This is a genomic window from Pseudomonas sp. GM80 (assembly GCF_000282515.1).
Taxonomy (GTDB): Bacteria; Pseudomonadota; Gammaproteobacteria; order Pseudomonadales; family Pseudomonadaceae; genus Aquipseudomonas.
Map to the genome: position 1 here is coordinate 1 of NZ_AKJD01000080.1, position 57,369 is coordinate 57,369.

The 57,369-nt window shown below is 60.5% G+C and carries 54 protein-coding genes (1 of these 54 only partly in view); 30 read left to right on the top strand and 24 right to left on the bottom strand.

Translation table 11 applies throughout. The features are described from left to right. Positions 1–41: 41 nt before the first annotated feature. From PMI37_RS13920 to PMI37_RS31310, 9 genes are all read left to right on the top strand, one after another. Positions 42–1,436 (top strand): ethanolamine ammonia-lyase subunit EutB, encoded by a 1,395-nt coding sequence (locus PMI37_RS13920; protein WP_045123145.1) that lies wholly within the window; start codon positions 42–44, stop codon positions 1,434–1,436. After that, on the top strand, positions 1,433–2,266 hold the full coding sequence (gene eutC / locus PMI37_RS13925) for an ethanolamine ammonia-lyase subunit EutC (protein WP_443216816.1): 834 nt from the start codon (positions 1,433–1,435) through the stop codon (positions 2,264–2,266). The genes PMI37_RS13920 and eutC overlap by 4 nt, the downstream gene beginning before the upstream one ends. 115 nt (positions 2,267–2,381) lie before the next feature. Then, positions 2,382–2,843, top strand: coding sequence for a GNAT family N-acetyltransferase (locus PMI37_RS13930; protein ID WP_003228592.1), 462 nt, complete (start codon positions 2,382–2,384; stop codon positions 2,841–2,843). 246 nt (positions 2,844–3,089) lie between these two features. Then, entirely contained in the window at positions 3,090–3,740 is a 651-nt protein-coding gene (locus tag PMI37_RS13935) for a DedA family protein (protein ID WP_008081798.1), read from the top strand. Positions 3,741–3,744: 4 nt separating this feature from the next. Continuing rightward, on the top strand, positions 3,745–4,557 hold the full coding sequence (locus tag PMI37_RS13940) for a zinc-dependent peptidase (RefSeq protein WP_008081800.1): 813 nt from the start codon (positions 3,745–3,747) through the stop codon (positions 4,555–4,557). 112 nt (positions 4,558–4,669) lie between these two features. Beyond that, positions 4,670–5,197 (top strand): inorganic diphosphatase, encoded by a 528-nt coding sequence (ppa, locus tag PMI37_RS13945; RefSeq protein WP_008052339.1) that lies wholly within the window; start codon positions 4,670–4,672, stop codon positions 5,195–5,197. A 222-nt stretch (positions 5,198–5,419) separates the two neighbouring features. Next, positions 5,420–6,166 carry a S24 family peptidase gene (locus PMI37_RS13950; protein ID WP_045123146.1) on the top strand — a complete coding sequence of 249 codons (747 nt, stop codon included), beginning with the start codon at positions 5,420–5,422 and terminating at the stop codon, positions 6,164–6,166. 486 nt (positions 6,167–6,652) lie between these two features. Further along, positions 6,653–7,822 carry a GGDEF domain-containing protein gene (locus PMI37_RS13955; RefSeq protein ID WP_008081804.1) on the top strand — a complete coding sequence of 390 codons (1,170 nt, stop codon included), beginning with the start codon at positions 6,653–6,655 and terminating at the stop codon, positions 7,820–7,822. A 77-nt stretch (positions 7,823–7,899) separates the two neighbouring features. Continuing rightward, complete coding sequence (locus tag PMI37_RS31310; RefSeq protein WP_008081806.1) at positions 7,900–8,331, top strand: hypothetical protein; 432 nt, start codon at positions 7,900–7,902, stop codon at positions 8,329–8,331. Between the two features lie 9 nt (positions 8,332–8,340). On the opposite strand, the gene PMI37_RS13960 is transcribed toward PMI37_RS31310, so the two are convergent. The 6 genes from PMI37_RS13960 to PMI37_RS13985 are packed head-to-tail and all read right to left on the bottom strand — an operon-like array spanning position 8,341 to position 18,536. Further along, positions 8,341–9,153 (bottom strand): YfaP family protein, encoded by an 813-nt coding sequence (locus tag PMI37_RS13960; protein WP_008081816.1) that lies wholly within the window; start codon positions 9,151–9,153, stop codon positions 8,341–8,343. Positions 9,154–9,156: 3 nt separating this feature from the next. Then, a complete protein-coding gene (locus PMI37_RS13965) occupies positions 9,157–10,776 on the bottom strand; it encodes a DUF2300 domain-containing protein (protein ID WP_008081818.1) in 1,620 nt (539 codons plus the stop codon). A gap of 1 nt (position 10,777) precedes the next feature. Then, the gene (locus tag PMI37_RS13970) at positions 10,778–15,352 is read right to left on the bottom strand and encodes an alpha-2-macroglobulin family protein (protein WP_008081824.1); all 4,575 of its coding nucleotides are present in this window, start codon (positions 15,350–15,352) and stop codon (positions 10,778–10,780) included. After that, positions 15,349–15,999: a DUF1175 domain-containing protein gene (locus PMI37_RS13975; RefSeq protein ID WP_008081825.1), complete on the bottom strand. Its 651-nt coding sequence runs from the start codon at positions 15,997–15,999 to the stop codon at positions 15,349–15,351. The genes PMI37_RS13970 and PMI37_RS13975 overlap by 4 nt, the downstream gene beginning before the upstream one ends. Next, a complete protein-coding gene (locus PMI37_RS13980; RefSeq protein ID WP_045123147.1) occupies positions 15,984–17,696 on the bottom strand; it encodes a DUF2138 domain-containing protein in 1,713 nt (570 codons plus the stop codon). Before PMI37_RS13980 ends, PMI37_RS13975 begins: the two co-directional genes overlap by 16 nt. Positions 17,697–17,744: 48 nt before the next feature. Further along, positions 17,745–18,536, bottom strand: a complete 792-nt coding sequence (locus tag PMI37_RS13985; protein ID WP_008081828.1) for a YfaP family protein — start codon at positions 18,534–18,536, stop codon at positions 17,745–17,747. Positions 18,537–19,101: 565 nt separating this feature from the next. Between PMI37_RS13985 and PMI37_RS13990 the strand changes: the two genes are divergently transcribed. The 4 genes from PMI37_RS13990 (at position 19,102) to PMI37_RS14005 (ending at position 24,245) form a co-directional block, all read left to right on the top strand. Further along, entirely contained in the window at positions 19,102–19,344 is a 243-nt protein-coding gene (locus PMI37_RS13990) for an exodeoxyribonuclease VII small subunit (protein WP_003228627.1), read from the top strand. Further along, positions 19,341–20,228 (top strand): (2E,6E)-farnesyl diphosphate synthase, encoded by an 888-nt coding sequence (ispA, locus tag PMI37_RS13995; protein WP_008081830.1) that lies wholly within the window; start codon positions 19,341–19,343, stop codon positions 20,226–20,228. Before PMI37_RS13990 ends, ispA begins: the two co-directional genes overlap by 4 nt. A 91-nt stretch (positions 20,229–20,319) precedes the next feature. After that, a complete protein-coding gene (dxs, locus tag PMI37_RS14000; RefSeq protein WP_008081831.1) occupies positions 20,320–22,218 on the top strand; it encodes a 1-deoxy-D-xylulose-5-phosphate synthase in 1,899 nt (632 codons plus the stop codon). A gap of 140 nt (positions 22,219–22,358) precedes the next feature. Continuing rightward, the gene (locus PMI37_RS14005; RefSeq protein WP_008081832.1) at positions 22,359–24,245 is read left to right on the top strand and encodes a TonB-dependent receptor domain-containing protein; all 1,887 of its coding nucleotides are present in this window, start codon (positions 22,359–22,361) and stop codon (positions 24,243–24,245) included. Between the two features lie 137 nt (positions 24,246–24,382). Here the strand turns inward: PMI37_RS14005 and PMI37_RS14010 are convergent, their stop codons facing one another. From PMI37_RS14010 to nrdR, 12 genes are all read right to left on the bottom strand, one after another. Further along, a complete protein-coding gene (locus PMI37_RS14010) occupies positions 24,383–25,183 on the bottom strand; it encodes a cobalamin-binding protein (protein WP_008081833.1) in 801 nt (266 codons plus the stop codon). Next, positions 25,183–25,602, bottom strand: coding sequence for a hypothetical protein (locus PMI37_RS14015; protein ID WP_008081834.1), 420 nt, complete (start codon positions 25,600–25,602; stop codon positions 25,183–25,185). The genes PMI37_RS14010 and PMI37_RS14015 overlap by 1 nt, the downstream gene beginning before the upstream one ends. Further along, entirely contained in the window at positions 25,599–26,216 is a 618-nt protein-coding gene (ribA, locus tag PMI37_RS14020) for a GTP cyclohydrolase II (RefSeq protein ID WP_008081835.1), read from the bottom strand. Before ribA ends, PMI37_RS14015 begins: the two co-directional genes overlap by 4 nt. Positions 26,217–26,438: 222 nt before the next feature. Next, complete coding sequence (locus tag PMI37_RS14025) at positions 26,439–27,182, bottom strand: substrate-binding periplasmic protein (RefSeq protein ID WP_008081836.1); 744 nt, start codon at positions 27,180–27,182, stop codon at positions 26,439–26,441. A gap of 37 nt (positions 27,183–27,219) precedes the next feature. Next, the gene (locus PMI37_RS14030; protein ID WP_008081837.1) at positions 27,220–27,723 is read right to left on the bottom strand and encodes a phosphatidylglycerophosphatase A family protein; all 504 of its coding nucleotides are present in this window, start codon (positions 27,721–27,723) and stop codon (positions 27,220–27,222) included. Further along, a complete protein-coding gene (thiL, locus tag PMI37_RS14035; RefSeq protein ID WP_008081842.1) occupies positions 27,720–28,685 on the bottom strand; it encodes a thiamine-phosphate kinase in 966 nt (321 codons plus the stop codon). Before thiL ends, PMI37_RS14030 begins: the two co-directional genes overlap by 4 nt. Before the next feature lie 18 nt (positions 28,686–28,703). After that, a complete protein-coding gene (gene nusB, locus PMI37_RS14040; protein ID WP_008081844.1) occupies positions 28,704–29,204 on the bottom strand; it encodes a transcription antitermination factor NusB in 501 nt (166 codons plus the stop codon). Continuing rightward, a complete protein-coding gene (gene ribH / locus PMI37_RS14045; protein ID WP_003228649.1) occupies positions 29,201–29,677 on the bottom strand; it encodes a 6,7-dimethyl-8-ribityllumazine synthase in 477 nt (158 codons plus the stop codon). Before ribH ends, nusB begins: the two co-directional genes overlap by 4 nt. A 236-nt stretch (positions 29,678–29,913) precedes the next feature. Next, complete coding sequence (ribBA, locus tag PMI37_RS14050; RefSeq protein ID WP_008081846.1) at positions 29,914–31,005, bottom strand: bifunctional 3,4-dihydroxy-2-butanone-4-phosphate synthase/GTP cyclohydrolase II; 1,092 nt, start codon at positions 31,003–31,005, stop codon at positions 29,914–29,916. A 16-nt stretch (positions 31,006–31,021) separates the two neighbouring features. Then, complete coding sequence (locus tag PMI37_RS14055; RefSeq protein WP_008081847.1) at positions 31,022–31,699, bottom strand: riboflavin synthase; 678 nt, start codon at positions 31,697–31,699, stop codon at positions 31,022–31,024. Between the two features lie 47 nt (positions 31,700–31,746). Then, a complete protein-coding gene (gene ribD, locus PMI37_RS14060; RefSeq protein WP_008081848.1) occupies positions 31,747–32,880 on the bottom strand; it encodes a bifunctional diaminohydroxyphosphoribosylaminopyrimidine deaminase/5-amino-6-(5-phosphoribosylamino)uracil reductase RibD in 1,134 nt (377 codons plus the stop codon). Beyond that, entirely contained in the window at positions 32,877–33,341 is a 465-nt protein-coding gene (gene nrdR, locus PMI37_RS14065) for a transcriptional regulator NrdR (RefSeq protein ID WP_007910946.1), read from the bottom strand. Before nrdR ends, ribD begins: the two co-directional genes overlap by 4 nt. Positions 33,342–33,469: 128 nt before the next feature. On the opposite strand from nrdR, the gene PMI37_RS14070 reads away from it, so the two are divergent. From PMI37_RS14070 to trxA, 3 genes are all read left to right on the top strand, one after another. After that, positions 33,470–33,934: a hypothetical protein gene (locus PMI37_RS14070; RefSeq protein ID WP_008081849.1), complete on the top strand. Its 465-nt coding sequence runs from the start codon at positions 33,470–33,472 to the stop codon at positions 33,932–33,934. Continuing rightward, positions 33,931–34,584: a class I SAM-dependent methyltransferase gene (locus tag PMI37_RS14075; RefSeq protein ID WP_008081850.1), complete on the top strand. Its 654-nt coding sequence runs from the start codon at positions 33,931–33,933 to the stop codon at positions 34,582–34,584. Before PMI37_RS14070 ends, PMI37_RS14075 begins: the two co-directional genes overlap by 4 nt. A gap of 198 nt (positions 34,585–34,782) precedes the next feature. Beyond that, positions 34,783–35,655, top strand: a complete 873-nt coding sequence (gene trxA / locus PMI37_RS14080) for a thioredoxin (RefSeq protein ID WP_008081851.1) — start codon at positions 34,783–34,785, stop codon at positions 35,653–35,655. Positions 35,656–35,768: 113 nt separating this feature from the next. Here the strand turns inward: trxA and PMI37_RS14085 are convergent, their stop codons facing one another. Continuing rightward, positions 35,769–36,128, bottom strand: a complete 360-nt coding sequence (locus PMI37_RS14085) for a hypothetical protein (protein WP_008081852.1) — start codon at positions 36,126–36,128, stop codon at positions 35,769–35,771. Positions 36,129–36,262: 134 nt separating this feature from the next. Between PMI37_RS14085 and PMI37_RS31315 the strand changes: the two genes are divergently transcribed. The 9 genes from PMI37_RS31315 (at position 36,263) to PMI37_RS14125 (ending at position 42,648) form a co-directional block, all read left to right on the top strand. Continuing rightward, complete coding sequence (locus tag PMI37_RS31315; protein ID WP_008081853.1) at positions 36,263–36,529, top strand: PAAR domain-containing protein; 267 nt, start codon at positions 36,263–36,265, stop codon at positions 36,527–36,529. 105 nt (positions 36,530–36,634) lie between these two features. Then, positions 36,635–36,844 carry a hypothetical protein gene (locus PMI37_RS14090; RefSeq protein WP_238552707.1) on the top strand — a complete coding sequence of 70 codons (210 nt, stop codon included), beginning with the start codon at positions 36,635–36,637 and terminating at the stop codon, positions 36,842–36,844. Beyond that, the gene (locus PMI37_RS14095; protein ID WP_008081855.1) at positions 36,841–37,791 is read left to right on the top strand and encodes a hypothetical protein; all 951 of its coding nucleotides are present in this window, start codon (positions 36,841–36,843) and stop codon (positions 37,789–37,791) included. Before PMI37_RS14090 ends, PMI37_RS14095 begins: the two co-directional genes overlap by 4 nt. Next, a complete protein-coding gene (locus tag PMI37_RS14100) occupies positions 37,788–38,354 on the top strand; it encodes a hypothetical protein (protein WP_008081856.1) in 567 nt (188 codons plus the stop codon). The genes PMI37_RS14095 and PMI37_RS14100 overlap by 4 nt, the downstream gene beginning before the upstream one ends. A 158-nt stretch (positions 38,355–38,512) precedes the next feature. After that, positions 38,513–39,112: a DUF2796 domain-containing protein gene (locus PMI37_RS14105; protein ID WP_008081858.1), complete on the top strand. Its 600-nt coding sequence runs from the start codon at positions 38,513–38,515 to the stop codon at positions 39,110–39,112. Between the two features lie 139 nt (positions 39,113–39,251). Then, entirely contained in the window at positions 39,252–39,962 is a 711-nt protein-coding gene (locus PMI37_RS14110) for an ABC transporter ATP-binding protein (protein WP_008081860.1), read from the top strand. Position 39,963: 1 nt separating this feature from the next. Continuing rightward, complete coding sequence (locus PMI37_RS14115; RefSeq protein ID WP_008081862.1) at positions 39,964–41,229, top strand: ABC transporter permease; 1,266 nt, start codon at positions 39,964–39,966, stop codon at positions 41,227–41,229. Between the two features lie 11 nt (positions 41,230–41,240). Then, on the top strand, positions 41,241–41,759 hold the full coding sequence (locus PMI37_RS14120; protein WP_008081864.1) for a DUF3299 domain-containing protein: 519 nt from the start codon (positions 41,241–41,243) through the stop codon (positions 41,757–41,759). A gap of 190 nt (positions 41,760–41,949) precedes the next feature. Beyond that, positions 41,950–42,648 carry an OmpW/AlkL family protein gene (locus PMI37_RS14125; protein WP_008081866.1) on the top strand — a complete coding sequence of 233 codons (699 nt, stop codon included), beginning with the start codon at positions 41,950–41,952 and terminating at the stop codon, positions 42,646–42,648. A gap of 197 nt (positions 42,649–42,845) precedes the next feature. On the opposite strand, the gene PMI37_RS14130 is transcribed toward PMI37_RS14125, so the two are convergent. Next, positions 42,846–43,775, bottom strand: a complete 930-nt coding sequence (locus PMI37_RS14130; RefSeq protein ID WP_008081868.1) for an NAD-dependent epimerase/dehydratase family protein — start codon at positions 43,773–43,775, stop codon at positions 42,846–42,848. Continuing rightward, positions 43,768–44,652, bottom strand: coding sequence for a sugar nucleotide-binding protein (locus PMI37_RS14135; RefSeq protein WP_045123148.1), 885 nt, complete (start codon positions 44,650–44,652; stop codon positions 43,768–43,770). Before PMI37_RS14135 ends, PMI37_RS14130 begins: the two co-directional genes overlap by 8 nt. A gap of 324 nt (positions 44,653–44,976) precedes the next feature. Here PMI37_RS14135 and PMI37_RS14140 point away from each other — a divergent pair, with 324 nt between their 5' ends. Beyond that, positions 44,977–49,263, top strand: coding sequence for a DEAD/DEAH box helicase (locus PMI37_RS14140; RefSeq protein WP_008081872.1), 4,287 nt, complete (start codon positions 44,977–44,979; stop codon positions 49,261–49,263). Between the two features lie 143 nt (positions 49,264–49,406). Here the strand turns inward: PMI37_RS14140 and PMI37_RS14145 are convergent, their stop codons facing one another. After that, positions 49,407–51,503, bottom strand: coding sequence for a mechanosensitive ion channel family protein (locus tag PMI37_RS14145; protein WP_008081878.1), 2,097 nt, complete (start codon positions 51,501–51,503; stop codon positions 49,407–49,409). A gap of 298 nt (positions 51,504–51,801) precedes the next feature. On the opposite strand from PMI37_RS14145, the gene PMI37_RS14150 reads away from it, so the two are divergent. The 4 genes from PMI37_RS14150 to PMI37_RS14165 are packed head-to-tail and all read left to right on the top strand — an operon-like array spanning position 51,802 to position 55,779. After that, positions 51,802–52,728: a DUF72 domain-containing protein gene (locus PMI37_RS14150; protein ID WP_008081884.1), complete on the top strand. Its 927-nt coding sequence runs from the start codon at positions 51,802–51,804 to the stop codon at positions 52,726–52,728. Further along, on the top strand, positions 52,725–53,522 hold the full coding sequence (locus PMI37_RS14155) for an endonuclease/exonuclease/phosphatase family protein (RefSeq protein ID WP_008081885.1): 798 nt from the start codon (positions 52,725–52,727) through the stop codon (positions 53,520–53,522). The genes PMI37_RS14150 and PMI37_RS14155 overlap by 4 nt, the downstream gene beginning before the upstream one ends. Then, positions 53,519–54,793, top strand: a complete 1,275-nt coding sequence (clsB, locus tag PMI37_RS14160) for a cardiolipin synthase ClsB (protein ID WP_008081886.1) — start codon at positions 53,519–53,521, stop codon at positions 54,791–54,793. The genes PMI37_RS14155 and clsB overlap by 4 nt, the downstream gene beginning before the upstream one ends. Continuing rightward, the gene (locus PMI37_RS14165; protein WP_008081887.1) at positions 54,790–55,779 is read left to right on the top strand and encodes a lysylphosphatidylglycerol synthase domain-containing protein; all 990 of its coding nucleotides are present in this window, start codon (positions 54,790–54,792) and stop codon (positions 55,777–55,779) included. Before clsB ends, PMI37_RS14165 begins: the two co-directional genes overlap by 4 nt. A gap of 77 nt (positions 55,780–55,856) precedes the next feature. Here the strand turns inward: PMI37_RS14165 and PMI37_RS14170 are convergent, their stop codons facing one another. Together PMI37_RS14170 and PMI37_RS14175 are read right to left on the bottom strand one after the other, a co-directional pair. Then, entirely contained in the window at positions 55,857–56,612 is a 756-nt protein-coding gene (locus PMI37_RS14170; RefSeq protein WP_008081888.1) for an alpha/beta hydrolase family protein, read from the bottom strand. Next, positions 56,602–57,369: the 3' portion of a DUF3182 family protein gene (locus PMI37_RS14175; RefSeq protein ID WP_008081889.1), read on the bottom strand. It continues 342 nt past the right edge of the window; 768 of the gene's 1,110 nt are visible here — the last part of the coding sequence; its start codon lies off the right edge, out of view; it ends in the stop codon at positions 56,602–56,604. Before PMI37_RS14175 ends, PMI37_RS14170 begins: the two co-directional genes overlap by 11 nt.

A 57,369-nucleotide genomic window follows, 5' to 3' on the forward strand; every position in this document is an offset into this window, starting at 1 on the left:
GGCAGCTCCTACAGGGGGTTTATCGTTTACAGGAGGATATTGTGGCCGCATTCGCCCATTCCGTCGGCGCCCAGACCTATCGCTTCGACAGCCTCAAAGAGGTCATGGCCAAGGCCAGCCCCGCGCGTTCCGGGGATTTTCTCGCCGGCGTCGCTGCGCTCAACGACGGCGAGCGCGTGGCTGCGCAAATGGCGCTGGCCGACATCCCGCTCACGCACTTCCTGCAGGAAGCGCTGATCCCCTACGAGTCCGATGAAGTCACTCGACTGATCATCGACACCCACGACAAACAAGCCTTTGCCGTGGTCAGCCACCTCACCGTCGGCGGCTTCCGTGACTGGCTGCTCAGCGACGCCGCCGATGAAACCAGCCTGCGCAATCTCGCCCCCGGCCTGACCCCGGAAATGGTCGCCGCCGTGTCGAAGATCATGCGTGTGCAGGATCTGGTCCTGGTGGCGCAGAAGATTCGCGTCGTCACTAAGTTCCGCGGCACCCTCGGCCTGCGCGGGCGCCTGTCGACGCGCCTGCAACCGAATCACCCGACTGACGAACCGTCCGGCATCGCCGCGAGCATTCTCGACGGCCTGCTCTACGGCAATGGCGACGCGATGATCGGCATCAACCCGGCCACCGACAGCATCGCTTCGATCTGCGCGATGCTGGAGATGCTCGACGCGATCATCCAGCGCTACGACATCCCGACCCAGGCCTGCGTGCTGACCCACGTCACCACCTCCATCGAGGCGATCAACCGTGGCGTGCCACTGGATCTGGTATTCCAGTCGATTGCCGGCACCGAGGCGGCCAACGCCAGTTTCGGTATCAACCTGAATGTTTTGCAGGAAGGTTACGACGCCGGCCTGAGCCTGAATCGCGGCACCCTCGGGCAAAATCTGATGTATTTCGAAACCGGTCAGGGCAGCGCCCTGTCGGCCAACGCTCATCACGGTGTCGATCAACAGACCTGCGAAACCCGAGCCTACGCCGTGGCGCGGCATTTCAAGCCGTTTCTGGTGAATACCGTCGTCGGATTTATCGGCCCGGAGTACCTCTACAACGGCAAACAGATTATCCGTGCCGGCCTTGAAGACCACTTTTGCGGCAAGCTGCTCGGCGTGCCGATGGGCTGTGACATCTGCTACACCAACCACGCCGAAGCCGATCAGGACGACATGGACACCCTGCTGACCCTCTTGGGTGTCGCCGGGATCAACTTCATCATGGGCATCCCCGGCTCCGACGACATCATGCTCAATTACCAGACCACCTCGTTCCACGATGCGCTCTACGCCCGGCAGACCCTGGGGCTGAAACCGGCACCGGAGTTCGAACAATGGCTGGCCAACATGGGCATCTTCACGCAAGCGGATGGCAAGGTTCGCTTTGGCAACAACCTGCCGCCGGCCTTCCGCCAAGCCCTGGCACAACTGGGATGAGTCGTATGGATAAACCGCCCGTGGATCCGCAAAACCCATGGCTGGAGCTACGCCGCCTGACTCCGGCGCGGATCGCCCTCGGCCGCACCGGCACCAGCCTGCCAACCAGCGCCCAACTGGACTTTCAGTTTGCCCACGCCCAGGCGCGCGATGCGGTGCATCTGCCCTTCGATCATGCCGGGCTCAGTGCGCAACTGAGTGAACGTGGGCGCGAGAGTTTGCTGCTGCACAGCGCCGCCGTGGATCGAAACAGCTACCTGCAACGCCCAGATCTGGGACGCAAACTGAGCGATGACTCGGCGCAAAACCTGCGTGACTATGCGACCGCGCATCCGGGTGGCGTGGATCTGGCAATCGTCGTGGCGGATGGCTTATCGGCGCTGGCGGTGCATCGCCACACGTTGCCGTTTCTCACCCGCCTGGAGGAGCAGATGAGCGGCGATGACTGGTCGATCGCGCCCGTCGTGCTGGTGGAACAGGGTCGCGTTGCCGTCGGCGATGAAATCGGCCAATTGCTCGGTGCAAAAATGCTGGTGATGCTGATCGGCGAGCGTCCAGGCCTGAGTTCACCGGACAGTCTGGGTTTATATTTCACCTACAATCCAAAGATCGGGCTGACCGATGCCTATCGCAACTGCATTTCCAATGTGCGGCTGGAAGGTTTGAGCTATGGCATGGCCGCGCATCGCTTGTTGTACCTGATGCGCGAAGCCTGTCGGCGTCAGCTGTCGGGGGTCAATCTGAAGGACGAAGCACAGGTGCAGACACTGGAGTCGGACACAGGGAAGGATATAAAAGGAAACTTCCTACTCGATCCGCCCACAACCTGAACCGTTTCCGCATTGCGTTTCTGCGCCGGTTTCAGGCAGGATCGATGCACGGCCGCCAGGGTTTCCCATCGCCGTCAGAGCAGTTGAAGACAGCCACTTGAAGACGAGACCTATCATGCGGATTATTCAAGCGACCCTCGAACATCTGGATTTGTTGACTCCGTTGTTCGTCAAATATCGCGAGTTCTACGGTTCCCTGCCTTACCCAGATTCCTCCCGCGCGTTTCTCGAAAAACGCCTGCGCCGCAAGGAGTCTGTGATCTATCTGGCCCTGGCCGACGATGACGACAAGAAACTGATGGGTTTCTGTCAGCTTTATCCGAGCTTCTCCTCGCTGTCACTCAAGCGCGTCTGGATCCTCAACGACATCTATGTCGCCGAAGACGCCCGCCGCCAACTGGTCGCCGACAACCTGATCCGCACCGCGAAGAAAATGGCCAAGGAAACCCAGGCCGTGCGCATGCGCGTCTCCACCAGCAGCAACAACGAAGTCGCGCAGAAAACCTACGAATCCATCGGGTTCAAGGAAGACACCGAGTTCAAGAACTACGTATTGCCGATCAGCGACGAACTCTGAGCCCAAAAGATCGCAGCCTGTAGGAGCTGTCGAAGGCTGCGATCTTTTCGCCTTACCGATTCCTTCTGTGTCCCTGACAAATATTCACGCCCGACATCCCTCGCTACAAAACCAACACGCTTTTCAACTCTCAGACCGTATAATCGCGATCTTTCCGGCTTGTAAGAAAAACTACACCTCACTGTAGGCTTACACCCGATTCACCCGCACAGACCCGCTGAGTCGGGCCGACACACAGGTGCCTCCATGGATTTCAACCCGCTCGACCTTATCCTGCATCTCGATGTTTACCTCGACATGCTGGTAACCAACTACGGGCCATGGATCTACGCCATTCTGTTTTTGGTGATCTTCTGCGAAACCGGACTGGTGGTGATGCCGTTCCTGCCGGGTGATTCGCTGTTGTTCATCGCCGGCGCCGTAGCGGCGGGTGGCGGAATGGACCCGGTACTACTCGGTGGTCTGCTGATGCTCGCGGCGATACTCGGTGACAGCACCAACTACGTGATCGGACGAACGGCCGGGGAAAAACTCTTCAGCAACCCGAACTCGAAAATCTTCCGCCGCGATTACCTGCAGAAGACTCACGATTTCTATGACAAGCACGGTGGCAAGACCGTGACTCTGGCGCGCTTCCTGCCGATCATTCGTACCTTTGCACCGTTCGTCGCCGGTGTGGCAAGAATGCCGTACCCGCGCTTCTTTGGTTTCAGCGTGCTCGGCACCATTCTCTGGGTCGGCGGCCTGGTGACGTTGGGCTACTTCTTCGGCAACGTTCCGTTCATCAAGAAAAACCTGTCGTTGCTGGTTGTGGCGATCATCCTGCTGTCGCTGGTGCCGATGATCCTTGGCGTGGTTCGCAGCCGTTTCAGCGGCAGCAAAGCCGAATCGCACTAAGCCCATGTGGTCGCTGAGCGCCTGGCGACGCCGGCGCATTCTGGCGAAGCACCCGATTGCCGACGATATGTGGCAACGGGTGCGCGATCACCTGAGCTTTCTTGACGGCATCACCGCCGCGCAAGACCAATGGCTGCGCGAAGCGTGCGTGCTGTTCCTCGAAGAAAAACATCTGACCGCCCTGCCCGGCGTCGAGCTGCATCAGGAGCAACGCCTGTTGCTCGCCGCTCAGGCGCAATTGCCACTGCTCAACCTCGGCGATTTGAACTGGTATCAGGGTTTCCACGAAATCGTCCTCTACCCCGATGACTTCCTCAGCCCGCAGCGTCACCGCGATGCCAGCGGTGTCGAACATGAGTGGGATGGCGAGCACAGTGGCGAGGCCTGGCAACAAGGGCCGATCATCCTCGCCTGGCCGGGCGTGATGGCCAGTGGTGGCTGGGAAGGTTACAACCTGGTGATCCACGAACTGGCGCACAAGCTCGACATGCTCAACGGCGACGCCAACGGCCTGCCGCCGCTGCACGCCGACATGCGCGTCAGCGACTGGGCCGAGGTCATGCAGGCCGCTTATGACGATCTTGATGGCCAGCTTGAGCGTAACCCCGATGCCGAAACGGCCATCGATCCTTACGCCGCCGAAAACCCGGCGGAATTCTTTGCGGTCACCAGCGAATACTTCTTCAGCGCTCCGGATCTGCTGCACGAGGCTTATCCACAGGTCTATGCGCAACTGCAGCTTTTCTACCGTCAGGACCCGTTGGGCAGGTTGCGGCAACTTCAGGCCAGCGACCCGGTCTATCAGGCGCACGACTAAGCGCTGCACGACTTCTGGTACGTGGCGTCGGCGTAGGAATATGCCTATAATCGCCGCCACTTTTTGGTCAATCCGGCCAAGTGTTTTTGGTCAACTACGGGGGCAACGCCCAATGAGCTACAGCAAGATTCCGGCTGGCAAAGACCTGCCGAACGACATCTACGTCGCGATCGAGATCCCGGCCAACCACGCGCCGATCAAATACGAAATCGACAAAGACAGCGATTGCCTGTTCGTTGACCGTTTCATGGCCACCCCAATGTTCTACCCGGCCAACTACGGTTACATCCCGAACACCCTGGCTGACGACGGTGATCCCCTCGACGTGCTGGTTGTAACCCCTTACCCGGTTGCGCCAGGCTCGGTGATCCGCGCGCGTCCAGTTGGCATCCTGAACATGACCGACGACGGCGGCGGCGATGCCAAAGTCATCGCAGTGCCACACGACAAGCTGTCCCAGCTGTACGTCGACGTGAAGGAATACACCGACCTGCCGCCACTGCTGATCCAGCAGATCGAGCACTTCTTCGCGAACTACAAAGATCTCGAAAAAGGCAAATGGGTCAAGATCGAAGGCTGGGCCGGTGCTGACGCCGCCCGCGACGCGATCACCAAGTCGGTTGCTGCCTACAAGGGCTAATTGCCCTGAGCCGCAGTCCGCTTGAAGAAAACCCCGGTCGATCCGGGGTTTTTTATGCTCGGGAAAGGCCGTCTTAAACAAGGCGTTTACGACGGACTACAGAAAAGTTTTAACCTGTGTAATTTCCCACAAGAACGTCTTACATCCCGTCGCAAAATTCAGCCCGTTTTTGAACGCCCGGTTTATTCAAACCGCTCTGGCACGGCCGTAGACTCCGTGTTTATGAGAAAGAACACTAGCGGTCCAAGATTCAGGGCACTCCTGGAAGCAGCGAACATCTCGACCACGGGTTTCGCAAAGTTCTGGGGCACGGAAGCCCAAAATGTCCACAACTGGTACACCCGGGGCGTCCCGGCGTATCGCATGGAAGAAGTCTCACGCCTGCTGTCCGTCAACAGCGAATGGCTGAAAACCGGCGAAGGCAATAAAGAGTCGCCGAGCCTGAACGCGCCTGCCAGCAACGGCGACACCTTCGACGCCCACGCCATCCGTGGCGTCTACACCATCATCGATCCCAACGACATCAATCTGCTGTTCTTCAAGGAAACGCCGCTCACCGACGGCTCCGGCAAAACCCACGTCATCCAGGACCCGGACCAATCCATCCGCCTGCTGCGCAACCACCTCGATCAACTCGAAGTCAGACACACCGACGCCATCTGCGCGCACATGATCGGCAACAGCATGGCCGAACGCATCGAAGACGGCTCCGTCGTCGCCATCGACCGTGGCCTGACCCAAGTCGTCGACGGCGAAATCTACGCCATCGAACACGACGGCATGCTGCGCATCAAATACCTGCACCGCATGCCCGGCAACGGCTTACGGCTGCGCAGCCACAACAACGCCGAATACCCGGACGAAGTATTCCGCCCGGCGCAGATTGAAGAGCAAAGGATTCACATATTGGGCTGGGTGTTCTGGTGGTCGACCGCGGGCAAACGCCGGCCGGTGGTGCCGTTCCTCTGATCTGACGGCCAGCACCTCCCCCTGTAGGAGTGAGCCTGCTCGCGATGAGGCCCTGAAAAACAGTACAAATCCCCAATTTTTACTGCAGCAGTCGCTCTAAACCGCACTTCAGACTGGGAATTCACAGCAAAACTCAGTATCCTGCGCCCCACATTTGCGCATCGACCCGCCCCGCGGCTCAGAGAGCGCCCGACGCGGCAGACCAACGTCTGACCAAGTCCCACAGCCGGACGCAGATCCGGATGTACGTTTTGAAGGCTGGCAAGGCTTACCAAAAATAGGCCAAGCCAGTCCCCGAGAAGCCGGCCACAAGCCGGCTTTTTAATGCCTGCAAAAAAACACGTTTACCTTGGCGAGCTTGACTCAACACTTGCCAACCCTAACCCCCTCAGTGCTAAATCCTGCCCAACACCCAACCCCTCTGTTTTTACCCGCATCCCCGACCCCGGCCGGATTCCGGTATTGAGCCTCACGGGAATCCATGGAATGGCCCTGCATATCCCGACCCTGCTGGTCGTTTCCGTCTTCGTCTTCTTTTTGATGGGGCTGTTGACGCTGCACGCCTGGTATCGCGAAACCCGCGAGCCGCCGCTGGCCTACCTTGGCAGCATGATGCTGTTGGGCGCGCTGGGCGTGGTGCTGGTGAGTTGGCGGGATCGCGGGGTGGATTTCGTTCCGATCATCTTCGGCAACATTGTTCTGTTGCTCAGCGCCGCGATGAACTGGACGGCCATGCGCACGCTGACCGGTCGCAAACCGTATCTGCCGGGCATTTTGGCGGGTTCTGTGGTCTGGCTGCTGTTGTGCCTGATACCCGCCTTTTACGACTCGATGGCGAATCGAGTACTGATCTACTCTCTCCTGGCATTCGGTTATGGCGTGCTGACGACATTGGAACTCTGGCGCAACCGTCACAGCCTGGACGTCGCGTTCATGCCGGCGCTGGTGCTGACCGTTTTGCACACGATTTTTTATGCGGTGCGCAGCGCGACTGATGACGGGCTGCCGGTGACCAAGGCGTTGCTGGGCAGTGGCGAAGGCGTGCCGTTTTTCTCATTCATGCTGTTCGAGTCGATGTTGTATGTCATCGGCATTGCCTACATCACCTTGGCGATGGTCAAGGAACGCGCCGAACTCAAGCTCAAGGCCGCGGCATTCAGCGATCCGTTGACCGGCATCGGCAATCGTCGCGCGTTCATGCAGCACGCCAGTCACTTGCTGGACGGCTGTCAGCAGCGGGCCGAACCGGCGGCGTTGCTCCTTTGCGATCTGGATCACTTCAAGCGTTTGAACGACACCTACGGCCATCCTGTCGGCGATCAAGCGTTGATCGCGTTCAGCGAAGTCCTGACGGAAAGCGTGCGTAAAGAGGATGTATTCGGGCGCATCGGTGGCGAGGAGTTTGCCTGCCTGCTCGATACATGCGATGAGCCGACTGCGCTGGAGATTGCCGAGCGAATCCGTCACTCCTTCGCCCGACTCTCCATTCTGGAACCAGGCCTGCTCAGCGTCAGTATCGGCGTGGTCACCACTCGTGAATCGGGTTACGACCTGTCGCGCCTGCTGTCGGAGGCGGATCAGGCGCTGTACGGCGCCAAGCATCAGGGACGCAACCGGGTGCAGACGTTGCGCTCGTTGTATCTGGGGCTGGCGTAAAAACCCTTTTGAAGTAGCCGTCCGACGCAGTTGGCCGGGCTGTATATCCGAGAAACGCTCCACAAGGAAGTTAGACATTGATTCCCCGCACGCTGAACTCACAGCTGAAATCCGTTGCCGCAACAACCCTGTGCCTCTGCTTGATCGGGTGTGTCGGAGCAGGCATCTCCCTGCCCGAAAAAGTCACACTGAAAACCGACGCCTACAGAGCGCAAAGTTACCGCTCAATCACCCCACAAATCACCCGAACAGCAACATCGGCACCCACCCGCGAATGGTGCGGAATCACTGTCTGGGCGCTGGTGATTCCGGTGCCGTTGAAACTGCCGGTCTGCCACTCGTACTCCGAGCAATCCTTCGGCAGTGACGAGTTCGGGAGGGAGACCGTTCTGCTCAACACCCGACAATCAGTGCCATCCCCGCTCTACGCCTGTGGCCCACTCATGGTGCTGGGGCCGATCGTTCACGGTTACGAAGGTAATGCGCTGTGCGGTGTTTTTCCTGACTGATCCATTGATTCACGGATAACTGAACGACTTCACCAGTGTCAGTTCGCCGACCGCGCGCATCGGGATCAGAAACGTCTCCATTTTCTCGTTCGGCGTGCCCTCTTCTGTAATCACCGTCACCTGCGCGGTGGTCAGCGCCTGCACCGGTTCATCGCCACCCTCGTCATCCCCGCGATAGCCACCCCCAAAGTAGTTCACATACACCAGGTACTGGCCTTTGATCGGCGCGGGCATGGCGAAAATTTCCGGGCCGTAGCCGGTGGTGACGTCGACGTCGAGCGCGGCGCCGTTGGCGGCGGTGCGGTTGCCGTACCAGATGTGTGCGCCGTCGGGGGTGACGAGGTGCAGGTCAAGGTCGGTGCCGTCGCTGTCCCAGGCCAGCAGCACGCGCAGCTTGGCCGGGGTGGCGCCGCCACTGGTGTTGAGAAATTGCGTGCGATGGCGTTGTTGGCCGTCAGGGCTGCGCACTTCGACGCTGTTGCTGCCGTTGGGGAAGGAGAACGGGCGATCAAAGTGGCCGCTGTCGTCGATTTTCAGCGGCATGCTGACGCCGTTGACGATCAGCCGCCCGGGCTCATTGTTCTTTGGTGTGGCTTTGATTTCACCGCGGATGCGTGCGGTGTTGGCCTGGCCGACCGGGGTGTTAACCGACGAGGCTGGGTAGTTGACGGTCTGGCGGAAGCTTTCGCCCTCGCCTTCAGGTGCGCCGCTGCGCCAGCCGCCGACCGGGGTGTCGAGTTTGACGCTGTCGGCGGCCATCGCCGGCGATAACGCGGTCAACGTGCAGAGCAGCAGCAAGACCTGTGGATAACGAAGTGTCATGGTCTATTCCAGCAAAAGGTGACGGGCGAGCCCTTCGATGTAGGTTTCATCCTGGCCGTTGGGGTGTGCTTCAAAGGCCAGGTGCAGATATTCGTGGGTCAGGTCGAGGCGATCCTGCAGGGTCAGCACGCCACGTACGTAAATACGTTGGCGTTCGCGGTCGACGAAGGGACGGCCGAAGGCCAGTTTGCACACGGCGAATGTGCTGACTTCGTTGTAGCCGGTTTCGCTTTCCAGCTTCGGGCGCCAGCCGCGACGCTGTTTTTGCAACCAGTCTTGCGCGGCGGGCAATGCTTCGCAGGAAGCGACCGGGTTGTCCCAACGGCTGAGACTGGCGCGCGGGTAGGCGTGCAGCAGAATCGCGTCATAGCGCTGACCGGCATTGGCTTGCTCGACGGCTTGTTGCCAGGCGAGCTTGTCCGGGCCGGGTTGATCGGAGTGATAGGTGACGGTGCTGCCGGCCAACACCAGGTCTGCCGTCCATGCAGCGATGTTGCGCGATTCAGCGGAGGCCGGGCGCGGTGCGACGCGTTGGCGAGTGCTGCTGTCGTCGATGCTCAGGCAATCGCCGTTGCGTGTGGCGTTTTGCAGCAGATAAGTGCGGATCGCTACGGCCAGCGCCTTGGCCGCTTCGGCAGGTTCGGGTCTGGCTTCACGTTCCAGCACGCGGGCGACGTATTCTTCGCGATCAAGCCTTGCGACGAGTTTGTCGTTGAGCAGAAACAGTTCGCCGTCGCTGTGGATATCCAGCGCGTTACCGTTGGCGAATTCGACGCGATAATCGCCACGCAAAGGGCCGGAAGGCATGACCCGCTCGCCAGTCAGAACCCGTGTAACCGGATAACGCGAGAACAACCCGACTTCAACACAACGCCCCGCCTCTGCCGGCCAAGCCGCTGGCAGCACGGTCGCAAGCGCCTGCCCGTAATGGCGCAAAACCATCTGACTGGTGCCGCGACCGCCTGCCCAGACTGGCGAGCCATCGACCGTCCAGCCGGCGAATCCACCCTGACGTGATTGCGCATCCTGGTCGCCGAGCCAGCTCCAGGTTTTCACCCGCAGACGCCCGCCCAGTTCACCGACGACATTGCCGTCCGCTGCGTTCAGCACCACGTCGAGCAGCACTCGACGCGCCTGATCCTGCGCCGGCAAAGTGGCCAAGACCTTCAGCAGTTCAACCACGGAAACCCGTTGCGCCGGTTGCACCGACGGCAAATCCAGCAACCACGATGGCGCCTGCCGCGCCTGCCAATACGTCCGCCAATCCGCCGCCGCAATGCCCAATCGCGCAGGCTCGAAATACAAGCCGCAGGATTTCACCAGCGCCTGATCACGCTCGATCTTGCCGCCCGCCGAGCAGCAATAGACTTCTTCCCTGGACTGCCCGCGACACTCATACGCCGGTTCCCGAGCACCTGTATCGACCAGCCACGCGTAGACAAACAACTTCCACAGGCTGCCCAACGGCGTATCCAGTGACGACGGCAACGGTTCACGCTTGATCAGTTGCGTCTGACTCAACGATAACAACTCGCCCTTAAAGGCCACGCGCAACGGCTCGTCCTGCGCCGTCGCCAGCGCAGGCATCACACATATCAGCAGCCACAGCAGCGGCCGGCTCATATCAGTTGACCGTAACCTGACCGAGGGCGGCTTTCGCTTCCTGGGCCTGATGCTGCGGCGCGTAAATCTGGGTGAAGCGCACCGGCGGCAGGTTGAACTGGCCCTTCTGCGAGAAACGCACCAGATGGCGCAGGCGCAACTCGCCGCTCAACGCATCGACCGGCACTGCGTATGCCAGTTGGCCCGGTTCGAAACGCGCCTTCTCCAGCGCGGTCGGTTCGGTGCCATCCTTACCCTGCAATTTGATGCCCCACGTCGTGCGCTCGACATCGGCGCCCGGCGGCAACGGCACTTCGAGCATGCCGTAGCGCAGTGGTTTCGGCGCTTTACTGGTGAGGATCACTTCGTCCAGATACAGGCTGTCACTGGACAGCGGCTTGGTCCCGACCGGCTCCAGTTTGAAGGTGAACGCTTCATCGCCCGGCACCAGTCGCGACAAGCGACGGGTGATGGTTACGGCCATTGGATCGACTGCCGGTTGCTGAGTCTGGAAGCTCAACGCCGCGCGCAGCGGACGCTCTTGTGTGCCAGAAACAGTCAACACACTTGGCACTGGCGTCGCGCCTTGCCAAGTCCAATACATTTCGCCGCTGGCGCCGTAGTTTTTCTTCCAGCCTTCACCCGGCGTCAGTGCAATGGTCGGTGACGCCTGGGCGATGCTGCGTTGCAGCCAGGTCAGCGCCAGCGCGCGTTCCAAGGTCGATTGTTGCGGCAGCAGACGTTGCAGCAGCGCTTGCGCACGCGCTTGATCGAACGGCTGCAACGACAGGTTCAAGGCTTCGGCAAACGGCTGCGAACTGACCGACAGACGCTGTTGCGCAGCGCCCACCTGACGATTGAATGCATCCGGCAAGGCCACTTTCGACTGCGTGGCCAGCGCTGAGGTCAGCACCCGCGCCGCCGCCAGACCGAGCGCCGAATCCGGATCGCTCATCACCAGACTGTCTTCGCCATCGTCCATCAGCGTCTGCACATTGCCTTCACCGGCCTTGGCCAGATCGTCCATCAAACCGCTGAGCAGCGTGTTCACCGGCAGATGCATCTGCTTGGCAAACGACAGAATCAGCGCCCGTTGCAGCAACGGCGTGTTCGGCGCTTGCTTGGCGTAAACCTCCAGCACGCGCTGCCAATGCTCCGGCGGCAAGCTCAGTTCCAGCACATGGCTGGCGTTAAAGTCGGCGTAATAGGCATAGGCCGTGAGGAACGCATCCGGCTCACCGTCGTAACCCCACCAGGTGAAACTCGCCGATGGCCCGGCCATTTGCACCAGACGCAGACGGCTGTTTTGCATGATCAGGCGCAAGCGATCGCGGATCTGCGGGCTCGACGCCAGCGATGGATAAGCGATGCTCAACGGCAGTAAACGGCTGGCCGTCTGCTCGACGCCGCCATACGGATAGCTGAGCAGATCATCGAGTGCCGAACGGAACAGCGCTTGCGGGCTGTCATCCAGGCGCAGGCGAATATCCGTGGCGTCGGCCGGCAGACTCAACGGCGTGTCACCACTGGCGACATCAAGGCTCTGCGTCTGCGTCACTTGCCAGCCGTCACCGGTCGCACTCAGGCGCACAGCGAGGGAGTCGGCGGTCTTGCCGTCCTGCATCAACTCCGCTGTCCATTCGCCTGAAGCCAAGGCGAACGCCGGCAGCGGCAGGTAATTGATGCCGTTGTTGAGGGTCACCGGCAGGCGTTGTTCGGCGCCAGCATAGTGAGTGACCAGTTCAGCCTTGACTGGTTTTTCGGCCTGACTGAAGGCGAACACACCGAGTTGCGGCTGATCGCCCTTGCGGAATTTGCTCGGGCCGCTCCACTTCAGGTACAGCGGTTTTTCCGAACGGACGAACTGTTTCTTCTGCCCGACCTGACCGTCATCGGCGATGGCGCGGGCGGTGATGCGCCAGCGGGTCAGCGAGTCCGGCATCTTGAAGGTGAAGCGGGTTTTGCCGTCGACACCGGTCAACAACTCCGGCTGCCACGCGGCGGTGTCGACGTCTTCACGACGCGGACGCTCCAGCACTTTCACCCCACGTTCGCTGCGGTTGGCTTTGCCCGGTGCGCCAGGGCTGCCCGGCAACGCGACGTCGTAACTGATGAACGACAAGCTGGCGCTGGTGCGCACATTGTTACGGCGCGGGTGATAGAAGAACTGGTCGATGGTCGGTGCGACTTCCGGTTGCAGCGCATAAACCATCTCGTCAACGACGCTAACGGTCAGATGCGCCGGAACCGCTTTGCCGGCGAACTGCGTGGTCAGGTCAACCGTGACCGTGTCGCCCGGCAGGTACACCGCTTTGTCAGTACTGATCGCTACGTCGATTTGCGGCGCGACCACTTTGATCCCGGCGTTCTGGAAGCTGTACTGACCGCCCTTGGTGTAGAGCACGGAGAAGGTCAGGTTCGGCGCAAAGTTATCCTTCACCGGGATGCGCGCGCGGTATTGGGTGTCGCTGAGTTTTTCCAGTTTCAGCCAGTCGCCGCCCTTGGCCAGCAGCGCAGTGGCTTCGACCTTGTCACGCTCCAGCGAGAGCAATGCATCACTGACCGGTTCCGGGAACGTGATCAAAGCCAGCGCTTCATCGCCGGCCTTGTATTCAGGCTTGTCGAGGACGATTTCCACGGTACCTGGTACCGCTTTGACGCCATCGCCAGTGACCGCATGCCCGGTAGCACCGAGAACGCGACCGTGTTGATCTTTCAAGGTCAGGTTGTAGGTGCCCGGACGCTCGAAAGCGAGGCTGAAGCCTTTATCCTTCGCGGCAAGTTTGCCTTCGCCGGTGCTCTGGTCTTCCAGACGCACCCAGCCATACGTGCTCGGCGTCACTGCTTTGCTTTGCTCGGTGCCGCCCTCGTTGGCGTAGCTGAACGCAACCTTGTCGCCGACCGCACTGAAGCGTTGCGGCGCGCTCAAGCGGAAGCTCGCGGCACCGCGGTCGATGAGGATTTCCTTGGTGGTCTTGACCCGATACGCCGCGCCATCGCTGGCAAAAACGGTGAGCATGTAACGGCTCGGTTTGTCGGCGGCCGGCAGATCGAGGGTCGCGTTGCCTTTGCTGTCGGTGGTCAGTTCGGTGCTGGTCAGCTCCACCGGGAATTGCCCGAGGTATTGCAATTCGTTGTCGACCATCGACAGTTGCTGGGCACGCAGGCTCAGGGTCAGTTTGGCGTTGGCCACCGGTTTGCCGTCCGGGTAGAGCAACACCAGACTGCCTTTGACCGGCTCGCCGGTGCGGTAATCCTGTTTGGCCAGATTCAGCGAAATCTCGAAGTGCGGCTTGATGTATTCCGCCACTCGGAACGCGCTGCTGTAGGCCTGATCCTTGTAGTTGAAACGAATCTCGTAACCGCCCGCCACAGCGTTGTCCGGCAACTGGAAGCGGCCCTGAGTACCGGCCTTCGAATCAAGTTTCAAATCGAGGTGCTGCAACTCGGTACCCGTAGCATCCAGCACGCTGACGTTGACGTCCGCCGCCCCCGGCAACACTGAATCCCGCGCATTCTTGAACTCGCGGCCAACGATCTTCAACGACACCCAATCACCCGGGCGATACAGCGGCCGGTCGGTGAAGGCATACAGTTTGGTGTCGTAGATTTCGCTGTCGTAATAGAAGTTTTCCGAGACGAAGACGCCGCCCTCTTCATCCTCGCCGATCACGAACGAACGCTCCGGGCTGACGTGTTTCAGGCGCAGCAAACCATCGGTATCGGTGGCGCCGCTGCTCATCACGCCGAGGCCATCGGTCCACAGCACATTGACCTTCGGCACCGAACTGCCTTCGTGTTTGCGCGCAGCCCAGACCAGCAATTCATCGCCGGCAATTTTGCTCACTGCCACCGTGTTGGAAACGAACACCATGGTGGTCGCGCGGTACTTGCCGATCAGCGCTTCGACCAGATACAGACCGGGTTTCAGGTTGCCCAACGGGATGTAAACGTTGCCCGGTGCAACGCTGACGAAATCACTGGATGAACCCGCCAGATTAACCCCTTCCGGCGGCTGAATCGGCTTGGCCTGCCACAGCGGATAGCGGAACTGGCTGACTACCGGCAGGCCCGGAATCAACGCAAATTGCGGCTGCGCGTCGTACGGTGTCGGTGCGGCGATGGCATTGCCCATCTTCAGTTCCGGCACTTCTTCGGTGACCTGCTTGCGCGATTCATAAGAGAACGCGCGCTGCATCACCCGACGGGATTTGCGGTACCAGTTATCCCATAGGTACGCGAGGGTGTTGGACAGGCCTTCGCCCTTGAACTGGCCGTCGCTGACCACACGATGCAGGTTCTTCTGGCGCTTGAGGAAATCCAGCGGCTTGTCGATGCGATACACACGAATGTCGGCGCCGCCATACGGTTCCATGCGGAAACGACGGTAATCACGACCCGGCGCTTCGAGGCGCACCATCGCCTGTTCGTCGGCAGCAAAGCTGCTATCGGCCAGCAGGAAAAAGCTTTCACCGGAGACCGGCGTGTAGCCGCTCGGCTCGACCGAATCTTCGGCGTTGACGCTGGCCAGTGGCAGCAACAGCGCCAGCAGCAAAGGAATTCGGGAGCAGAGTCGCAACATGCGGGCACCGGTCATTGGGAGAGAAAGTTCAGTCGATAGACGCCGATGAAGTTGGGGTTGGCTGCGTCGGGTATCCATCGGGTGTCCTTCCATGTCATGAGTTGCTGCAGGCTTGCCGAACGCATGCCGTTGTCAGTCGGGGTGGTGGTGCCGGTGTGATAGGCGATGTAGCGGCCCATCCAGATCATCAGGTGCTGGTCGTCGCCCTGATCGAAAAACATCAAGTCACCGGGCCGCGCCTGCGACACGTCGCGGCTGACCAGATGGCTGTTGAACTGAATCAGTTTGATCGCGTTGACGTACGGCCCAACCTTGCCGCCGCCCTGCTGCCATTGCTGGGCGAGCTTGCGCTGCTCGTCGCTGAGCGCCAGTTCCGGCGGCAGATAACGATTGGACAGGCCATTGCTGCGCAGCCATTTGTCGTCATGGACTTTCAGTGCTTCGTTGGCGGCAAAACGCACCAGCCCGGCGCAGTCCTGCTGATACCAGCGCGGGCTCGGCCCCTGGCTCAATTGCTCCTGGGCGATGCGCACGAACCAGGCGCGAAACACCTGGGATTGCGCCGGATCCAGTGCAGGTGCTTCAACGGCTCGGGCGCCCGCGCTGAGTAACAGCGCGAGCAGGCCGAGGCTGCGGATCAGTGCGGTCACAGCGCTTTCCATTCCAGCGGCAGCCATTGCCAGTGGCCGTCAGGCTCGCTGCCTTCAGGCAGGGTCAGGGCATATTTGCCGTAGCCGCCGAGGGTGCGCAGTTTCGGGATCAGGTAGGTTTGCGCGGCGTTGTAGAACACCGGTTCCATGTCCTGCGGCAGGCTGTCGAGGGTTTCCTGCTGCATCAGTTGCGCCATCGAATCCGGGCCGAAGTAGATTGGCATCAGCACATCTTTGGGCAGCACGTCGGCCATTGGCGGGAAGCGCTTGTCGAGGGTACCAAGGGCTTTGTCGACGAGTTTGTCGTCGAGGGAAAACAGCAGCGTCGAACCATGACGGGCCAGGCTTACTTTCATGAACGCCTTGCCGGAAATCGCGTCCGGGTTCTCCGCAGTCTTCGCCGCATACGGGCCGAAGTTGGAGCTGACCTGACGCTGCCAGACGTGGTTCTGGCCTTCTTGTTTCTCGACCACAGGGAAGACGTTTTCTTCGACGTTGGACTCGAACGCACCGACCATCGAACCGAACAGCTTGCCGAGGTCGCCATCGAGTTTGCTGCTGTCCTCGTCTTTCAGACTGGCGACCAACAGCGGCGTGTACAAACGCGAATCGGCGTACCAGCACAGGCCTGCCGCGCCGGCCACGTGGTCGGTGAGGGTCTGCGCCACCGCGTCTTCAGCGCCGAGTTTCACCAGCAGCGGTTTTTGCGGCTCGGCGGCGACCGGCAGGGTCACGCAGGCACTGGCGCCCAGCGGCATCGCTTGCCACACCGGTTTGAAGTCGAAGTCGGGTTGGTTTTCCAGTTCGTCCATGGCGAGGTAGCTGTGCCAGCCCTTGTCGTCCATGTCGAACCGCAGCCCGGCGAAATTCGGGATGAAGCGCTGATAACCCATGGCGAGGACGCTGGAATTCACCGACAGACGCTGTTTGGTTTCCGGGGTTTTCGCCGGCAGACCGAACGCCTCAGGGAACAGTTTTTCGCCATTGAGCAACGCCGCCAGCGCTTGTGGTGAAACGTGGCCCGACTCTTCGGAGGCGCCGCTTTCCGGGTCGTAATACTTGGCCGGGTTGGACAGCACCACCAACTTGTCGCCGTGGGAGGCGAACAACAGGGCTTTGTTGGCGTTGTAGGTCAGTTGGTACAGCGGCACGCTATCGCCGCCGACTTTCAGTTCGCCCATCTGACTGAGCTGCGTGTCATCCAGTGCGACTTTCGCCAGCGGTTCGAGCAGTTTCGCCAGACCGCCGCGATCCATCACCAACAGGAAATCCTTCAAGCGACCATCCGCGCCACGCCACAGCGCGACGTCAGCCGGCTGATCGAAAAGCTGCTCGATCAGGCTGTCCTGCAACTTCAGGTCGTGCTCGTAGATGATCCGGCGCAGGCTGCCGATCAGCCCGAGGCGGTCGGCGTGGGTTTCGTAATAGAAGACGAAATCTTCGGTGAGCGTGGCCTTGAGGAACGGCACCGTCAGCAGGTCCTTGGGCAACTGGCTCAACGAGCGGGTTTCCAGCAAGGCATCCGGACGACTCAGGCCGAGCTTGTCACTCGCCAGCTCCGCCGGCGGCGCCTTGGGCTTGAGCAGCAGCCAGCCAAAACCACCCGCCACGCCGGCCACCAGGCACAACCCGGCCAGCAGCAACGGCCAGCGTCGCGAAGGTTTGGTCGCTGGCGTTTCGACAGCCGAAGTCACAGTGTTATCGCTCATCTTCTCGCTCATTTCCCAAAGCTCAGGATTTCATCCGTGGCGGAATGCTTAATAGTTGAAAGTCTTGACCAGCAGCAGATCACCGATCGCCCGCAGGGGCACGATGAACGTTTCGCGTTTTTCGTCGACGGTGTTTTCGTTGAGCACCAGCGTGATTTGCGAGGTGATCACCTCGTTCTGGTTGCTGGTCTCATCGAAGTTATAGCCGCCGTTGCCGAAGTTGCCCCAATAGTTGACGTAAACCAGATAGGTGCCATGCAGCGGCGCGGTCATGGTGAACATTTCCGGGCCGGGGCCATCGACGCCATCCGGGTCCAGACCGCCGCCATTGCTCAGCGCCGGCCGTGCCCAGAACGCATGCTGACCGTCGGGCGTGACAATGTGCAGATCGAGTTCGGCTTTTGGATCGTCCCATCCCAAGACAAGACGAATTCGCGCCGGCGTGCGCAAATTGTTTGCTTCATAAAATTGCACACGCTTGAGCGACTGGCCTTCGGCGCTGATCACCTCGACGCTGTTGGAACCAGCGCCGAACGCATACGGCCGGGCGAAACGCCCTTGGTCGTCGGTGTACAGATTCAATGGATTGCCATTCACGGCGAGGCTGTGCGGCGGGCGCATGTGTCCGATGGCCTTGAGTTGGCCCTGGATCATCGTGCGATTACGCTGGATGCCGCGATCGATCGGCGGCGTCGGATAGGCGACTTGCGGGTTTTCCGTGCGGTCGAGCAAACCGTGATAGCGCCAGCCGCCCACCGGTTCCGACAACTCGGCACTCGGCGCGGCCAGCAGCGCGGGCGCGCAGGCCAACCCGATCAGCAGCAAAAGAAATGAACGCATGTGATGCCTCCTGCCATGCCTGAACGAAACCTTGCACCCGATCCTCGGTACTTCACAGCGGTGAAACTGCGTTTCGTCTGAAAGACCCGTGACTATCGGGTCGTAGAAGGCGCGAAGATTAGCCATTTGGCAGTTTTTTAACAATCGGATACAGGTGCGATAGCTGTAGGAAACGTGCCTTTTGAGGGATGTGAGCGGAATAGAACGGTTATTCGGCTCACAAAATGAGCCGAATATGCCTGAATCACCACAAATCCTGTGGCGAGGGGATTTATCCCCGATCGGCTGCGTAGCAGTCGCTATGTGAGCTGACCTGATAGACCTGAAGATACACATATATAGGTTTGGGGCTGCTACGCAGCCCATCGGGGATAAATCCCCTCGCCACAGGGATCTTTGTTCTCACACGAGATCTTTGGTCTCACAGGAGATCCTTGTATTCAGATGGGATCCTTGTTCTGCACCAGGGATCACTCGTTGTCGCTGGCATCGCCCCGCTCATTTGCCCACACACCCCCTATCTGCTAGTGTCGCGCCGGTTTAACGTCAACCGGAAATCGCCGCCATGGCCCGCAAAAAAGCTGCACTGGATTTCGAACAGTCCCTCGCCGACCTGCAAACATTGGTCGAGCGTCTGGAGAACGGTGAATTGTCGCTGGAAGACTCGCTGACCGCTTTCGAGCAGGGCATCGGTCTGACCCGTGATTGCCAGGCAGCGCTGGCGCAAGCCGAGCAGAAGGTGCAAGTGCTGCTGGAGCGCGATGGCGAACTCGCCGAGGAACCCTTCGACGCGGAACAGCCAGAATGATTGCAGCGTACACGGCGACCAGCCAGGGCCGGGTCAACGCGGCGCTGGAAACCCTGTTCAATGCGCCGCTGCCGGAACTGGCGCGGCTTTACGAAGCCATGCGCTACAGCGTGATGAACGGCGGCAAACGCGTGCGTCCGCTGCTCGCCTATGCGGCGTGCGAAGCGCTCGGCGGCAAGGCTGAGCAAGCCAACGGCGCCGCTTGCGCGGTCGAGTTGATCCACGCTTATTCGCTGGTGCACGACGATTTGCCGGCGATGGACGACGACGATTTGCGTCGTGGTCAGCCGACTACTCACAAAAAATTCGATGAAGCCTGCGCGATTCTTGCCGGTGACGGTTTGCAGAGCCTGGCGTTCAGCGCCCTGCTCGATCCGCGCCTGAGCGATTGCAGCAGCGATATCCGCCTGCAAATGGTCACCGCGCTTGCGCAGGCTGCGGGCCCGGCAGGCATGGTTGGCGGCCAAGCCATCGACCTGGGTTCGGTCGGCCTCAAGCTCGATCAAAAAGCCCTCGAACAGATGCACCGGCACAAGACCGGCGCGCTGATCGAAGTCAGCGTCAAACTCGGCGCCTTGGCCAGCGGCCGTGCCGAGCCGGACGAACTGCGCGCCTTGCAGACTTATGCACAGGCCATCGGCCTGGCTTTTCAGGTGCAGGACGACATCCTCGACGTCGAAAGCGATACCGCAACCCTCGGCAAACGCCAGGGCGCCGACATTGCCCGGGACAAGCCGACCTACCCGGCCCTGCTCGGTCTCGATGCGGCAAAAGCCTACGCGCTGGAACTGCGCGATCAAGCCCTGCACGCCCTGCGACCGTTTGACGCGGCAGCCGAGCCCTTGCGCGAGCTGGCCCGGTACATCGTCGAGCGTCGCAGCTGACGGCGAATCCGCCAAAAAAGACCAACGCGTGGGCAGGGGGCGATGCATCAGGTAAACTGCCGCATCTTCTATACCTATAACGATTCGCCTGATGCCCACGACGTTTCATGAGATTCCCCGCAAGCGCCCGACCACGCCCCTGCTCGACCGCGCGAATACGCCGGACGGCCTGCGCCGGTTAGGCGAAGCCGAGCTGGAAACCCTGGCCGATGAGTTGCGCCTGGAATTGCTCTACACGGTCGGCCAGACCGGTGGGCATTTCGGTGCCGGCCTGGGCGTGATCGAGCTGACCATCGCGCTGCATTACGTCTTCGACACGCCGGATGACCGGTTGGTGTGGGACGTTGGTCATCAGGCGTATCCGCACAAGATCCTTACCGGTCGCCGTGAGCGCATGGAATCACTGCGCCAGAAGGACGGCATCGCTGCCTTCCCGCGTCGCGCCGAGAGCGAGTACGACACCTTTGGCGTCGGCCACTCCAGCACCTCGATCAGCGCTGCGCTGGGCATGGCGATTGCCGCCCGCCTGCAAAACAGTGATCGCAAGGCGATTGCCGTGATCGGTGATGGCGCGTTGACCGCCGGCATGGCCTTCGAGGCGCTGAACCACGCGCCGGAAGTGAACGCCAACATGCTGGTGATCCTCAACGACAACGACATGTCGATCTCGCGCAACGTCGGCGGTCTGTCGAATTATCTGGCGAAGATCCTTTCCAGCCGCACTTACGCGAGCATGCGTGAAGGCAGCAAAAAGGTCCTGTCGCGCCTGCCCGGCGCGTGGGAAATCGCCCGTCGCACCGAAGAATACGCCAAAGGCATGCTGGTCCCCGGCACCCTGTTCGAAGAGCTGGGCTGGAACTACATCGGCCCGATCGACGGCCACGACCTGCCGACCCTGATCGCCACGCTGCGCAACATGCGTGACCTCAAAGGCCCGCAGTTCCTGCACATCGTCACCAAAAAGGGCAAAGGCTTCGCCCCGGCGGAAGTCGACCCTATCGGTTACCACGCCATCACCAAACTTGACCCCCTGGACGCTCCAGCCGCTGCGCCGAAGCCTGCCAGCGGGCCGAAATATTCGGCAGTGTTTGGCGAGTGGCTGTGCGACATGGCCGCAGCGGATCCGCGCCTGGTCGGGATCACCCCGGCAATGAAGGAAGGCTCGGACCTGGTGGCGTTCAGCGAACGCTTCCCGCTGCGCTACTTCGACGTGGCGATTGCCGAGCAACACGCGGTGACGTTCGCCGCCGGCATGGCCTGCGAAGGCGCGAAACCGGTGGTGGCAATCTACTCGACGTTCCTGCAGCGTGGTTACGACCAGTTGGTGCATGACGTCGCGGTGCAGAACCTTGACGTGCTGTTCGCCATCGACCGTGCCGGTCTGGTCGGCGAAGACGGCCCGACCCACGCCGGCAGCTTCGACCTGTCGTACCTGCGCTGCATTCCGGGCATGGTCATCATGACCCCGAGCGATGAAAACGAACTGCGCAAAATGCTCACCACCGGCCACCTCTACAACGGCCCGGCGGCGGTGCGTTACCCGCGCGGCAGCGGCCCGAATGCAACCATCGAGAAGGATCTCGAGCCGATCGAAATCGGCAAGGGCATCGTCCGTCGTCAGGGCAGCAAAGTCGCCCTGCTGGTGTTTGGCGTGCAATTGGCCGAAGCGCTGAAAGTCGCCGAGACGCTCGATGCCACGGTGGTCGACATGCGTTTCGTCAAACCGCTGGATGAAGCCTTGGTGCGCGAAATTGCCGGCAGCCACGAGTTGCTGGTGACGATTGAAGAGAACGCGATCATGGGCGGCGCCGGTGGCGCGGTCAGTGAGTTTCTCGCCCGCGAGAATATCCTCAAGTCGATGCTGCACCTGGGCTTGCCGGATATCTACGTCGAGCACGCCAAACCTGCGCAGATGCTGGCCGAGTGCGGGCTGGATGAGGCCGGGATCGAAGCGTCGATTCGTCAGCGCCTGGAATTGCTCAACCGCTAAGCGTTCCCCTGTAGGAGCTGCCGAAGGCTGCGATCTTTTGATCCTGCTTCTCGGCGGCTCCAGACCTTCCAAAAAAGCAAAATCAAAAGATCGCAGCCTTCGGCAGCTCCTACCGGGTTTTGCATAAGCCATGGATTGCCATGAAACTCTCGCGCCTCGCCCTGCCTTTCTTCCTGCTGCCGTCCGCCAATGCCCTCGCCGACACGTTCGAGCGCGATCAGGCGCTGAAGCTGCCGGATGTGCTGATCTCCGCCAACCGTCAGGTAGAAGCGCGCAATGACAGCAGCGCCGCCAACACCGTGTTCACCCGCGAAGACATCGACCGTCTGCAACCGAGCGACGTGCCGGACTTGCTGCGTCGCGTGCCGGGTGTGCAAGTGGCGCAAACCGGTGGGCGTGGCAGTCTGCCGGGCGTTTATATTCGTGGCACACAGTCGGCGCAAAGCCTGGTGCTGGTCGACGGCCAGCGCATCGGCAACTCGACGTCCGGCGACAGCAATCTGCAACACCTGAACATCGAACAGATCGAGCGCGTCGAAGTGCTGCGCGGTTCGCGTTCGGTGATTTATGGCAGCGATGCGATTGGCGGGGTGATTCAGATTTTCACCCGACGCGGCACCGAGCAAGGTCTTCAGCCACGCATGCACGTCGGTTTCGGCAGCAACCAGACCTGGGAGCGTAGGCTCGGTTTGTCCGGCGGCGATGAAAAAACCCGATTCAACCTCGGCGCCAGCCTCGATGAAACCGCCGGGATTGATCGCACGCACGAATCGTATCCAAGCGATAGCGATCACGATGCCTACCGCAACAAATCCGTCAGCCTGAGCCTCAGCCATGCGTTGACCGACGACATTGAGATCGGCGCCAATCTGCTCGATAACCGTGGCAAGAGCGAGTTTGACAGCCCGTTCGGTAGATATGACGTCGTGACGGATCAGTCCTACCAACAGCAACCCTACAGCGATTTCAACGTCAGCAGCATCAGCAGCTACTTCGACGCACGGGTTAACGACCTATGGAAAACCCGCGTCGAGTTCGGCCATACCGAGAACCGTGAGAAGACCCTGGATAAACTCAGCGACGAGCGCACGGTGTTCAACACCTATCGCGACTCGGTGAACTGGCAGAACGACCTGACCTTGAATTCGCGCAACAGCCTGATCCTCGGCGGTGACTGGTACGAGGATCGCGTCAACAGCAGCACCGCGTTCGACGAGGACAGCCGCTGGAACCGCGCCGCCTTCATCCAGCATCGTTATCAGGCTGACAGCTTCTCCACCGAGCTGGGTCTGCGTCACGATGACAATCAGCAGTTCGGCAGCCAGAACACCTGGAGCGGCACGTTCACGTTGCCGTTGAACCCGGATAACGACCTGCTGCTCAGCTACAGCGAAGGCTTCCGCGCGCCGACGTTCAACGACTTGTATTACCCGGATTTCAGCAACCCGGACTTGAAACCGGAAACCTCGAAAAGCTATGAGCTGCAATGGCGCAGCCAGTTGAGCGACAGCAGCCGTCTGGAAGCGTCGATTTACCGTACGGATCTGCAAGACGCGATCATCTTCGGCAGCAATTCACGTCCGGAGAACGTCGCTTCAGCGCGAATCAACGGTTTCGAAGCGGCGCTGAAACAGGAACTGTTCGATTGGCAGAGCAACCTTGGCGTGTCGATCATCGACCCCCGCGATCGTGATAGCGGGCATACCTTGGCACGACGTGCGCGGCGGACGTTGAGCTGGGATCTGGATCGCCAGTTTGACCAGATCGGCGTCGGTGCAAGTTGGCAGGCGGTGAGCAGCAGTTATGACGATCTGAAAAACGAGAACCCGCTGGGTGGTTATGCGTTATTCGGATTGCGCAGCAGTTGGGCGCTGAACCACGAGATCAAGCTGGATCTGAAGGTCGATAACGTTTTCGACAAGGGTTACAGCCGGGCGAATTACAGCTATGACGGCGGCCAATACGGTTATCGCGAGGAAGGTCGTGTGTGGATGTTTGGTGTCACCTGGACCCCCGAAATCCGCTAAGTCCGCGCATCTGAATAGCCCCCGACACCCTGTAGGAGCTGCCGCAGGCTGCGATCTTTTGATCTTGATCTCGGCGATCCCTACTTGGCCACAAAGCAAAGTCAAAAGATCGCAGCCTTCGGCAGCTCCTACAGGGGTTATTGGTGTGGTGCGATGAGTTGGCAGAGCTTGGCCGTGGCGGCGATCATCTGGCCGCTTGGGCGTTCGAGGCCTTTGTCGGTGATCAGCAGTAATTGCTGCTGTTTTACAGCGGCGACCTGCGGCCAGTTTTTCCAGGCGTTGAGCTGGGACTGGTCGCTGGCCAGAATCACTTCGGGATCACGCTGCAACACTGATTCGATGCTGACTTGCGGCGCAGGCAAGGTCAGATCACTGAACACATTGCGCGCCCCGCACACTTCCAGCGCATCGCTGATAATCTGCCCGCCACCGACGGTATACAGCGGCTTGTCCCACACCTGATAAAACACCCGCAACGACACTTCCCGGTGATAGCGCTGGCGCAGCTCGGCGAGTTTTTGCCGCAGCTCAGCCGCCAGCTTCAGCCCACGTTCAGGTCGACCCAATAGCGTGGCAATGGCTTCAATCTGCGCAGAAAGCTGATCAAGGGAGTGCGGTTCGGCGACGAAAGTCGGAATGCCCAGGCGCTTCAACTGATCACGCTGCGCCGGGCCGACGCTGCCGGGCCAAAGCAACAACAAATCAGGTTTGAGGCTCAGCAACTGTTCCATGTCGAGCTGGCCATAACGACCGACCGATGCAACGTTGGCAATTTCAGCCGGGCGTTCACCGGCATCCAGCACACCGACCAACAGGTCTGCAGAATCCAGTTCAACAACGATTTCAGAAAGCGACGGCGCCAGGCTGACCACCCGCAGGTTTGCCAGCACCGGGCCGCTGACGGCCAGCAGCAGAACCGCCAGCCAGAGACGGCGCATCAGCCGAGTTGACGCGGGATACGGTAGAGGTAAAACAGCACGGCGGTGGACAGCGCCAGCAGCATCAACGGCACCGCTTCGAGACCGACGAATACCGCCAGTGCGCCGATCCAGGCCGGCAAGGCTGCCGCGAGAAACGCCGAGCGACGGTTCGCCGCGAGGGCAATCCATGCGTCGGGCTCTTCAGGAGTATCAAGGGCTTTTTGCGTGGCGATCAGGGCATGCTTGTAGCGGCCGAAAAACTTCAGGCTGACAAACATCGACGCCACGCCGGCAATAAACAGCGGCATCGCCAACACCGGTAAAATCCCCTCGTCCTGCCCGAACAGCGCATTGAGGACGAATAGCGGCACCAACGCCAGCGCCAAGTATTTCCACCAGGCGACTGACAATCGGCGTCGCACCTGACCACGGGTCACGCGCGATCAACCTCGCCCTGATGCTCGTTGCCCATCATGTGGTCGAGCTTGCTGGCCTTGGTCGCCAGGTACAGTTTGTTGTGCGGGTTGTGGCCGGTGTGCAGCGGCACGCGCTCGGCGACGGTGATGCCCATGTCGGTCAAGGCTTTGACCTTGCGCGGGTTGTTGGTCATCAGGCGCAGGGATTTCACGCCCAGATGCTCAAGCATCGGCAGGCACATGGCGTAATCGCGCTGGTCGGCGGCGAAACCCAGACGCTCGTTGGCTTCAACGGTGTCGGCACCGCCGTCCTGCAATTCGTAGGCGCGGATCTTGTTCAACAAGCCAATGCCACGACCTTCCTGACGCAGGTAGAGCAACACACCACGGCCTTCGCGGGCGATGGCTTTGAGTGCGCCTTCGAGTTGCGAGCCGCAGTCGCAACGCTGGCTGAACAAGGCGTCGCCGGTCAGGCATTCGGAGTGCAAACGGCCGAGAACCGGGGCACCGTCGGCAAACTCACCCAGGCTCAGCACGACGTGCTCGCGGCCGGTGGCTTCATCGAGAAAACCGTGCATGGTGAATTGCGCAAAAGGCGTTGGCAGCTTGGAAGCGGCGACAAAGACGACAGGCACCGGTGTGCTCCTGATCTAAAGAGTCTGAAAATTCGCAGGCCGGCATTGTAACAGCAGGTTCCTACCGGCGCTTAGGCTGAATTATCGGGCATAACGATCAAAAAGTTTGATAACTACCCGGACAACATGGATCCCTGTAGGAGCTGTCGAGTGAAACGAGGCTGCGATCTTTTGATCTGTTTTTTAGAATCAAGATCAAAAGATCGCAGCGTGCCGCAGCTCCTACAGGGGATTTGTGGCGAAGGGGTAGGGTTGCTTCCACTTCTCGAAGATCGGCTTCAGCTCGCCGCTCTTCACCAGTTGCTCCATGCGCTGGTCATACAGCGCCATCAAGGCCCGGGCCTGCGGAGTGTCGGCAAACCCGAGAAACAGCGGCAACTCGGCCAGGTGCGAATAGCGATACTGCGTCGGATCCGTCGCCGTTTTCACCACCGCTTCAATCTCGGTCAGCGCATCGATGTAGTAATCCGCCCGCCCCTGCTTGAGCATCGAGAGAATGCCGGTGCGGCGCTCGATCTGGTTGTAGCGCTTGATGTTCGGCAGGTAATTTTCGTAACGATAGCCACGCACCCACGCCAGTCGATACTTGCCCAGCGTCGCCTGGGTGGGCGATGGGTTGTTCGCCAGGCCCAATGCGTAGATATGGTCGGAATCGAAATTCCACTGCGGATACAGCACTTGCTCGGCTTCGTCGCGGTAGGAGCCGACCAGCGCGTCGACTTCCTTCAACTGCACCAGCCCCACCGAACGGGTGTACGGCACCGTGCGAATGTCCAGCTTGACCCCCGCCGGCTCGAACACCTTGCGCAGTACATCCCAACCCAGACCATGGCCATCGGCGGCGGTGTAGTCTTCCCAGTCTTCGCTGGCCAGATGGATGACTGCAGGCGTCGGCGCGGCTTCCTGCGCACCGGCCACGGTGCTCAGCAAAGCCAAAACCACTAACGCCAACCAGCGTCGAGTCATCCCTAGTCCCCTCACTTGACCCTGATATCCCTTGGAATCAGGCGAAAATCCACACCAGGCCCTGCATGGCCAGCCAGGCGAACACACCGGCCAGCACATCGTCGAGCATGATGCCGAAGCCGCCATGCACATGCCGGTCGACCCAGCGGATCGGCCAAGGCTTGAGAATGTCGAAGAAACGGAACACCAGGAAACCCGCAAGTAACCAGTACCAGCCTTCCGGCACCAGCCACAGGGTGATCCACATGCCGACCATTTCGTCCCAGACGATGCCTTCGTGGTCGTGTACCCGCAGGTCGTCGGCCACTTTGCCGCACAGCCAGAAGCCGAACAGCATGGTGATCCCGAGCATCAGCCAGTAACCCCAGTCGGGCAACATCTGCCACAACGGGATAAAGGGTAGCGCAACTAACGAGCCCCACGTGCCCGGTGCTTTCGGCAAGGTGCCGGAACCGAAACCGAAGGCAATGAAATGCCAGGGATTGCGCCACACCGATGGCGGTACGAATTCGCCCGGAACCTGTTTCGGGTGGTCTGTCACGGTGACTCCTGAAAATGTTGATAACCCCGGATTTGCGGGGTGATGTCGCGCCCGTCACGATCCAGCAGCGCCACGCCCTGCCCCTCTGCCACACGACCGATCACGTGGATCGGCCAGCCATTGGCCAGCAACGCTGGCAACTCGACGGACGGCAGGGTGAAGGCCAACACGTAATCATCGCCGCCGCTGAGCGCTGCACGTTCGGCGCCACGCTGGCCGAGAAACGCCACTAAAGCATCCGACAGCGGTACGCGCTCGCGTTCAATCTCAAGCCGAACCTTCGACGCCAGCGCGATGTGCCCGCAATCGGCGAGCAGGCCATCGGAGATGTCCAGCGCCGACGTGGCTTTGCCGCGCAAGGCCTGACCGAGCGCGAGTTGCGGTTGTGGCGACCAGTAATGATCGAGCAGCGGTTGGCCGATTTCTGGCTCGGCCTCACGCTGGCCCAACACCAGTGGCAAGGCACCGGCAGCATTGCCCAGCTCCCCGCCGACACACAGCAAGTCACCCGGCTGCGCGCCGCTGCGGGTCAAGGCCTGACCGGCAGGAATACGACCGAACACGGTGACAGTCAGGCTCAACGGCCCGCGCGTGGTATCGCCGCCGACCAGCGCGACACCGCAGCTCTGCGCCATGCGGTTCAAACCGCGAGCATAGGCTTGCAGCCAATCGGCGGTCACCGTCGGCACAGTCAGGGCAAGGGTAAAGGCAACGGGCGTGGCGCCCATGGCGGCCAGATCGCTGACCGCAACGGCCAGCGAGCGCTGACCGAGCAGAAACGGATCGCAGGGGTCGGCGAAATGCACACCGGCCACCAGCGTATCGGTGGAAATCGCCAGCTGTTCCCCGGAAGGAACAGCGAGCAAGGCGCAGTCATCGCCGATCCCCAGCGCAACGCCTTCGCCGCCCTGCGCACAAGGCGCGGCGGCGAAGAAGTTGCGGATCAGCTCAAACTCGCCCATTGAAGTATCAAGCGCGTTTCAGCGCTTGAACGCCTTCACTTCAGCTTCACGCAGGCGCGGGGCCAGTTTGTCGAGCACGCCGTTGACGAACTTGTGACCGTCGGTGGAACCGTAGACTTTCGCCAGTTCGATCCCTTCGTTGATCACAACGCGATACGGCACGTCGACGCGCTTGAGCAGTTCCCAGGTCGACAGGCGCAGTACGCACAGTTCAACCGGATCCAGCTCTTCGATGGTCAGGTCCAGGCACGGCGCCAGCGCAGTGTCGATCTCGGTCAGACTGGCCGGAACACCGTGCAGGATGTCGTGGAAGTAGCTGGCATCGGCGAAGGTGAAATCGTTGTCGACGCGAAACTGCGCTTCGATTTCGTTCAGCGAAGTACTGGCCATGTGGCGCTGGTACAACGCTTGAGTCGCCAACTGACGGGCAGCGCGGCGCTTTTCGCTTTTCGAAGGCTTGCCGGCGTCGGTTGGACGCGGATCGCGCGGGTTGAAACGATCGCTTTCGTCGCTAATCACTTGGCCTCCAACTGTGCCAGCAGGCTGACCATTTCCAGAGCGGACAGGGCAGCTTCAGCACCTTTGTTACCGGCCTTGGTGCCGGAACGTTCGATGGCTTGCTCGATGGAATCAACGGTCAGGACGCCGAAAGCGACCGGCACGCCGAACTCCATGGACACCTGGGCCAGACCCTTGGTGCATTCGCCGGCCACGTATTCGAAGTGCGGAGTACCGCCACGAATGACCGCACCCAGGGCGATGATTGCTGCGAACTCGCCTTTCTGGGCGACTTTCTGCGCAACCAGCGGGATTTCGAAGGCGCCAGGTGCGCGGATGATGGTGATGTCGCTTTCGCTCACGCCGTGGCGAACCAGGGCATCAACTGCACCGCTGACCAGGCTTTCAACGACGAAGCTGTTGAAGCGGCCCACTACCAAAGCGTAGCGGCCTTTAGGGGCGATGAAGGTACCTTCGATGGTCTTCAGGGTCATTCGTCAGTTCTCTTAAAGAGCCGGGACGCGTTTCGTACGCGTCCCTCAGTGATATTAGCCACGAACACATGGCCGGAAAAACCCGCATTGCTACTCGACTGCACCCTTGTGGCGAGGGGATTCATCCCCGATGGACTGCGCAGCAGTCCCAAAAACAGGGGCCGCTGCGCAGCCCGTCGGGGATGAATCCCCTCACCACAAGAATCCATGTCAACAATGCCGGAAACGACCGGTCATTATTCGGAGGGCACGTATTCTACAACTTCCAGATCGAAACCGGATATCGCATTAAATTTCATTGGCGCAGACATCAGGCGCATTTTGCGCACACCGAGGTCTCGCAGGATCTGCGAACCGGCACCGACGATGCTGTAGGTGGTCGGTTTTTTCGGCGCTGGCTGATCACCGGTTTCACGGATATGCGCCAGCAGCACGTCGCCATCGAGCGGGTGACCGAGCAGCAACACCACACCGCTGCCCGCCTCGGCAACCGCAGCCATCGCGGCGCGCAGGCTCCAGCGGCCCGGTTGTTTGACCATCAGCAGGTCGCGCAGCGGGTCCATGTTGTGCACGCGAACCAGCGTTGGCTCTTCAGCGCAAACAGTGCCCAGGGTCAGCGCCATGTGCACGTCGCCTTCCACCGAATCACGATAGGTCACCAGGTTGAATTGGCCCAGTTCGCTGTCCAGTGGCTGCTCGGCAATCCGCTGAACGGTACGTTCGTGGATCATCCGGTAGTGAATCAGGTCGGCAATGGTGCCGATCTTGATGTTGTGTTCAGCGGCGAAGGCTTCCAGTTCAGCGCGACGAGACATGGTGCCGTCGTCGTTCATCACTTCGCAGATCACCCCGCTCGGCTCGAAACCGGCCATGCGCGCGAGGTCGCAAGCGGCTTCGGTGTGGCCAGCGCGAGCGAGGGTGCCGCCGGCCTGAGCCATCAGCGGGAAGATGTGGCCGGGGCTGACGATGTCTTCAGCCTTGGCGTCTTTGGCGGCCGCAGCTTGCACGGTGCGCGCACGGTCGGCGGCGGAGATGCCGGTGGTGACGCCTTCGGCGGCTTCGATCGAAACGGTGAACTTGGTGCCGAAACCGGAACCGTTGCGCGGCGCCATCAGCGGCAACTTCAACAGTTCGCAGCGCTCGCGGCTCATCGGCATGCAGATCAGGCCACGGGCGTGCTTGGCCATGAAGTTGATGTGTTCGGCCTGGCAGCATTCGGCGGCCATGATCAGGTCGCCTTCGTTCTCGCGGTCTTCGTCATCCATGAGGATGACCATCTTGCCTTGGCGGATGTCTTCAACCAGTTCTTCGATGCTATTGAGCGCCACAAGGCACCCCCTTCAGTCAGGATTTGAGATAGCCGTTGGCGGCCAGAAAGCTTTCAGTGATCGTGCCACCAGGCTTTTGTGAAGAGCCGGACTCCGCAGCCTTGTCACCCAAGAGCAGACGCTCCAGATAACGCGCCAGCAAATCGACTTCCAGATTCACCCGGCGACCTGGCGTGTACGACGCCATGATGGTTTCGCTCAGGGTGTGCGGAATGATCGTCAGCATGAACTCGGCGCCATCGACTGCGTTCACGGTCAGGCTGGTGCCGTCGACGGTGATCGAGCCTTTGTGGGCGATGTACTTGGCCAGGTCTTTCGGCGCGCGGATGCGAAATTCCACGGCGCGGGCATTGTCGGAGCGCGAGACGATTTCGCCGACACCGTCGACGTGGCCGCTGACCAGATGCCCGCCGAGACGGGTGGTCGGGGTCAGGGCTTTTTCCAGATTGACCGGGCTGCCGCTTTTCAGGTCATTCATGGCGGTGCAGTCGAGGGTTTCACGGCTGACGTCGGCGGCAAAGCCGTCGCCCGGCAGCTCGACCGCCGTCAGGCACACGCCGTTGACCGCGATGCTGTCGCCGAGTTTGACGTCGCTCAGGTCGAGCTTGCCGGTGGCGACGTGTACCCGCACATCACCGCCCTTTGGGGTCAGTGCGCGGATACTGCCGATGGATTCGATGATGCCGGTAAACATGGGGTTCTCCTTGAGAACTAAGCCAGCGTAATAACGATGGCCGGGAATTATACGCTCGCCGAACGGACAGGGATGGCAGTGACTCGCCAGTCATCGCCGACCGCACGAATTTCAGTGATTTTCAGCTCCGGCGCATCCTTCATATGGGCCAGCGGCCAGTCCAGCAATGGACGCGCCGTGGAGCCGAGGAACTTGCCGGCGATGAAGATCACGAATTCATCCACCAGACCGAGCTGAGCGAAAGCGCCGGCCAGACTTGGGCCAGCCTCGACCAGCACTTCGTTGGTGCCGCGATTGGCCAGCTCGATCAGCAATTGATGCAGATCGACCTGACCGTCATCGCCCGGCACGATCAGGCATTCCGGGCCGTGGGCGTATTGCTCTTCGATCGCGACGCAGGTGGCGACCAACGCCGGGCCAGCCTTGAAGAATGGTGCATCGAGTGGCACCCGCAGGCGGCCGTCGATCAACACGCGCAGCGGCGGTCGGCTCATGGCCAGCGCGGTTTGCTCGCTGTCCAGACCGAGTTCGTCAGCGCGAACGGTCAAACGCGCGCCATCCGCCAGCACCGTGTCAGCGCCGGTCAGCACCACGGCCGCCTGAGCGCGCAAACGCTGCACCGCCGAACGCGCCGCCGGGCCGGTGATCCATTGGCTCTCGCCGTTTTCCATCGCCGTGCGCCCGTCGAGGCTCATGGCCAACTTGACCCGCACGAACGGCAAGCCGTGTTCCATGCGTTTCAGGAAACCTTGATTGAGCTTGCGCGCCTCGGCTTCGAGCACACCGCTTTCGGTGGCGATGCCGGCATCGGCGAGACGCTGCAAACCACGTCCGGCAACTTGCGGATTCGGATCACGCATCGCCGCTACGACTCGGGCGACACCGGCATTCACCAGCGCATCGGCGCACGGCGGCGTGCGGCCATGGTGGCTGCACGGTTCGAGGGTCACATACGCGGTAGCGCCCCGAGCCAGTTCACCGGCAGCGCGCAGCGCATGGACTTCAGCGTGCGGTTCGCCGGCGCGTTCGTGCCAGCCTTCGCCGACAATCTGCCCGTCGCGCACCACCACACAGCCGACCCGAGGATTGGGATGGGTGGTGTAGTGACCTTTGCGCGCCAGTTCCAGCGCACGCGCCATAAAGTGCGCGTCGAGGATGGCCTGCTCGGCGACGGTGGTCATTCCTTCACCGGTTCGCGGGCGAGGCGGTCGATTTCTTCGCGAAATTCGTTGAGGTCCTGGAAGCGCTTGTACACCGAAGCGAAGCGGATGTAGGCGACTTCATCAAGCTTCTGCAATTCAGCCATGACCAGTTCGCCGACCACGAGGGATTTGACCTCGCGCTCGCCGGTGGCGCGCAGCTTGTGCTTGATGTGAACCAGAGAGGATTCGAGGCGCTCGACGCTCACCGGACGTTTCTCCAGGGCGCGTTGCATGCCGGCGCGGAGTTTTTCTTCGTCGAACGGTTGGCGGCTGCCGTCGGTTTTGATCAGGCGCGGCAACACCAGTTCGGCCGTCTCGAACGTCGTGAAACGCTCGCCGCAGGCCAGGCATTCACGCCGGCGGCGCACCTGTTCGCCCTCGGCGACCAGACGCGAGTCGATGACCTTGGTGTCGTTGGCACCGCAGAAGGGACAGTGCATGGTGGCTGGCAACAAAAAAAGGGAGGGCCATGGTAGCGCATCCCGGTGGCAAGACAAGCCATAGGCTTTGCGGTATACAGAACGGCATGATCGTTTGATCCATGGATTTCATTTTGCCGGAGCATCCAATGCCGTTACGTCCGCTCGTTTTGCTCAGTCTTTTCAGCCTGCTGGTGGCCTGTGGCAGCGATGCACCCAAGCCCCAGCCGCCGACGCCAGGCCCGGCACCGCAACAAGCGCAGAAAAAAGCCAAGGAAGCCGCCGAGCTTGGCCCGCTACCGGCTTATCAACGCGAACTGAGTGGCACCCTGCAAGGCGTGCCGGCCGGTGCCGAAGTCGAACTGGCGTTGCTGGTGATCGATGAAAAGGATCGCCCGCAACAATTGCTCGCCAGTTCCAGCCTGATCGGCAACAACCAGATCCTGCCGTTCCATGTGCGCTTCAACCCCGAGGCCTTTCCGGTCGGTGCGCGAGTTGAATTGCGTGGCCGCGCCAGCCAGTCCGGCCAGTTGATCCTGCATCTGCCGTCGCAAACCATCACCCAGCCGACCACTCAGGCGTTGGGCCAACTGCAATTTGTCAAAGCACCATGACGGCACCGCTCGACCTGCAACAGGCGTTAGGTGAATTGCTCGGCGACGCCAGACTCAAGGTCTGCGCGTTGCCGGACACTGATTTACAGCTATGGCTGATCGATGGCGACAACATGGATCGCCAATTCAGTCAGGAAGAAATTCAGCGAATTCTGCACGAGCCACCCTATTGGGGTTTCTGCTGGGCCAGTGGTCTGGCAGTGGCCCGCTATCTGGCGGAGTTCCCCGAGTGGGTGCGCGGCAAGCGCGTGCTGGATTTCGGCGCAGGTTCGGGGATTGCCGGGATTGCGGCGGTGAAGGCCGGGGCGCTGGAGGTGGTGGCCTGCGATCTCGATCCGCTGGCGATTGCCGCGTGCCGGGCGAATGCCGCGCTGAATAATGTTGAGATGAGTTACTCGACGGATTTCTTTGCCGAAGCAGATCGCTTTGATCTGATTCTGGTGGCGGACGTGTTGTATGACCGGGCGAACCTGCCATTGCTCGATGCATTTTTGAGCCGCGGCCGCGAGGCGTTGGTCGCGGATTCGCGGGTTCGGGATTTTCGCCATCCGTTGTATGAACGCATTGAAATGCTTGAGGCGATGACGTTGCCGGATCTGGCCGAGCCTGAGGAATTTCGGCATGTCAGCCTGTACCACGCGCGGCGCTAACCAAAAGCATCGCGGGCAAGCCCGCTCCCACAGTGACCGAGTCGAACCAACATTTCGTATACGACACAGAACCCTGTGGGAGCTGGCTTGCCAGCGATGGCGTCCTGCCTAGCGGTACACCTCTCAAATCTGCCCCGCTTCCGGCCACACCCCGCCAAGCCGTATAGTTGCCCTATCCACGCTTTGACGAGATCCCCCATGAGTGAGCAAACGCCGTACATCTTCGACGCCACGACTGCCGATTTCGACCAGTCGGTGATCGAGGCTTCTTTCAACAAACCGGTGCTGGTGGACTTCTGGGCCGACTGGTGCGCGCCGTGCAAGGCGTTGATGCCGATGCTGCAAGGCATAGCCGAGAGTTATCAGGGCGAATTGCTGCTGGCCAAGGTCAACTGCGACATCGAGCAAGACATCGTTGCCCGTTTCGGTATTCGCAGCCTGCCGACCGTAGTGCTGTTCAAGGACGGTCAACCGGTCGACGGCTTTGCCGGTGCACAACCGGAATCCGCTGTGCGCGCACTGCTGGAGCCGCATGTGCAGATGCCGCCGCCGGCGGCTGCCGATCCGTTCGAACAGGCTCAGGCGTTGTTCGATGACGGTCGTTACGCCGATGCCGAAGCGGCGCTGGTGGTGATGCTCAATGAAGACAACACCAACGCCAAGGCGCTGATCCTCTACGCGCGCTGCCTGACTGAACGCGGCGAGCTGGACGAAGCGCAAACCGTGCTTGATGCGGTCAAGAGCGATGAGCACAAGGCTGCTTTGGCTGGGGCCAAGGCGCAGATCAAGTTCCTCGGTCTGGCACGTGACCTGCCGGATGCCGCCGACCTGAAAGCGCGTTTGGCGAAAGATCCGCAGGATGATGAGGCGGTGTATCAACTGGCGATTCAGCAGCTCGCTCGCCAGCAGTATGAGGCGGCGCTTGAGGCGATGCTCAAGCTGTTTATCCGCAATCGCAATTATGCCGAAGGCTTGCCACACAAGACCTTGCTGCAGGTGTTCGAGTTGCTGGGCAATGATCATCCGCTGGTCAGTGTTTACCGCCGCAAGATGTTTGCTGCACTTTATTAAGATCAACAGATCGCAGCCTGCGGCAGCTCCTACAGGTTCAGCGTTCATCCGCAAAATGCGCGGTGAACACGATCCCAATGTAGGAGCTGCCGCAGGCTGCGATCTTTAGCGGCTCACTCGATCCAGCTGTAGAGCGGCGTATCCCCGCCGCTCACCACTTTCACGTCCGCGCTATGGCGCAAGCGCACCAGCAAGCGCTTGCCCGCCACCGCGCTGCCGGTCAGCCCTTCAAGCTGTTCAAGCAGATCCGGCCCGCTGAGTTGCCCGGCCTTGCGCAACAGATCCTTGGCCAGCTGCCACAACGCATCGTCCTGATTCAGCGGTTTCGCCGCAGGCGCCGACGCCACCGCTTCAGGCTGGCCGATCGGCGCCTGCGTATTCAGCGCCGAACCCAGCTTCGCCCAGTCACTGTCATCCAGTTCAACAGTCAAATCCACCGGCACCTCGCCGACGGTTCCACGTATCCGCAACATTGCGTTCGCTCCCGCACATTTCTGACATGCATGCTCCCACGGGACTTGTGCAACGCCAAGTAAAGGCGCCAAACGCATCTGGTAATTCTTGGGTAATCGACTACATTGATCTCTTTTTCGCGGGAAGGATCCCAATGTCTTCAGGACGAAAACTGACCTCAAAGGGAGGCCCGACCTCTACGGGAGGTGTGGTACTTGAGGGAAATGAAAACCTCAATATCGAAGGAAAAATAATCGCCTCCATCGGACAACTCGTCAGTTGTCCGGTTTGCGGCCCCGGCAAAGGTCCGATCGTGGCGGTGGGCGAAAGAACGCTGATATTGCCTGCTGGCCCCGCTGCTTTGGTAGATGATTATGTCGCCTGCGGCTGCCCGCCCATGTCCAACAAACTGCTGCCTTAACAACACAGTGGTTTTGCCGGAATAGGCCGCCCCGCCCCTATCGACATGGGGCCACCGATTGTTGCGCTGACTTCGTATAGTTACCTGCAGGTAATCATCGAACGCTTGGACGACGTCGAAAAGCCTGGACTGTCCTACAAACTCAAGGACAAAAAAAAGCTGGCTGTCTTGCAAGACAGCACCTGCAACGCCACGGGTGAAGGCTGCGAACACAAAGTAGAAAACCACGCGGATTACGACACTCTGTTGGTCAGTGAAGATTCCGAGTGGACGTTTTATGCCTACGAAGAACCGTTGCAACAGGATCTGTCATGAAATCGGAAATCAAACTGATCTTTAAAGACTTTCTTATGCAGCCACCAAAAGGCATCAAGTTTCAGATGCTGGTGGATGGATCGATCATCGACGACAACATTATTCAGAACGATGACAAGCCTCGCATTTACTCGCTCATCTCTGACAAGGGGCAAACCGGCATCACACTCTCGGGTTCAAAGACATTACCCTCGGTAAAAACCCGCGATAGCCACGAAGTTACTGTTCAGATCGTCGGCTCATCGGGAGCGACGAAGGCGATGCACACAGCCACGCTGACCGAAGGCAAGTCCCTGTCGATCGTCGCCGTTTCACCGTGGGTGAAGGTGCCTTTGTCCACCAGCGGTGCCGTTTCCAATGACACCTTTTACGAGGTGGAGTACGGGGTCAAACGCAAAAACGAGACCCGCACCGTGAAAGTGGTCATCCAGGATATGCCGCGCCGCATATTGATGGAGGCGCTTTCACACCGAGGTTCGACCGTATGGGCCGGTAACAACGTTAAACACTCTTTACCGCATCCAACACTTAAGAAAAGCGTGGAATTCCGGGCGGAATCAAACAAGTGCAATGTGTTCGTCTATGACGTATTGACCGCAATCGGTGTCAATGTGGCGATGATCGAACATGGCTCTTCAAAATACATTCCGGGTTATTCCAAAGTGAGTCCGCCGACCGCAGGAGAATGGGCAGACGAAACCCGACTGCTTAATAGCTGGAACGCCGAGAAATCACCGCTTCCCGGAGACGTCGGTGCTTATGCTGTCAATTACACGGATGCCAGCGGCCACGTAGGTTTTGTTCTGACCCAGGGTGTCTGCATTTCTGCAGGCTGGGACAAAATAGAAGTCAACGATGTCGGTTTTCGAATCGCATCGGGCAATGCCGCTCGCGGTGACCACGACTTCACCATCTTCCGACGCTACAAATACAGCAAACCACAATGAAACGTCTTTTCTGGATAATCCTGACTGCTTCACTTTTACTGATTGTGGCATGGCGATTTTGGTCGCCCGCCAACCTTTCAGCCTGTACCTACGAAAACATAGCGCCGGGTCCGCTGACCGCCGTGGTCCGCAATTATTTTGAGGGCAATAGCCGCATCGACTGGCGGGATATGGACGACCGTTTCGACATACTTTCTACTCCTGAAGGCCAAAAAATCGCTGGCCAACCAAAGCCGTACACCTGCGAAGCACTGCAGATACTACAAAGCCCGGCGTTCAGTCAGAGTGAAAAAATCTTCACCACTGCGTTGATGTTCCAGTTGCCGATAGGCCAATACATGGCCTTCATGGATCGCACCCATCAACTCTATGCAGAGGGCAAAATAGATCAGGAGGTCATGAAAGTGGTAATACGTCCACGCGGAACAGCCATCAATTACTGGTGGCTGCCAGCATGGCGCCAGCGCTTCACTCGCGATGCCGCGAGCGTGCTTGAGGCAAATCTGATCAAGTATGTGCTATCGGGCCATTACTGGTTCGACTATCCCGGCGCAGGCTTCTGACTCTACAAGCATGACCTCCAATCTATGTGCCGCCCCGGAATCTGTCCCGGGCGGTGCTCAGTCATGCCTTGCGCAAAGCGGAACGCACGGGCAAACTCTGCGGACTTTCGTTATAAGATTACATAACAAACTCTTCACTTTACTTCCCGGAGACCGCCATGCGTCGTCTGTTGCTCGCTTTGCCGTTTGCCCTGTTGCCGCTGGCCATCGCCCACGCGGCCGATGAGCATGACCACGATCACGACCATGAACACGGCAGCCTCGGCGCGCACGAACACGGCGTTGGCCGTCTGAACGCTGCGCTCGATGGCCAGACTCTGGAACTGGAGCTGGAAAGCCCGGCGATGAACCTGGTGGGTTTCGAACACGTCGCCACCAGCGATGCCGACAAGGCCAAGGTCGCCGCCGCCCGTGCGCAGCTGGAAAAACCGCTGACCCTGTTCAGCCTGCCCGCCGCTGCTGGCTGCAAAGTGGTCAGTCAGGAGCTGGAGAGCCCGCTGTTCGGTGACAAACCGGATGCCGACGATCATGACGCCGATGAAGCGGACAAGGACGGTCATGAGCATCACCACGACCACAGCGAAATCCACGCGCATTATCAATTTAACTGCGCGGCACCGGGCGCGTTGAAGACGCTGGACCTGGCCAACGTGTTCAAGACCTTCCCGGCGACGCAGAAAATTCAGGTACAACTGATCAGCACCAGCGGCCAGCAAGGGACCGAAGTGACGGCCAAGGCTGCTTCACTGAAATTCTGATAACACCGGAACATGTATTCCAATGTAGGAGCTGCCGCAGGCTGCGATCTTTTGATCTTGCTTTAAGAAGATCAGGAGCAAAAGATCGCAGCCTTCGGCAGCTCCTGCAGGGGCTATGAAAACTCATGAAATTGGTGTCATGACCCAAGCACTCATCGAACTGTCCGACCTGAGCTTTAACTGGCCCGGTCACCCGCCGTTGCTGGACATCCCGGCGTTTCGCCTGGAAGCCGGCGAAACCCTGTTCCTCAAAGGCCCCAGCGGCAGCGGCAAGACCACCCTGCTCGGCCTACTCGGCGGTGTGCAGAAACCCGGTCGTGGCAGCATTCGTCTGCTCGGCCAGGAGCTGACCCAACTCTCGGCCGGCGCCCGCGATACCTTTCGCGTCGATCACACTGGCTACATTTTCCAGCAGTTCAACTTGCTGCCGTTTCTCTCGGTGCGCGAGAACGTTGAGCTGCCGTGTCACTTTTCCAAGCTTCGCGCACAACGGGCGAAACAGCGTCACGGCAGCGTCGACCAGGCCGCCGCCACCCTGCTCGCGCACTTGGGTTTGAAGGATGAAAGCATTCTCAGCCGTCGCGCCGATTCGCTGTCGATCGGTCAGCAGCAACGGGTCGCCGCCGCACGCGCGTTGATCGGTCAGCCAGAGTTGGTGATCGCTGACGAGCCAACCTCGGCGCTGGATTACGACGCACGGGAAAACTTCATTCGCCTGTTGTTCGCCGAATGCCGCGAGGCCGGATCGAGTCTGTTGTTCGTCAGCCACGACCAGAGTCTGGCGCCGCTGTTCGACCGTCATCTGTCCCTGGCCGAACTCAATCGCGCCGCCACGTCTGCCGAGGTCTGAGATGTATCTGTTTCGTCTGGCCATGGCCAGCCTGGCCAACCGCCGCTTTACCGCCCTCCTCACCGCGTTCGCGATTGCCTTGTCAGTGTGCCTGCTGCTCGCCGTAGAACGGGTGCGCACCGAGGCCAAAGCCAGTTTCGCCAGCACCATCAGCGGCACCGACCTGATTGTCGGCGCCCGCTCCGGTTCGGTGAACCTGCTGCTGTACTCGGTGTTCCGCATCGGCAACGCCACCAACAACATTCGCTGGGACAGCTTCGAACATTTCGCCAACAACCCGAAAGTGAAGTGGGCGATCCCGATGTCCCTCGGCGACTCCCATCGCGGCTACCGGGTGATGGGCACCACTGAGGCCTATTTCGAGCATTACCAGTACGGTCGCCAGCAGCATCTGCAACTGGCCGACGGTCGTGCATTTGCCACCGATCCGTTTGAAGTGGTGCTCGGCGCTGAAGTGGCCGATGCGCTGCATTACAAGCTCGGCGACAAACTGGTGCTGGCCCACGGCGTGGCGGCGATCAGTCTGGTCAAACACGATGACAAACCGTTCACCGTGGTCGGCATTCTCAAGCGCACCGGCACCCCGGTCGATCGCACGTTGCACATCAGCCTCGGTGGCATGGAGGCGATTCACATCGACTGGCACAACGGCGTGCCGGCCCGAGGCAATGGGCGGATCAGCGCTGATCAGGCGCGCAACATGGACCTGACGCCGCAAGCGATCACCGCGTTCATGCTCGGTCTCAACAGCAAGATTTCCACCTTTGCCCTGCAACGCGAGATCAATGAATTCCGTGGCGAACCAATGCTGGCGATCCTGCCGGGCGTGGCGTTGCAGGAGTTGTGGAGCCTGATGAGCACCGCTGAAAAAGCGCTGTTCGTGGTTTCGCTGTTCGTCGTGCTGACCGGTTTGATCGGCATGCTCACAGCGATTCTCACCAGCCTCAACGAACGTCGCCGCGAGATGGCGATTCTGCGTTCGGTCGGCGCAAGGCCGTGGCACATCGCGAGTCTGCTGGTGCTGGAAGCGTTTGCTTTGGCGCTGACCGGCGTCATCGCAGGTCTGGCATTGCTGTACATCGGCATCGCCGCTGCGCAGGGTTACGTGCAAGCCAATTACGGTTTGTTCCTGCCGCTGGCATGGCCGAGCGAGTATGAATGGACGCTGCTCGGTGGCATTCTGGCGGCCGCGCTGCTGATGGGCAGCGTGCCGGCCTGGCGTGCGTATCGCCAATCCCTGGCCGATGGCCTGTCGATCCGTTTATGAGGATGTTCACCATGCCCCGCGCCTTGCTTGCGCTACTGTTGCTGGTCGCCTTGCCCGTGTGGGCCGCGGCGCCGAAAGACCTGACGTGGTCGGAAATGATCCCGCCGGACGCCGCCCCGGAAGTGCCGAACATGACCCCGCTGCACGACCTGTCGAAGATGGGCGATGCGCTGTCTGCCGAATCCGCGCCAGCGGCGAAGCAGGACCTGCCGAATGCGCCGGTGGTGCAGTCGCTCGACGGTCAGACTATTCGACTGCCGGGTTACATCGTGCCGCTGGAGGTCAATGAAGAAGGGCGTACCACGGACTTCTTGCTGGTGCCGTATTTCGGCGCGTGCATTCATGTGCCGCCACCGCCGTCGAACCAGATCGTGCATGTGAAAAGCGAGTTGGGCGTGAAGCTCGACGAGCTGTATCAGCCGTACTGGATCGAGGGGCCGTTGCAGGTCAAGGCGTCGAGCAGCGAGCTGGCGGATGCCGGGTATCAGATGGAGGCGGACAAGATTTATGTGTATGAGCTGCCGGAGTAATCCGGTAGTTCAAGATCAAAAGATCGCAGCCTTCGGCAGCTCCTACAGAGGATCATGTTTCTCTGTAGGAGCTGCCGAAGGCTGCGATCTTTTGCGGACTTCACTGTTTCATTGAGCTGCGTCAAAAGACCGTATCAGTTGGCTTCGTACCATAGGACATCAGAAATTTTTAACGTCCTTTGGAGCCCCCATGAACAAGTCCTTGCTCAGCGCTTCGCTGTTTGCCCTCGCGCTCGCAGCCCCGCTCGCCCACGCCCACGATGCCGGTGACATCATCGTTCGCGCCGGTGCAATCACCGTCAATCCGAAGGCCGACAGTTCAAGCGTCAAGGTCGATCAGGGTCCGTTGAGCGGCACCAATCTGGGCGGCAAGGCAACCATGAGCAGCGACACCCAACTGGGTCTGAACTTCGCCTATATGGTCACCAACAACATCGGTATCGAGTTGCTGGCTGCCTCGCCGTTCGAACATGACGTGAAGCTCAAGGGCACCGCCCTGCCCGCGGCCAACGGCAAACTCGGCACCCTGAAACACCTGCCGCCAACCCTCAGCGTTGTCTACTACCCGCTGGATTCGAAGTCGGCCTTTCAGCCGTACGTCGGCGGCGGCATCAACTACACCTGGATCTACGACGAACACGTCGGCAGCGAAGCGCAGTCGAACGGTTTCAGCAACTTCAAGGCGAAAAATTCCTGGGGTCTGGCCTGGCAGGTCGGTGCTGACTACATGCTGACCGACAACATCATGCTCAACGCCCAAGTGCGTTACATCGACATCGATACTCGCGCGACGGTCGAGAACAACGCGGTGGCTCCGGGCACTCGCGCCAAGGTGAATGTTGATGTCGATCCGTTTGTGTACATGGTGGGTCTGGGCTACAAGTTCTAAGCTGATTTTTACTGAACGTTCACGTGGTGGTGGATGAGGCTTGGTGGTGGGCAGACTTGAATCTGAGGCAACTGCTGAGCAGTTGATCGGGGCGGTGCGACGATTCGTCAAATCCCCTCGCCACAACGGAGAGCAGTAAATTCCGGCCGTGAAAAAGGCGCCTGTCAAAAGGCGCCTTTTTCATGTCTGCGAAACGCTTATTTGCCGAGCAACCGCGCCAGACCGACGTTCATCGGCGTCTGCGCTGGCAGTTTGAAACGCTGCAGCAAGCGTTGATTGTTCGCCCGCGAATGACGGATGTCACCGGAGCGCGCCGGGCCGTAGCTGATCGGCGGCAACTCGCCGACTACCGTTTGCAGGGCTGCGAGCATCTGCTTGAGATTCATCGACTGATTCCAGCCAACATTCACCGCACCCACTTCTACCTCAGGCTTTTCAATCGCCTGCACCAGCACATCGACCAGATCCTCGACATAGAGGAAATCCCGCGTCTGCTCACCATCACCAAACACGGTGATCGGCAACCCTTTCTGCGCGCGTTCGCTGAAGATGCTGATGACCCCGGAGTACGGCGAGGACGGATCCTGGCGTGGGCCGAAAATGTTGAAGAAGCGAAAAATCGCCGGCTCCAGACCGTGCTGGCGACGATAGAAATCGAAGTAATGCTCACCGGCCAGTTTGTCCGAGGCGTACGGCGTCAGCGGCGCTTTCGGCGTGTCTTCGTCAATCGATGCGCCTTCGCCGTTGTTGCCATACACCGCCGCGCTGGAGGCAAACAGCACACGTTTGACCCCAGCCTGACGCATGGCCTCGCAGACATTCAGCGTGCCGATGAAATTGCTCTGGTGGGTCTTCACCGGATCGTCCACTGAAGCCTGCACCGAGGCCACCGCGGCCAAGTGCGCCACCGCGCTGCAACCTTGCATTGCCTGAGCGACCAGTGCGGCATCGGCGACATCGCCAACGATCAGTTCGACCTTGGGATTGTCCAGCGGCAGATTGGCGCGTTTGCCGGTCGACAGGTCATCGAGAATGCGCACCGAATGGCCCTTGGCAAGCAAGGCATCGGTCAAGTGCGAGCCGATGAAACCGGCGCCGCCGGTGATTAAAACGGGGCCTTCAGCCATGACGATAAAACCTATCCAGTAAAGCCGGGAGCGCGGCACGCCAGGCGCGCGGCTTGATCCCGAAAGTGTGCAGAATTTTCTTGCAGGCCAGCACCGCGTGTTGCGGTTCCTCGGCAGCGTCCGGACGCGCGGCGTGAGCCTGGGCGGTCGGCGCTTCGATGGCCAGGGCGTGCAGGCTGCGCGCTTCGGTCAGAATCGCCTGACCCAGCGCCAGCGGCGTGGTCGCCTCGTGGCCGGCGTAGTGATAAGTGCCCCACAGCGGCGCGGCGCAATCGAGTTGCTTGAGCACCGAAATGATCACCCGGGCAGCGTCGTCGACCGGGGTCGGATTGCCACGGCGGTCATCGGCCAGCAGCAATTCTTCAGGTTGCTCGGCGCGGGCGAGAAAACGCCCGAGGGTGCCGTCGGCGCTGTCATCGAGCAGCCAGCCAAAACGCAGCAACACATGCTGCGGGCAGGTGGCGCGAACGCTCTGCTCAATGCGCCACAGCGCCTGACCGCGCAGGCCCAATGGCACCGGTTCGTCTTTTTCGCTGTAGGCGGTAGCACGCGAGCCATCGAACACTCGATAGCTGGAGGGCTGCACGAGAACGATGTTGTGATGCTGGCACAGTTCGGCCAGACGCTCGATCGCGCGCTCCTGCCCGGCCATCCGGGTTTCGCTGACGGCCTCGGCCTGGAACCAGTCAAAATAGTAGGCGAGGTTGATCAACGCATCGGGACGGGTGTCGTCGAGCAATTGGGTCAGGCTCGCGGCATCCCAGCCATTTTCGGGCGGGCGGGGGGCGAGGAAACCGATGTCTTCCTCTGCACCGAGGCGAATCAGCGCCTGCCCAAGGGCATTTCCGCCGCCCAGTAACATAAGGCGCATTCGCATAGAGTCAGCAGGCCCAGTCTGGTTGGAACGATGGCTTTAGCGACAGATCTTGTGGAAGCGTCGCCGATAATTGCCGGAATCGTTGCATTTTGCGGGTTTAGTGCGCAACCGTCATCCGTAAAGTGTACATCCCCGGGATTTGTGTCATGGCCACTGGCCCCATCGCTGGCAAGCCAGCTCCCACAGGGTCCAGTGCTGACCACAAATTCTGTGAACTCCCGCAATCCTTGTGGGAGCTGGCTTGCCAGCGATGAGGCCCTGGCAGACGCTGAAGATCCTGAGCGGTACTTGCATCTTCCCCCCTGCGACCGCATAACTTAAGCCATGAATCTGCCCCTCCCCGCCGACAGCGCTCTGGCAGGCTTTCACCCTGCCGTCAGCGCCTGGTTCCGCAAGACCTTCCCGACGGTCACCGCCGCCCAGGCCCGCGCCTGGCCGTTGATCCGTCAGCGCCGCTCGACTTTGATCGCCGCGCCCACCGGCTCGGGCAAAACCCTCACAGCCTTTCTCGCCGTGCTCGACGACCTCGTCCACCGTGGCCTGGAAAACCCCGACGGTTTGCCCGACGAAACGCTCGTCGTGTATGTCTCGCCGCTCAAAGCCCTGTCCAACGACATTCGCATCAACCTGCAAAACCCATTGGCGGGGATCACCGAACAGCTGCGGCAGATGAACCTGCCGGAAGTCCACATCACCACCGCCGTGCGCACCGGCGACACCCCGCAAAAAGAACGCGCCGCCATGCACAAGACCGCGCCGCACATTCTGGTGACCACGCCGGAGTCGCTCTACGTGCTGCTCGGCTCGGAATCCGGACGAAAAATGCTCGGCACCACGCGCACGGTGATCATCGATGAAATCCACGCCATGGCCGCCGGCAAACGCGGCAGTCACCTGGCCTTGAGCCTTGAGCGCCTGCAAGCGCTGTGCGCCGAACCGCTGACGCGCATCGGCCTCTCCGCCACCCAGAAACCGGTCGAAGCCGTAGCGCAATTCCTCGTCGGCCATGATCGCCCCTGCGAAATCATCGACATCGGCCACGCCCGCCCACGGGATCTGGGTATCGAAGTTCCGCCCGTGCCGTTGTCGGCCGTCATGGCCAATGACGTCTGGGAACTGGTCTACGACCGCCTCGCCGAACTGGCCCGCGAGCACCGCACCACGCTGATTTTCGTCAACACCCGACGCCTGGCCGAACGCCTGAGCCGACACCTCAGCGAACGCCTCGGCAAGCACGCAGTGGCGGCGCACCACGGCAGCCTGGCCAAGGAGTTTCGCCTCGACGCCGAACAACGCCTCAAGCGTGGCAAATTGCAGGTGCTGATCGCCACCGCTTCGCTTGAACTGGGCATCGATATCGGCGAAGTCGATCTGGTCTGTCAGATCGCTTCACCGCGCTCCATCGCCGGGTTTCTGCAAAGAGTCGGCCGTTCCGGACACCAGGTCGGCGGCACGCCCAAGGGCCGTTTGTTCGCCACCACCCGCGATGACTTGATTGAATGCGCCGCCCTGCTCGACTGCGTGCGCCGTGGCGAACTCGATACCCTGCACATCCCCGTCGCGCCGCTGGATGTTTTGGCGCAGCAGATCATCGCCGAGGTCAGCTGTCAGGAATGGTCAGAAGACGCCTTGCTGGCGATGTTCCGCCAAGCCTCGCCCTATCGCGATCTCGACGAAAAACACTATCAGGCCCTGCTGAGCATGCTCGCCGAAGGCTACAACGGTCGTCAGGGCATCCGCAGCGCCTACCTGCACCGCGACGCCGTCAGCCGCACCTTGCGTGGCCGCCGTGGTGCGAAACTCGCTGCCGTGACCAGCGGCGGCACCATCCCCGACAACGCCGATTACAGCGTGATGCTCGAGCCTCAGGGCCTGAACATCGGCAGCGTCAACGAAGACTTCGCGGTGGAAAGCATTGCCGGCGATGTGTTCCAGCTCGGCAATACCTCCTACCGCATCCTTCGTGTGGAAACCGGCAAAGTGCGGGTCGAGGACGCCCACGGCCAGCCACCGACCATACCGTTCTGGCTCGGCGAAGCACCGGGGCGCAGCGATGAATTGTCGTTCGCCGTGGCGCGCCTGCAAGCGCAGCTCGACGCGTTGCTTGGCGCCAGCCCCGGCGACCTGCAACCGGCGCTTGACTGGCTGACGCAAACTCTCGGCCTCAACCGCGCCAGCGCCGAACAACTGGTCGAATACCTCGCCCGCGCCCGGCAAACCCTCGGCGCCCTGCCCTCGCAGGACACGCTGTTGATGGAGCGATTTTTCGACGAGTCCGGCGGCACGCAACTGATCATCCATTCGCCGTTCGGCAGCCGCATCAACCGCGCCTGGGGTTTGGCCCTGCGCAAGCGTTTCTGCCGCACCTTCAACTTCGAATTGCAGGCGGCCGCCAGCGAAGATGCGATCGTGCTGTCGCTGTCCACCAGCCACAGCTTTGAACTGGATGAGATCTGGCGCTACCTGCACAGCAACAACGCCGAGCACACGCTGATTCAAGCGGTGCTCGATGCGCCGCTGTTCGGCGTGCGCTGGCGCTGGAATGCCGGCGTGGCGCTGGCATTGCCGCGTTTTACCGGCGGGCGCAAAGTCGCGCCGCAGTTGCAGCGGATGAAAAGCGAAGACCTGATTGCCAGCGTGTTTCCCGATCAGATTGCCTGCCTGGAAAATCTAGCTGGCGAACGCGAAATTCCTGAGCATCCGTTGATCGAGCAAACCCTCGACGACTGCCTGCACGAGGCGATGGACTGCGAAGGCTGGCTCAATCTGCTGCGACGCATGGAGCGTGGCGAGGTGCGTTTGATCAGCCGCGATTTGCCGGCGCCCTCACCGCTCGCGGCGGAAATTCTCAGTGCTCGGCCTTACACCTTTCTTGACGACGCGCCGTTGGAAGAACGTCGCACCCAAGCGGTGATCAACCGGCGCTGGAGCGATCCGCAATCGACCGACGATCTCGGTGCGCTGGATGCGGACGCGATTAACGCTGTACGCGAAGAAGCCTGGCCGTCGCCAAACGCTGTCGATGAAATGCACGAGGCGTTGATGAGTCTGGCGTGTATCAGCGAGGCTGAAGTGCGAGCGAACGAAGGCTGGCGTGGATGGCTGGACACGTTGGCCGGCAGCGGTCGCGCCTGCCGATTGCAGGTCGATCCCGAACATTGTTTATGGCTGGCCCGCGAACGCCTGAGCTGCCTGCAAGCGCTTTATCCACAGGCCAAAGTACAACCTGAGCTGGAGGCGTTGCCGGGATTCAATGAGGTCTGGACATTCGATGAGGCGTTGGTCGAAGTAATCCGCGCGCGCCTCGGTGCGTTCGGCCCACTGCCGTTACCCGCCATAGCTGAACCGCTCGCGCTGCCAACCGCTCAAGTCAATCAAGCCCTCGCCCAACTGGAGCGTGAAGGCTACGTGCTGCGCGGCCAGTTCACGCCGAAACTGAACATCGAGGAATGGTGCGAACGGCATCTGCTCGCGCGTATTCATCGCTACACGGTCAAGCGTCTGCGCCGGGAAATCGAACCGGTGGCGTTGCAGGATTTCATGCGCTTTCTGTTCGACTGGCAGCATCTTTCGCCCTCGACTCGTGGCCAAGGCAGTGCGGTGTTGCCGTCGATTGTCGGTCAGTTCGAAGGCTACGCAGCAGCGGCCTCGGCGTGGGACAGCGATATTCTTCCGGCGCGTCTCAAGGATTATTCGCCGAGCTGGCTGGATGACCTGTGCCGTAACGGTAAACTGGTGTGGACACGCCTCAGTGCCCGGCAAAAAGTCAGCGGCACGGCGTTGCGCAGCACGCCGATCGTGTTGCTGCCGCGCAGTCAGGTCGGCCTTTGGAGTGCGCTGGCGGAACAGACGCCGGTGAGCGAACTGTCGCCGAAAACCCAGAAAGTGTTTGAAGCCTTGAGTCAGCACGGTGCGCTGTTTTTCGATGAGCTGATTCATGAAGCGCACCTGCTGCGCACCGAGCTGGAAATCGCCTTGCAGGAGCTGGTCGGTGCCGGCCTGGTAAACGCCGACAGCTTCGCCGGCCTGCGTGCGCTGATCACCCCGGCGAGCAAGCGTCAGCAGCGCAGCAGTCGGCGTGGGCGCGGCGCGTTTGTCGGTGGCATGGACGATGCCGGGCGTTGGGCGTTGTTGCGGCGCGGGACGGCGGTGGATAACAGCGAGACGCTGGAGCATGTCGCGATGACGTTGTTGCGACGTTACGGCGTAGTGTTCTGGCGCCTGCTCGAACGTGAGGCGGATTGGTTGCCGAGTTGGCGGGAATTGCTGCGCACCTTTCATCGACTGGAAGCTCGCGGCGAGATTCGCGGCGGGCGGTTTGTCAGTGGTTTGGCGGGAGAACAGTTTGCCTTGCCGGAGGCGATTCCGTTGTTGCGCGAAGTGCGGCGGCGGCCACATGACGGCAGTCTGGTGGCGGTGTGCGGAGTAGATCCGTTGAACCTGGCCGGGACGTTGTTGCCGGGGGTGAAGGTGCCGGCGTTGGTGAGTAATCGGTTGGTCTATCGTGATGGGTTGCCGGCGGCGGCGGAGATTGCCGGCAAGCCGCAGTTCTGGCTGGAGCTGGATCCGATCTCTATGGAGCAGGTGCGCGGCAAGCTGATCCGGCATTGAGGTTTGGCTGCCTCGGCCTCATCGCTGGCAAGCCAGCTCCCACAGGGTTTTGGGTGACGCTGGAATAGAAGGCACACCCCAAATCACTGTGGGAGCTGGCTTGCCAGCGATGAGGCCAGCACTAACACCAAAAAATCAACCGGTTAAGTCCGCGACTCCTGCGGCACCTCAGTCGCAACCACCTCTCCCTCGTGCACCTGCCGCTTCGGCAACAAAACCTGCTGTGGATAAGTCTGCGCAAAATGCACCGTTTCGGTGTTATCCACAAGCTTCTTCAAACGCTGATTGAACGCTCGGCTCACCGCATACTGCCCGCCCGACACCGTGCGGAATTGCGCCGTCAGCACCACACCGTTCAAATCCATCCGATCCACGCCAAACACGTCCAGCGGCCCTTGCAGGTTGTACTTGAGGAACGGATCTTCGCGGATCGAATCGCCGGTCTCGCGGATCAGCTCGATGGCTCTATCGACATCCGTGTCATAAGTGAATTGCACCGAGAAAAACGCATAGGCAAATTGCCGCGATTGGTTGGTCACAGCCTTGATCTGGCCGAACGGCACCGAGTGCACAAAGCCCTTGCCGTCACGCAACCGCAGGGTGCGGATGGTCAGCCCTTCGACCGTGCCGGCATGCCCGGAATCAAGCACCACCCAATCGCCAATCGACAAGGTGTCTTCGATGATGATGAACAGCCCGGTGATCACGTCCTGCACCAATTGCTGCGAACCGAAACCGATGGCCAGACCGACCACACCGGCACCCGCCAGCAGCGGCGCCACATTGATCCCCAGATTGGCCATGGTGGTGATCGCGCAGATCACCACGAGGATGATTTTGATCGCGTTGCGCAACAGCGGCAGGATGGTTTTCACCCGCGTGCTCGGCTGGCGCGCCGCGCGCTTGCTGACCGGTGGTTTCAGCGCTTCCTGAATCGCCGTGTCGAGCACCACCCACAACAGCCACGTCACCAGGAAGATCAGGCCAATGCTGCTCAGCGCGTTACTGATTGCTCGCCCGACCGTGCTGCTCTGGGCGAAATCGAGCAGCGACACACCCCAGATCCGCCCGAGAATGTCGATGAAGGCAATCGCAATGACGATCCGCAGCAACGCATGCAACAGGCTGAGAAAGCGTTCCTTGTAAGCGCTGCTGCGCTGGATCGCTTCGGCTTTTCGCGACTTGAACACGTGCTGCAGGATCGTGCTGAGAAACACCGTGCCGATCAGCAACACGGTAGTGAACAACGCGCAGCGCAGGGCTTTTTGATTGTCCTCGCCGATGCCGATCAGGTTCACTGCCGAAACCAGCACCATCAGCACAATCGGCCAATACCACAGCCCGGAAAAAATCCGCAGCGACTCTTGCATTGAGGGTTGTTTCAGCCGTTGGCTCAGCGGGCGATTACGGATCAGATGCGCCACCGGGCGACGCAGGCGAATCACCAGCAGACCGAAAATCACCGAAGCAATCAGCCCGGTAAACACCGCGACACTGCTGGTGATATTGCCGCCCAGTTGACGGGCAATCTGCGGACTGGTCAGCGCATCGCTGAGGGCCGCGAGAAAGCCGATCAGGAACAATGGCTTCGGGCAGTAATCACGGATGATGCGCGCCGCCGGGCGCTTGTGGCCGACGTTGAATATCACCACTACGCATAACAACATCGACGTGGAAAAGATGCCGCTGCTGGTGGCGTAGGCCAGGCACAGCGCCAGCGCACGGCCCACCGAGGCCTGCAGAAAGTGGCTGACGTAAAGGGTCAGCGGCAGGCAGATCAGCGCCGGTACCGTGTACGGCAGCAGGTAGCCGATCAGGTCCTGGCTGCGCTGCCGGGTGCGTAGCCAGCGGCCTTGGCGCAAGCGGTTGGCCAGCAGACCGCCGAGTACAGTCAGCAGCGCAAAACTGCCGAGCCAGACGCCGGACAAGGTGAGGAAATCCCCAGCGACGCTCCAACCCGAGCGGTTTGACGGCTGGTTGACCAGCCTGTCGACTTCATCGGCCGCACGGTCGGCGCGCAGGCGCCAGGCATCGACCAGATGTTCGTTGATGTCGAGTTTGTCTTGGACGTCGTCGATGCTCGAACTGATCGCACCGAGCAGACCGCCCTGCACGATGGGCTCAGGCTTTGCCGCCTCCTCGGTGGCGGCGGGAACGCCCGGCAGTGCGGCGGCCTCCAGTTCGTTGGTGCCTAGAAACAGCAGTGCTCCCAGCAGAATGGCGATCCTGAACTTGCTCAAAACTCCGATCTCCCGTGGCTGAACCTGTAAGGAACTGATCGATTTTTGTGCGGCAAGTTCAAGACCCCCCTCACAGAGCACCGCCTCGGGCACTGATCGTTCCCACGCTCTGCGTGGGAATGCAGCCCGGGACGCTACGCGTCCCAACAGCGGACGCGGAGCGTCCAATGAGGCGTACCCACGCGGAGCGTGGGTACGATCAAGGAGCGACCGTCGGTAATGCCATCGAAACTTTCCCGATCCGCCCGCAGTCATCAAAAGACAGCGGCAACACGAGGGCTTTCTACGGGAGGGTGGCATGGCGACGATTCACATCGGTATTTCCGGCTGGCGCTACGAACCGTGGCGCGGGGACTTCTACCCCAAGGGACTGGCGCAAAAGCGCGAATTGCAATTCGCGTCGAGGGCGGTCAACAGCATCGAAATCAATGGTTCGTTCTACGCCCTGCAACGACCCGAACGCTATGCGCAGTGGTACGCCGAAACACCCGACGACTTCGTCTTCAGCGTCAAGGCGCCGCGCTTCATCACCCATATCCGCCGTCTGCGCGATATCGAAAAACCCTTGGCGAATTTCTTTGCCTCGGGGATTCTGCAACTCAAAGAGAAACTCGGGCCGATCCTTTGGCAATTTCCGCCGAACTTCAAATTCGAGCCCGAGCGTTTCGAGCACTTTCTCGCGCTATTGCCCCATGACACCGAAGCGGCTGCCGCCCTCGCCCACCAACACGATTCCCACCTGCACGGCCACGCGAGCATGAAAGCCTGGCGCAAAAAGCCGCTGCGCCACGCGGTGGAAATCCGCAACGACAGCTTCCTTGATCCCGATTTCGTACGGCTGTTGAAGCGCTACAACACCGCACTGGTGATCGCCGACACTGCCGATAAATGGCCGTATCGCGAAGACCTCACAAGCGACTTCGTCTATCTGCGCCTGCACGGTGCCGAAGAGCTTTACGCCAGCGGCTATACCGCGCCGGCCCTCAAGCGTTGGGCCGAGCGCATCGACGCTTGGCACCACGGCGAGCAACCGAAGGATGCCCACCTGATCGCGCCACGCTTGAAGCCACGCGCACGCAAATCCCGCGAAGTGTTCTGCTATTTCGACAACGACATCAAAGTCCGCGCGCCGTACGACGCCCGCGATCTGCTGCATCGTTTCGAACTGGATAAAGACCTCGCCACCACCCCCGGCGAACCCGCTGGCGAAGGAGTGCTGGCATGAGTATTCCAGAACCGGTCGGCTTCACCGATGAAGGCTCGGTCGCCGCGCCGTCGGTGCGCACATTCACCGTACTGACGGTCAACACCCACAAGGGTTTTACCGCACTGAATCGGCGCTTCATTCTTCCGGAATTGCGCGAAGCGGTGCGCAGCGTGGCGGCCGACGTGGTGTTCCTGCAGGAAGTCCACGGCACTCACGAACACCATCCCAAGCGTTACAGCAACTGGCCGACGATGCCACAGTACGAATTCCTCGCCGACAGCCTCTGGCCGCAGTTCGCCTACGGGCGCAACGCGGTGTACCCGGAAGGCGATCACGGCAATGCGCTGCTGTCGAAATTCCAGATCATCCGCCACGACAACCTTGATGTGTCGATCAGCGGCCACGAGAACCGCGGCCTGTTGCACTGCGTACTGCGCCTGCCCGGCGACGGTGTCGAGATCCATGCGATCTGCGTGCACCTGGGCCTGCGTGAAAGTCATCGCAACGCTCAGCTGAAGCTGCTCGGCGAACGCCTTGCCGAACTGCCAGATGACGCCCCGGTGATCGTCGCCGGCGACTTCAATGACTGGCGCCAACGCGCCGATGCGTTGCTCAAACCTTGTGGCCTGCGCGAAGTCTTTGCCGAGCACCATGGCAAACCGGCGCGCAGTTTCCCCGCACGCCTGCCGACGCTGCGCCTCGACCGAATTTATGTACGCAACCTCAAAACCAGCCAGCCGAAAGTCCTCGCCAACCGGCCCTGGTCTCACCTTTCCGACCACGCACCGTTATCGGTGGAGATCGAACTATGAACAGCGCGCCGCTGGAGAAATCCGCCGTGGAACCCATCAGCATCAACCCGCCGATACGCGAGCCCGGCCAGGTCGACGTCGAGTACCGCTGGCAGGGTGGCAACCGTGTGCAATTGCTGGAGAACGGCGAGGAATATTTCCCCCGCGTGTTCGAGGCGATGCGCGCGGCGAAAAGCGAAATCCTGTTGGAGACTTTCATCGTCTTCGAAGACAAGGTCGGCGCTGAACTGCAGGAGATTCTGATTGATGCGGCGAAGCGCGGCGTGCGCACCACCGTCAGCCTCGATGGCTTCGGCTGCGGCGAGTTGAGCACCGGCTATCTCGCCGCGCTGAGCGAGGCCGGTGTGCATTTGCAGATCTTCGATCCGGCGCCCAAGCACTTGGGCATCCGGACTAACTGGTTTCGCCGCCTGCACCGCAAGATCGTCGTGGTCGACGGCCTGATTGCGTTCATTGGCGGGATCAACTTTTCCGGTGATCACCTCGCCGATTTCGGCCCTGAGGCCAAGCAGGATTATTCGGTGGAAGTTCAAGGCCCAGTGGTCGCCGACATCCATCATTTCGCCCTTCTGCAAAGTGGTCGGCCGGGCCGTGCGCGGTTCTGGTGGCAACGCCGGCGCCAGCGGCGCGCGGAGATGGCCTTCGAAGACCACGACGGCCAGGTGCGTCTGGTATTCCGCGACAACGATCAACACAGCACCGATATCGAAGACGTCTATTTGCAGGTGTTGCGCCGCGCCAAACGTCGGGTGGTGATCGCCAACGCCTACTTCTTCCCCGGTTACCGCTTGCTGCGCGAAATACGCAACGCCGCGCGGCGTGGCGTCGATGTGCGGCTGATCCTGCAAGGCCAGCCGGACATGCTGGTGGCCAAACTTGCCGCGCGCATGACCTACGATTATTTGCTCAAGGCTGGCGTGCAGATTCACGAATATTGCCAGCGCCCGCTGCACGGCAAAGTCGCGCTGGTCGATGACGAATGGAGCACCGTCGGTTCGAGCAATCTCGACCCGCTGAGCCTGTCGCTGAACCTTGAAGCCAACGTGCTGATTCGCGACCGCGCGTTCAACCAGCACTTGTTCGAGCGCCTCGAAGACCTCAGCCAGAATCACTGCAAAGCCATGGACGCGAGCAAGTCGCCACGCGGGCGTATCTGGCACATGACCGTCGGCTTTCTGGTGTTCCACTTTCTGCGGCATTTCCCGGCGATGGCCGGTTGGCTGCCAGCGCACAAACCACGACTCAAGCCGTTTCGAGGTGATCGCTCATGAGCCATACCGAAGCGCACCCGAGCGGCCATTCAGCGCCCGCGACCCACTCGAAATGGAGCCGATGGAAACGCCCGCTGACCGTGTTGTTTTTCCTCGCACTGATCGTGTTGCTGACGATGTTCGCCACGCGAATCGAATGGGCCGAAGTGCTGCAAACCCTTGCTGACTTCAAAGTGCGCACGCTGATCATCGCCGCCAGCCTGACGTTGCTGAGTTTTCTGGTGTACGCCAGTTTCGACCTGATCGGCCGCACCTACATTCGCCAGGATCTGACCTGGAAACAGATCCTGCCGGTGGGCATCATCAGCTATGCGTTCAACCTCAACCTCAGCGCGTGGGTCGGCGGCATTGCCATGCGTTACAGGCTGTACTCGCGGCTGGGCGTGAGCAAAGGCAACATCGCCAAGATTCTCGGGCTGAGCCTGGCGACCAACTGGTTTGGCTACATGACCATTGCCGGAGTGGTGTTCAGCAGTGGTCTGGTAAGCATGCCGCCGGGGTGGAAAGTCAGCAGCGGCGCGTTGCAGGGCATCGGTATTTTATTGCTGCTGGTCAGCGCGGGTTATCTCGCCGCGTGCCAGTTTTCCAAACGGCGTGAGTGGTCGATTCGTGGCGTGGAAATCAATCTGCCGTCGCTGCGTATGGCGGTGCTGCAATTGTTGCTGGGGGCGTTGAACTGGTCGCTGATGGCGGCGGTGATTTTCACCTTGTTGCCGGGCAAGCTCGACTATCCATTGGTGCTGGGGGTGTTGTTGATCAGCGCGATTGCCGGGGTGATCACGCATATTCCAGCGGGGCTTGGGGTGTTGGAGGCGGTGTTTGTCGCGCTGCTGCAACATGAGGCTTCACGGGGCAGTCTGGTGGCGGGTTTATTGGCGTATCGTGCGATTTATTTTCTGTTGCCGTTGTTGATCACGCTGGTGATGTATTTGCTGGTTGAGGCAAAGGCCAAGGCGCTGCGAATAGAGAAGAAACCGAGGCATTAAGATCAAAAGATCGCAGCCTTCGGCAGCTCCTACCGAGATTGATGTAGGAGCTGCCGAAGGCTGCGATCCTTTGATCTTCAAGATTGAATAATGCTCAACCGTTCGCCCACCACCATCTCGGTAATCCAGTCCACCAGAATCGATGTATACGCCTGCTGCGACACCGGCTCGCTCAACGCGTGATCGGCACCATCAATGATCCGGTGCGTCAACGAATGCGTCTGCTGGCACGCCGCGCGGTAACTCATGATCGCTGCGTGCGGTACGTAGTCGTCAGTTTCCGATTCCACCAGCAACACATCCCCGGTGAACTGCGAACACGCATGCAGCGCTCGGTTGCTGTCGGCGCGCACCAGCGTACTTCGATAATCGCGCAAATCCGCTTTATCCAGCTCGCGCTTGGGCGTGTGCCATTGCTCGTCGCGATACAGCGCTGGCACCCGCAGCGCCAGCCAGCGTACCGGGCGCAAAGACGTGAGGATTGCCGCCAGATAACCGCCGTAACTGGTGCCCACCACGGCGATTGCCGACGTGTCGAGCGCCGGATGCGCAAGCAAGCGGTCATACGCCGCGAGCAGATCACGCAAATTATCCTCGCGAGTTACGCGGGTCAGCGGAATCCCGGTACCGCCAGTGTGCCCGCGCAAGTCGAAAGTCAAACACACACAACCAAGCCCGGCGATGCCTTTGGCTCGCTCAAGGTCACGTTCCTGACTACCGCCCCATCCGTGAACAAACAACACCCCCGGGACTTTCGATTTGGGACTGAGAAATGTCCCGCTCATCTGTTCATCATCAATGTCGATTTGAATGCTTTCACTTCTAGCCGTCATAGGATTTGACCGTTACGTATTTAAGGAGAAAGTCACTGTTCTCGGCCGGACCGCGATACACCTCGATGGCGTCTGCCGGCAGCGGCTGATCGATGTAGGTTTCCACCGACGACACACGAATCGCGCGCATCCCTGGGTCGTTGATGAAGCTTTGCAGCGCCGCGACCTCAGCGCTGCTGGCGCCGCCCATGCGCCAGGATTGTTCGAGTACGCCGCTGCGGGTTTTGCCATTGCTGTCCAGCCCTTGGGCGATGTCGTAATTGCGGCGCGAGGCGTAAAAGCGTGGATAGGCTTCATCGGCGGCGCGGTCGAAAACCTGTGCCTGCTCGATGGCCAGCCGCACATCATCGGGCAGCTCAAGCGCCAGCAAATCATCGTAACCGCCCTGCACGACCAACAAATTAGAGCCGCCGTAAACGTCTTCGCCGTGAGCGTCCTTGGTCAAGTATTGATCACCGCAGTAACTCAGGACTTTATCGCCGATGAACGTCTGTCCGACGCTGTGAGTGATGACGTCGCTCAAGTCCTGTTCCAGCACTACGCCGTCGCTGAACTGTCCTGCGCTGTCGGGGCGAGCGAGGATTTCGTCGAAAGCATCGAGGCTTTGGATCACTTCCTGACCACGGCCGGCACAGGCGTGAATCGGTTTCAAACGGATCGGCCCGTTGTACAACAGGTGTTCGGCGGCTGGCCGGGCATCCACCAGGGAAAACACACTGAGCCCATCGAGCACCACGTTACGCACTCGCTCGGAAAA

Coding starts and splice junctions, on each gene's coding strand:
- PMI37_RS13990 (WP_003228627.1), top strand. CDS start 19,102: ATGGCCCGCAAAAAAGCTGCACTGGATTTCGAACAGTCCCTCGCCGAC.
- PMI37_RS14170 (WP_008081888.1), bottom strand. CDS start 56,612: ATGACGGCTAGAAGTGAAAGCATTCAAATCGACATTGATGATGAACAG.
- nrdR (WP_007910946.1), bottom strand. CDS start 33,341: ATGCACTGTCCCTTCTGCGGTGCCAACGACACCAAGGTCATCGACTCG.
- PMI37_RS13970 (WP_008081824.1), bottom strand. CDS start 15,352: ATGACCGGTGCCCGCATGTTGCGACTCTGCTCCCGAATTCCTTTGCTG.
- PMI37_RS14135 (WP_045123148.1), bottom strand. CDS start 44,652: ATGCGAATGCGCCTTATGTTACTGGGCGGCGGAAATGCCCTTGGGCAG.
- PMI37_RS13985 (WP_008081828.1), bottom strand. CDS start 18,536: ATGCGTTCATTTCTTTTGCTGCTGATCGGGTTGGCCTGCGCGCCCGCG.
- PMI37_RS14155 (WP_008081885.1), top strand. CDS start 52,725: ATGAGTATTCCAGAACCGGTCGGCTTCACCGATGAAGGCTCGGTCGCC.
- PMI37_RS14095 (WP_008081855.1), top strand. CDS start 36,841: ATGAAATCGGAAATCAAACTGATCTTTAAAGACTTTCTTATGCAGCCA.
- PMI37_RS14125 (WP_008081866.1), top strand. CDS start 41,950: ATGAACAAGTCCTTGCTCAGCGCTTCGCTGTTTGCCCTCGCGCTCGCA.
- PMI37_RS14105 (WP_008081858.1), top strand. CDS start 38,513: ATGCGTCGTCTGTTGCTCGCTTTGCCGTTTGCCCTGTTGCCGCTGGCC.
- PMI37_RS14070 (WP_008081849.1), top strand. CDS start 33,470: ATGCCGTTACGTCCGCTCGTTTTGCTCAGTCTTTTCAGCCTGCTGGTG.
- PMI37_RS14085 (WP_008081852.1), bottom strand. CDS start 36,128: ATGTTGCGGATACGTGGAACCGTCGGCGAGGTGCCGGTGGATTTGACT.
- ribH (WP_003228649.1), bottom strand. CDS start 29,677: ATGACCCTGAAGACCATCGAAGGTACCTTCATCGCCCCTAAAGGCCGC.
- PMI37_RS13980 (WP_045123147.1), bottom strand. CDS start 17,696: ATGAGCGATAACACTGTGACTTCGGCTGTCGAAACGCCAGCGACCAAA.
- PMI37_RS14120 (WP_008081864.1), top strand. CDS start 41,241: ATGCCCCGCGCCTTGCTTGCGCTACTGTTGCTGGTCGCCTTGCCCGTG.
- PMI37_RS13960 (WP_008081816.1), bottom strand. CDS start 9,153: ATGACACTTCGTTATCCACAGGTCTTGCTGCTGCTCTGCACGTTGACC.
- PMI37_RS14100 (WP_008081856.1), top strand. CDS start 37,788: ATGAAACGTCTTTTCTGGATAATCCTGACTGCTTCACTTTTACTGATT.
- dxs (WP_008081831.1), top strand. CDS start 20,320: ATGCCCACGACGTTTCATGAGATTCCCCGCAAGCGCCCGACCACGCCC.
- PMI37_RS14130 (WP_008081868.1), bottom strand. CDS start 43,775: ATGGCTGAAGGCCCCGTTTTAATCACCGGCGGCGCCGGTTTCATCGGC.
- ppa (WP_008052339.1), top strand. CDS start 4,670: ATGAGCTACAGCAAGATTCCGGCTGGCAAAGACCTGCCGAACGACATC.
- PMI37_RS13955 (WP_008081804.1), top strand. CDS start 6,653: ATGGCCCTGCATATCCCGACCCTGCTGGTCGTTTCCGTCTTCGTCTTC.
- PMI37_RS14140 (WP_008081872.1), top strand. CDS start 44,977: ATGAATCTGCCCCTCCCCGCCGACAGCGCTCTGGCAGGCTTTCACCCT.
- PMI37_RS13975 (WP_008081825.1), bottom strand. CDS start 15,999: ATGGAAAGCGCTGTGACCGCACTGATCCGCAGCCTCGGCCTGCTCGCG.
- PMI37_RS14075 (WP_008081850.1), top strand. CDS start 33,931: ATGACGGCACCGCTCGACCTGCAACAGGCGTTAGGTGAATTGCTCGGC.
- PMI37_RS14010 (WP_008081833.1), bottom strand. CDS start 25,183: ATGCGCCGTCTCTGGCTGGCGGTTCTGCTGCTGGCCGTCAGCGGCCCG.
- PMI37_RS14165 (WP_008081887.1), top strand. CDS start 54,790: ATGAGCCATACCGAAGCGCACCCGAGCGGCCATTCAGCGCCCGCGACC.
- PMI37_RS14110 (WP_008081860.1), top strand. CDS start 39,252: ATGACCCAAGCACTCATCGAACTGTCCGACCTGAGCTTTAACTGGCCC.
- ribD (WP_008081848.1), bottom strand. CDS start 32,880: ATGACCACCGTCGCCGAGCAGGCCATCCTCGACGCGCACTTTATGGCG.
- PMI37_RS14055 (WP_008081847.1), bottom strand. CDS start 31,699: ATGTTTACCGGCATCATCGAATCCATCGGCAGTATCCGCGCACTGACC.
- PMI37_RS13940 (WP_008081800.1), top strand. CDS start 3,745: ATGTGGTCGCTGAGCGCCTGGCGACGCCGGCGCATTCTGGCGAAGCAC.
- ispA (WP_008081830.1), top strand. CDS start 19,341: ATGATTGCAGCGTACACGGCGACCAGCCAGGGCCGGGTCAACGCGGCG.
- clsB (WP_008081886.1), top strand. CDS start 53,519: ATGAACAGCGCGCCGCTGGAGAAATCCGCCGTGGAACCCATCAGCATC.
- PMI37_RS13950 (WP_045123146.1), top strand. CDS start 5,420: ATGAGAAAGAACACTAGCGGTCCAAGATTCAGGGCACTCCTGGAAGCA.
- PMI37_RS14150 (WP_008081884.1), top strand. CDS start 51,802: ATGGCGACGATTCACATCGGTATTTCCGGCTGGCGCTACGAACCGTGG.
- PMI37_RS14115 (WP_008081862.1), top strand. CDS start 39,964: ATGTATCTGTTTCGTCTGGCCATGGCCAGCCTGGCCAACCGCCGCTTT.
- PMI37_RS13930 (WP_003228592.1), top strand. CDS start 2,382: ATGCGGATTATTCAAGCGACCCTCGAACATCTGGATTTGTTGACTCCG.
- trxA (WP_008081851.1), top strand. CDS start 34,783: ATGAGTGAGCAAACGCCGTACATCTTCGACGCCACGACTGCCGATTTC.
- PMI37_RS14025 (WP_008081836.1), bottom strand. CDS start 27,182: ATGACTCGACGCTGGTTGGCGTTAGTGGTTTTGGCTTTGCTGAGCACC.
- PMI37_RS14005 (WP_008081832.1), top strand. CDS start 22,359: ATGAAACTCTCGCGCCTCGCCCTGCCTTTCTTCCTGCTGCCGTCCGCC.
- PMI37_RS13935 (WP_008081798.1), top strand. CDS start 3,090: ATGGATTTCAACCCGCTCGACCTTATCCTGCATCTCGATGTTTACCTC.
- PMI37_RS13965 (WP_008081818.1), bottom strand. CDS start 10,776: ATGAGCCGGCCGCTGCTGTGGCTGCTGATATGTGTGATGCCTGCGCTG.
- PMI37_RS31315 (WP_008081853.1), top strand. CDS start 36,263: ATGTCTTCAGGACGAAAACTGACCTCAAAGGGAGGCCCGACCTCTACG.
- eutC (WP_443216816.1), top strand. CDS start 1,433: ATGAGTCGTATGGATAAACCGCCCGTGGATCCGCAAAACCCATGGCTG.
- thiL (WP_008081842.1), bottom strand. CDS start 28,685: ATGGGCGAGTTTGAGCTGATCCGCAACTTCTTCGCCGCCGCGCCTTGT.